The following is a 57,671-nucleotide window of genomic DNA, read 5'->3' on the forward strand; positions in this document are numbered from 1 at the left end:
CCACCCGCCTCGACGTGACAGCTCGCGCAGTTGGCGTGCAGGTACGATCGGGCCCGAGCCTCGATCGGTGCCGTGTCGTCGCTCGGATCGACCAGCTTCGGCAACGCCTCCGGCCGGTTTGGCAAGGGCTCCTTGAACAGGCCGATCCGTTCCAGCGTCGCAAGCTGGTTGGCAAGGCCGGCGGTGCCGTAATCAACGGTCCGGTTCATCTGCTCGGTGGAGAGGCCGAGAACGTAATTCGCCGCCCGAGAGTGGCAGACCATGCATTCGGCGCGGCTCGGATAATGCCACGCGAGCGTTCGGACGCCGCCGGGCGCCTCGGGATCGCTCAGCGTGTACGAGCGGTCGAGCCCCTCTTTGCCGACGAGCACGGCGTCGGTCCGATCGTCGTTCCAGAGGTACGAGTAGCCGACCCACTCCCCTTGCTGTCGGGTCATCAACCGGGTTTCGATGGGCTGGCGAGAGGCAGGGTTGCCGGCCTCGAATTCCAGGGCGAACTCCTTCACCAGCACCGTCCCCTCGGGAAAGTCCCACCCTTGGCCCGAGCCTCGTAGCGAAACGGTTGCCTCGTTCGGGTCACCGGGAATGGCGATGAAGCGTTGCTTGATCGAGCCGTCGGACCAGAGGGGCGAGTTGACCTCGTAGGGAATCAAGGCCTCATGCGTTTGTCGATCCGCGACCGACCGATAGAGGCCCGTCTCGCTCAGCAAGGTCGGGAACGGGGCGTCCGGGCGGTCGTCGGCTTGCGGCACCAGACGATAAAACCCGGTCAGGTGGTCGATGACGATCAGTTCGCCGTCCTTGTCGAGGCCGAAACCGCTGATCGCAAACGACGTATCGGCAATCTCCTGATGCCATGTCACCTGGCGGCCGTCGTGCTTAACGCCCCAGATTTTGCCGGTCGAGTAATCCCCATACACATACGCTCCCCGGAGTTCGGGAAGCGCCTGCCCGTGGTAGACGACGCCGCCGGTCAGCGATCGGGCCTCGGAGTGATGATGCTCGACAGTTGGCGGAGTCAGGGGGTCCGGCCCCATCCGGTCGAGGTAGAACGGATGGCTTCCTTCGTACGCGCTCCAGCCGTAGTTCGCCCCTCGGGTCACCAGGTAGGCTTGCTCCCAGAGGTCCTGGCCGTTGTTGCCGACCCAGAGCTGATCGAGCGTTGCGTCGTAGGTCATCCGCCAGGGATTGCGCATTCCGTAGGCCCAGGTTTCCGGACGGGCGCCGGGGCGATCGACGAACGGGTTGTCGGGCGGAACCGCGTAATTCCGACCGGGAGCCGGGTGATCGACGTCGATCCGCAAGACCTTGGCCGTCAGCTCCGAAAGATCCTGCCCTCGGAAGTTCGTGTCCGAGTCTCCTGTGCCGTCGCCCGAGGTGATGTAGAGCATCCCATCACCGCCGAAGTCCACTGCGCCACCGTTATGGCCGTTCGAAGGCCAGTCGATGATGACCACCTCCGACGCCGGGTCGATCGCGTGCGGCGGCTCCCGATCGACCGTGAACCGCGAGACACGCGTCACCGGCTCCTCGCCGTTCGAAACGTTCTGGCCGACGAACAGGTAACCGTTCCGCGCGTAGTCGGGATGAAACGCCAGTTCGTAGGCAATGCCTGAGAGTTCCAGAACCACCTGTGGATCGGCGGCGTTCGGGTCGTCCGGAATGCGCAGGATCGTACTCGGCGCAGACCAGGAACCGTGGTGTTGGATGATGAGGAAGGCGTCTCGGCCGGGCTCGGCGTCGAACGTCAAGGGCTGGAAGATTTCCAGCTTCGGGAAGGCCGGTTCAGGGCGGTACGGAAGCGGCGGCTCCGGAGAACCAACCACCCGAGAATCATGCCAAGGGACCCGGTGCGAGAGGCCAGACCGACGGTCGTCGTCGTCAGCCGCGAAGCTCGACGAGGCCATGCAACACAGCACCGGACAGAGCAACACGCGAAGGAACCTTGTCGAGCGGACGCTCATGGTCACACTCATCCTCCGATGATCGTTTGTTTCGGATCGATCGATGAAACATGGGCGGAAACTGCCGAGAAGAGGGCTTCGCCATGATACGGGGCGCGTGCTGGCCGGGCAATCCCGCGCAACGCCAGACGGCCGCCTTGCCCGTCGGAGCGTCCGAAAGGGCAAGGCGGCCGTCGTTCGATCTTCGGATTCAATATCGGCCCGCTGAGGGCTCGGGTCATTCGCTGGCGATCACGTAGACCGCATGGATGACTCCCGGAATGTAGCCGAGCAAGGTCAGCAGAATGTTCAGCCAGAAGTGCAAACCGATGCCCACCTGTGTGAACACTCCCAGGGGTGGCAGCACAATGGCCAACAAGAGTCGAATCAGATCCATGAGATGTCCTCCTCGTCAGATCGATCAATGGGGGGTGGTCTGGTTCCGTTCTCGGTCAGGAGGGTCGAACCGCCAGCCCCGCATCGCGCCGACGCCTCAGGTCTTCGAGGGAAAGCTGAGGTCCGGCACCAATCAACGATCCGGCGATCGAGGCAATAATTGATGCGATCAGGGTCGCGAAGGTCCACCAGGCGGCCGTGGTCGCCCGGACATTGCTGCTCTGAGCCTGGGCCGCCTGAACGTCGGCGATTTGCTGATTCGTCAATCCGGCATCGACCAGTTGCGCCTCGGTCAGGGTCGGAGCCACGTTCGGCCCGGTCACCTGCTGAAGCATCCCGCCGACTCCAAGATTCAGCCCGAGGCCGGTCAGCACCACCACGGCGACGAAGATCGTGCCCCAGAGCAAGAGGCCGTAGATCATCGCCTCGTCCTTCCGCTCGCCAACGGTGCTTCGGCTGGTGACAAAGCCACCCATGAACAACGCGACAAGCAGCGAAATGGCAGCCCAGATCGCCGCGCCGATGGCCAACGTGCTGCCGCCGACAGCGTCGGTCCCTGCCGTCGAGAGGCCAACGGCCACGCCCAGCGTTCCGAGCGACACATAAACCGTCAGCGCCACGACCGCTCCGGCCATCAAGGCGCTCCAGCTCACACGGCTGCCGACCGAGGTGACATCGTGCAGGCGAATCGTTTCGTCGTTGATGGTGCGGGTCATCCGGCGCTCATCCAGCCGCTCTCGGCCATTCCCAGCTTGACCGTTGGTTTCCGTGAAGTTCAACACGTGATCAAAAACACCATCCTGTCGATGGATGATGAGATTGACTTCGCGGTCCCGAGCAAGGCTCTCGCCTTCCTCCACCGCGATCTCCTTGGTCGAGTATTCCGAGACGATTCCATCGTCTCCTTCCTGTTTGATTGCCCAACGCTCCTCGTGGGGCACCACATGCAGATTCTTTGCCATCGGTGATTCCTCGAAATCTGGTGTTTGCCCCACCCGGCGCGGGGTCCGCCCGCGCCGGACGGATCATCGGGGCGAAAGGGAACAGGCCCCGACCTCAGGCGGCTGGTCCTCGCGTCCGTCCAAAGATCAAGGATGCGATGAACAGGACCAGGAACACGACAAACAGCACCTGAGCAATCCAGGAAGCCGTGCCGGCGATTCCGCCGAATCCCAGAACCGCGGCAATCAACGCGATGATCAGAAAGGTAATCGCCCAGCCCAACATAAGAGTCTCCTTTTCCCCGGTTAAGGTCGGGGAAGTCGTGAGTCATGGTTACGGGTTGTGATTGTCGGTGTTATCAACACCTCCAAATTCATCCGTCGCTGGATTCAGAGAGCAAGACGTGTGCCAAAGTTTCACGATTTGCGAGGCCCGTCACCCGTCGACGTCATTTGCCCGCGATCCTGCGAGTTGGCTCGCGTGCGGAGGAGTCTCGTCAGAATCATGTGTTGCATTGACGATGGGGGACAGTCGAATGGTGCTGGCCCACTCGTAAAGACAGCCGCGCTTGACGATCCCTCGATCAGACCGGTTCGGCTCGCGTCGCGGGAATGCTGAGGGTGTCCCTCACGAGAGGGTTGAATATGAGAAGAAACGCGCGATCCCGTCCGGGAACAGCGTGACGGTTGGCACGTCGACGCGATTGCCATCGATGCCGGTTTGCCCTCCGCGCAGAGGTAGCCTGGTCACTCACGGCTCAGAGCGGTCAGGAGGCGTTCAGCTGCGCGGCATCGCTGAGCAGGAACGCTTGGCACGGCGATTGCTCTAGCTGGCTTCACGAAGACAAAGAGTGAGACCCGAGGGCGGCTCACGGCGAAGCTCGCCGCACAGCTCCTTCATGGGCAGGTCTGACCGCACCAATCGGAACTCCGTCGGGCCGGCCCGATCTCCGTAGCATCCCCGGTGAGGGAGAGGGATCGATGAATCAGCAGTCAAGTCTTGTCTACAAGTGTCCGCATTGCCAGGCGAAGGCGGAAATTGGAGACGAGATGCTCGGCCAGGTTGTCAACTGCCCCCAATGCGAGCGGCCGTTTCGCGTCGAGGCTCCTCCCTCGTTTCCGATCAGCGACGACGAGGCCGGCTCGGTCATCCGCAAAGGGGGAGCACCGGAGGTCACTAACCCGGTCGATCAGGAACGCGTGCTGATCGTCTTGCATCCGGCGGTGCTCAGGCGTCGAGTTTTTCAGACGTCGGCTTCGATCCTGATCATCATCGCCGGCATCGTCGCCATGTTCTGGGGGATGGCAAGTACCAACCCCTGGCTGGGCTGGGGCGGTCTGGCCGCCGCGGTGATTGGAGCCCTCGACCTGGTTTACTGGTGGTTCAAGTCGCTCTTCGTTACCCTCTCTGTGACCAACCGCCGGACGATCCTGCGGACCGGACTGTTCGCCAAGGCCACCAGCGAGGTGAACCACGACGATGTCCGCAACCTTCAGATTGATCAATCGGTGGTCTATCGAATGCTCAACATCGGTGACCTTCGGGTGTCGAGCGCCGGTCAGGATACCATCGAGATCCGGGCCCGGGCGATCCCCGATCCTGAAGGTGTGGCGGCCATCATCCGAGAACATCAGGATTAACCTGTGCGAGACGATCCAGGATCTTCGTCAGTTCCGAACCCCAGTTCTCCAGGGGCTCGCATCGCTCGATCCTCCCGCCTGACCTACCCGGGAGGAACGATGCGGCTCCGCTATCATTGGGACTGGTTGAGGTCGGGCTACCTGTTCGTTCCCTCGATCATGGTCTTGATGGCGGTGGTCCTGGCGCTGCTAGCCATCGAGCTGGACAGCTTCCTCTACAGCGATGGTCGCGTGATCGAACACTGGTATTCCCAGGGAGGCCCCGAGGAATCCCGGACCATCCTGGGCATGATCGCCGGCTCGATGATCACGATTGTCGGCATCGTCTATTCGATCGCCATGGTCAACCTGACGCTCGCCTCCGATCAGTTTGGCCCACGCCTGATCCGCACGTTCATGACCGACATGGGCACGCAGCTCGTGCTCGGCGCGTTTCTCGCCACGTTCGTTTACAGCGTGATGGTCCTGCTGGCCATCGAGAGCGGCGCGAACGATCCAGGGCCGAGCGCCGCGTCGGCAGCCCGGACGGGCGATGCCGATGCCGAGGTCTGGGCCGCCTTGCCCGAGCCGACCTCGTTCGCCCCGGTCATCTCGATCTGGCTTGGCGTTGCCCTGTCGATGGTCTGCCTGGGGATGCTGATCTACTTCATCCACCACGTCGCCCAGGCCATCCAGGCACCAAACGTGATCGACTCGGTCGCTCGAGAGCTGGAGCGGTCGATCCGCCGCCACTTCCCCGAGGCTCGAGAGTCGGTCGAAACAATCGGGCATCCCACCAATCGTGAAGCGATCGACGATGATCTGCCCCCGGATTTTGAGGACGAGGCTCGGCCCTTGACGGTGGCTGTCTCCGGGTATCTTCAGTTCATCGACCATGAAGTTCTTGTTCAGATCTGCTCGGAAGCTCAGCTCGTGATGCGGCTTGATCAACGCCCCGGAGACTTCGTGGTGGCGGGCGGTTCGGTGGGCCTGGTCTGGCCGCCCGATCGCGTGGATGAAGAGGTCGAGCGTCGGCTCCGAAGCGTCTTCTTGATCGGGGTGCAGCGAACCCCTCCCGAGGATGTCGAGTTCTCGATCAGCCAGCTCGTCGAGATTGCCGTGCGGGCCCTTGGCAACAACGACCCGTTTACCGCCATCAACTGCGTCGATCGGCTGGGAGCCGCGATGTGCTTGCTGGTGGGACGGAAAATCCCTTCCCGCAAACGCTTCGACAGCGACGGACAAATCCGGGTCATCGCCCGAGCGACCCGCTTCGGCGGCATCATCAACACTGCGTTTGACCAGATTCGCCAGTACGGCGCCGACGACACGGCCCTGACCATCCGCTTGCTTGAGGTCATCGCCCTGATTGCCTCGCGTGTGGATAATTTGACCGATGGCGCCGCCTTGCTTCGTCAGGCGGTCATGATCGAACGAGGCAGCCGCCAGACGATCGTCGAGGAATACGACCGCCGCGACATCGCCGAACGGTTCCAGGACATTCTCAACCAACTTGATCTGCAGGAAGTCACGGGAGAGGTCGATCGCTGGAAACCGCGACGAGCCAACGCCTAAATGGACCGTCGCGTTCATCTGATTGACTTTTATTGAGATGGCCGAAGCACGTTTTGGATCATCATGCGTCACGCCAATATGGTTCCCCGCTATGCGATCGCCTTGCTGAGCGTCACCCTGGCGTTTGTCCTGAGATGGGTCATCGATCCGTTGGCCGATCAGGAGTTCGGCCCGTTTCTGTTCTTTGCCGGTGCCGTGACGGTCAGTGCCTGGTACGGCGGGTTGTTGCCCGGCCTGATGGCGCTCGGACTTTCGGTGGTCGCGTCGATCGTGGCCTTTTTGCCGCCGGTCGGCACGTTCTGGCTCTCCGGTCCCGGTTCGATCACGCTGGTCCTGGCATTCGTCCTTGAAGGCTTGATCATCTGCATGGTTTGTCAGATGTTGCACCAGGCGAGAGCCCGCGCGGAGCTGTCGACCGCCGAAGCTCGCGAGGCGCTCCGGGCACGCCGGACCAGCGAAACCCGGTTCCGCCGCCTGGCCGAGTCTGGCGTGATCGGCGTGATCGAGGGCCGCGACGAGATGATCGTCGAGGCAAATGATGCCTTTCTCCGGATGCTCGACTACCCGCGTGATCGACTGGCCAATCGGGGGTTGAGCGTGGCCGAAATCACCCCCGAGGACGAACGTGAGCACGATGTGCCTCGCTTTGCTCAGCTCTTCCGGACCGGAACACTGCCGCCCTTCGAGAAGCGTTACATGACGTCCGACGGCCAAGCGGTCCCGGTCTTGGTCGGGGGGGCTCTCATTGATCCGGGAGGGCTCGACTGGGCCGCGTTCGTGCTCGACCTCAGCCGACAGAAAATCGTCGAGCGCGAGCTGGCTCAGGCGATCGCTCGGGCCGAGGCGGCCAACCGGGCCAAGAGCGAGTTCCTGGCCGTTCTGAGCCACGAGTTGATTACCCCGATGAACGCCATTCTCGGCATGAATCAACTGGCCATGACCGGCCAGCGCGATCCGATCCTCCGCGACTACCTGGCCACGGCCCAGGACTCGGCCGAGGCGCTGCTCGCCTTGCTCAGCGACCTGCTCGATTACTCCTCGATCGAGGTCGGCGGCCTCGACCTTGACCCGGCTCCCTTCCAACTCAGGGCCATGCTCGATCGGGTCATCCGGCCGCTGGCCGACCGGGCCTCTCGCAAAGGTCTGGAACTGACAGCCGAGGTGGCCGACGCCGTGCCGGAGGTTCTGGTCGGAGATGCCCGTCGCCTTCGTCAGATCCTGGTGAACCTGCTCGACAACGCGATCAAGTTTACCGAGCAGGGAGACGTTACCCTGACCGTCGGGCTCGACCAGCGCGACGACCCGGGGGCCGCTCCGGACGAGGTGAGCGTCTGGTTCGAGGTGGCCGATACGGGCATCGGGATCAGTGCCGAGGACCAGGGCCGAATCTTCGCCCCCTTCACCCAGATCGACGCCTCGACCACCCGGCCGTACTCGGGGACCGGGCTGGGGTTGTCGATTTGCCGACAGATCGTGACCTTGATGGGGGGGGAGCTCCATCTGGAAAGCCAGTCGGGGCAGGGCAGCCGGTTCCGCGCCCTCATCCCGTTCCGAAACGCGGTTGAGGACGAGCCGAGGCCCTCGACCTCCCTGCCCGACCTGAGTGGTCTGCCGGTCCTGGTCGTTGATGATCGCCCGGCCAGTCGGTCTGCGGCCGAGTCGATTCTGGCCGGCTGGTCGATGCGGCCGGTGCCCGCCTCCGATGGCTCGACCGCGCTGGCCTTGCTGGCCGAGGCCGTGAATCGAGGGGAGCCGTTTCCTCTGGTCCTTGTCGATGCCCGGATGCCGGGCCTCGACGGCGTCACCGTGGCGTCCCGCATCCATCGAGAAGGACTGGCCGGTGCAACCATCTTGATGCAATCGCCGGCCGATCGCTCGTCGGATTCGATCGCAGAAGCGAGGATTCCCGAGGTCGAGGCTGTCCTGGAGAAGCCGATCACCCCCGCTCGGCTGCTGGATGCGATCGTCAAGGCCCTGGAACCCGGTCCCCGAACCCACGAGGCGGAGAAGGGGGAACGCGGGCCGTCGCCGGCTCCACCCAGGTCGACTCCGGAGCGTTCCTTGCACATCTTGCTGGCCGAGGATACGCCCGCCAACCAGAAGCTCGCCCTGGCCGTGCTCAGGCGCCGAGGGCATCGGGTTGACCTGGCCGCCAACGGTCGAGAGGCGGTTGAACTGGCTCGCCGATCGCGGTACGACCTGATCTTGATGGATCTCCAGATGCCAGTCATGGACGGACTTCAGGCCACCTGCGCTATCCGGGCCCTGAACGGATCGAACACCGCGAATGTACCGATCGTCGCCCTGACTGCCCACACCTTGCCGGCCGACCGACAGCGGTGTCTTCAGGCTGGAATGGATCACTATCTCGCCAAGCCAATCGACATTCGAGAGCTTCTGAATGTGATCGAGTCTTATGGGTTTCGATCCAACGGTCGCTCGGGTCAGAACACGCTGCCGGAGCGAACGCTTGCTTCCTCCGGGAACGGCCCTCGACCAGACACCGTTGCCAACCTCAACGCCCACACCGACACTCAGATTGCGGGTTCGACCGATGCGAAGCCCTCGGTGGCGGAACCCGCGCAGGAGGAACAGGTGCATCACGATCAGACCCCGGTTTATGACCGTCAGGCCGCGGTGAAGCGGCTGGGAGGCGACGAGGAATTATTCCGCGATATGATCGGGTTCTTCCTCGAAGACTTCCCGGGGCTGCTCGACCAGCTTTGCCAAGGCTTACTGTCCGACGATGCCAGGGCGGTCGAACGGGCCGCTCACAGCCTCAAAGGGTTGACCGCCAGTTGCGGCTCGGGACCGGCCAGACAAGCCGCCGGGCGTGTCGAGCAGATCGGCCGAGACAACCGACTGGTCGATGCCCCCGAAGCGGTCGAGCACCTCGTTGCCGAGCTCCAACGCTTGCGAGACGTGCTGAAGGCCGATCGAGACTCGACGGCGGGAGAAGCATGACGTCGGGCAAATGGAGCAGAGAGCTTTATCAATTGTCAAAGAGTTTTGATGTTTGATTTCTTCTGGGCGTTTTGTTCAGACGTTTTGGTTTATTCTGATGTGTTTGTGGTCAAAACAAAGACCTGGTCGGGCGCAGGCTCAGGCTTTCGTGTCGTCGTTCTCGTCGTCGGCATCACCGACGACACGGTCAATCGAGATGCCGAGCGATCGGATCTTGTTGCGGAGGCTGCCGCGAGCGATGCCGAGCAGCTCGGCGGCGCGTGACTGGTTCCCGCCGGTGCGGGTAAGGACGCGACGGATGAGCAAGGCTTCGAGGAATTCGATGGCCTCGGCGTGGAGGTTCTTCGAGCCGGCGTCGAGCCGTTCCTGGATGAAGCGGTCGAGGTCGGAGCCGGCATCGGCGGCCGAGGCGGTCGGCTCTCCTCGACGGCCGGTGCGGACGTCGGTCGGCAGAAAGTCGGCAATCAGGACCGGACCGGTCGACTGAAGCAGAGCCTGACGCAAGACGCTTTGCAGCTCCCGGACATTGCCCGGCCAGTCATAGCGCATCATCAGGTTCAGGGCCTCGGGAGAAAGGCCCTGGACCTGCTTGCTCAGCTCTCGGTTGAAGCGCTTGAGGAAGTGGTCGATCAGGATCAAAAGGTCGTCGCCACGATCGCGGACCGGCGGCAGGTTGATGACGAAGCCGTTGAGCCGGTAGTACAGGTCGGAGCGGAACTTCTCCTCGGGCATCTTCTCCAGGTCGCGGTGAGTGGCGGCAATGATCCGCACATCGACCTTGATCGTCTTGTTCCCGCCGACGCGCTCGAACTGCCGCTCCTGCAAGAGTCGCAAGACCTTGCTCTGAAGGACCGGAGACATGTCGCCGATCTCGTCGAGGAAGATGGTGCCGCCGTCGCACTGCTCGAACTTGCCGATGCGGGTGGTGACCGCGCCGCTGAAGGCCCCCTTCTCGTGGCCGAACAGCTCGCTTTCGAGCAACCCTTCGGGAATGGCCGCGCAGTTGATCGCCAGGAAGGGGCCGCTGGTGCGTCGGCTGTGCTGGTAAATGGCACGGGCGACCAGTTCCTTGCCGGTGCCGCTTTCCCCCCGGATCAGGACGGTCACGTCCTGAGGGGCGACCCGGCCGATGGCCTTGTAGACCTCCATCATCTTCTGGCTGTTGCCGACGAGCAGTTCTCCCTCGCTCCGCTCGGTGCCGGCGTCGGGCAAGACGACCGGCTCGTGCATGAGGCGGCGGATCTCGATGGCCTGGCTGACCTTCTCGCGGAGCTGCTCGACATCGAGCGGCTTGTGGATGTAGTCGTACGCGCCGAGCTTGATGGCCTCGATCGCCGTCTCTCCCGAGGAGAGGCTTGTGATGAAGATGATCGGCAACTTCGGGTCGAGGTCGAAGACGCGGCGGTAGAGTTCCAGCCCTGAGGTTTCCGGCAACATGATGTCGAGCAAGACGACATCCGGCGCATGCTTGCGGATCAGCTCCAGCCCTTCGTCAGCGGTCGAGGCAGTTTGCACATCGACCTTCAGCGGCTTGAGCGCCTGGCCGACCAGATGCTGGACAGAACGGTCGTCATCGATGACCACAGTGAGCGGCATGGTGAGTGTCTCAATCGGCTCGGGCGTCTTGAACCAGCGTGCGGGATCGGAAACGAGGTCGAGACGCACCGGCTCCGAAACCAGGAATCCCGGGGGAGCGTGACGGCCATTATACCGGCCCTCGGCCTGAATGCGAGAAATGCCGCTCAGCTCGTCGATCGCTCGCCGGTGCGCGGCGATTGCGCCGTTGGGTGCGCGGAGAATGGTGCAGCGGTTTGGACTGATCGTCCTCCTGATTCTAAGGTTACGGCAAGACCTGGTCGTTCGTTTCGGGAATGAAGGGGAAAGGCAATGGGTTCGTTTCGCGCCGGGACAGCCGCGCCAGTCCCAGGAGGCCGCGGCACGGTCGCGGATGAGATCCAGACCCCTGCCAGTGCGGTTGAACATCCCTCGGTTCGTCAGGGGGCCGCCCCCCGGTGCGCTGGAACGGGAGGCGAGGCGGATGGCGAAACCTGTGAAATGGCAAAGAGTTCGGGTGAGAATCTCAGGTTCGTTTCGGGGATCGACGCGGGGTCGACTGGGTTCGTTTGGCGCGGGGAAATCGGGGAAGGAGCGATTGCGGGAACGACACTTGCCGTTCGGAGTCGCAGGGAGAGCATGGGAATTGAGGAGGCGATCGGCTCGGACCCTGACGGCGAGATCGAACGTGAGGATTCGGCCAAGATGCATGATCTTGTGGGCGATTCGTTGCGCCAGGAGGAGATTGCGAGGATGGGTGGAATCGTGCGCCCAATCCGAATTGCGATGGAGAGGCCTCAAGACGTGGAGGTGTTTGGAGTGGGAGAGCATGGGTGAGTGTCTGGGTGGTTTTGGTAAGAAGCGGAACTGGGGGCGATTTGGAGAGATGGGGTTTTCCGATGCGGTGCCGTCGGCCGAGGCGGGGAGGATGATTCCTGCAACAAGAGCATCGGGAAATCGGGGAGGCTCAGTCACTCAAAGTGAAAAGCCACGGCTGGTTTTCGGGATCGGGAGGCGAGGCAAAGAAGGGAGTGGAGGCGGGGAAGGGAAGGGGATGAGCGGACGGTTCCCGAGCGCCAGCGCGCACGGCGACGACCCCCGAGCCCCGAGTCCGAGAAGGACAGGGGGTGGGGGTCGTCAGTGCAAGAGGACCGAGCCGAGGGGAGATCGCCCGAGATTGAATCGAGCGGTGTTCCTGGTCAGGAGCGTGGGTCAATCAGGGATGAGCCAGGCCGTTCGGATGCGGCGTCGCATCGCGTTCCGCGTCGGTGCAGAGCGGCTCGAACGGAGATTCTGATGACCGTGGGACGCCGGGGGAGCGCCGAGCGATCAACCGCGGCGACGCAGGCGACGTAGGCGACGCACGCCCAGGCCGAGACCGGCGAGGGCTGCGGTGCCGCACAGGGCCAGTGACGAGGGCTCGGGCACCACGCCGTTGGGGCGGGCGATGAAGTCAAGCACATCAGTCGAGTTCAGATCGAGCAGTCCCGCGTTGTACGCGAAGCCGTTGTTGCCGCCCTTGACGTAGACGTTTCCCCAGACCGGAGCCCGGTTCGACGTGAAGGAGATGACCAGGGGGTCGAGGCTGTCCATGCCCTCGAACTTCACTCCCACGATCGTGGGACCGACCGGGAAGCCGGGATTGCTGCCGCCAGGCCCACCGGAATTTTGGGGGTTGGACTCGAACTCGCCGAAGATCAGATCCACGCCGTCAGATGAGCCATTAAACGTGGTTTCGGTCACGGCCTTTGGATCGACCTGAGGGATGACGGCATCGTCGGTCAGGTCGAGAATGATGTGGCTGATGGTGGGCTGGGTGAAGCCGGTGAAGGTGTAGGTATACGAAAACGCAGACTTGTTGAGTTGGGTGATTTCCCAGGAGATGTTGAGGGATTTCCCGGCGTAGTCACTCAGGTTGGGTCCGCTGGACGTGTTTGTCAGGAGGACCAGGTTGGCTTCGGTTCGAGAGCCCGTCAGGTCGGCGGCAGTCCCATAGACTGGGTCGGCGCTGGCCGCCGAAGCGCCGAGCAGGGTCATCAAGGCGACAAGAGAAAGCGAACGAGAGGTCAGCATCAGGGGTGAAACTCATTGGTCCAGTGAAATCATGAAGTGAGCAACCATGCAACATCAGAGCGCCGTTACGTCCTCGATCCATCGGGTTTCCATCCGCACAGCGCCGTGCATCGACCGACGTTTCCAGTGTTCGGAGAAGCCTGATCGAATCAAGACGCGTTGACGCGAAGCCGCGGACGATACGGCGAAATGTTGCATGCAGTCAACTCGGCATAACAAACGCCGCGCCAGGGTGATGTTTTGGAGAGACAGTGGTTCGTTTTGGCAACGCGTGGGCCTAATGCGGAGGAGGATGACAGTTGGTACGGGGCGGGAGCCGAAGCCCTGGAAAACGGATCGCGTCGGAGGGATGGTTGCGAAGGAGGGCGGAGGATGAGCAAGCGTGCCAGGGGCGCGGAACGATCACGGAGCCGAGCATCCGGAGAGGACGGCCGGGGATCGAGGACGAGGCGAATTGGTCGGTGTGTTCTGCCCCAACGAGATGCGGGTGAGGTGGAGTCGGGGGCGTTGGCTGTGCCCTGGAACCGAAGTGCTGGGGTCAGCGCGAGTGGGCAGAGGGGCAAGCGGGGAGGGTTTCAGTGGGGATCACATCGATGGACGGTTGACCCCAAAGGAACGACGGGGATTGGTTTGTCGAGTTGACGGAGTTCCGTGTGGAATGGCGTGCCGAGGGAGGCCCACGGCGACGAGAGGAGCGGGATCAGGAGGATTCCAGCGCGGGCCGGAGGTGAGGTAATGAACGCGAGCGTTGCGATGTGGACGAAGACCCCTCACCCCAACCCTCTCCCCGCTCGCGGGGAGAGGGAGTTGGAGAATCAGCCCTCGCCCACGGCAGCGGGGAGCGGGTGGGCGAAGGCCGGGTGAGGGGATGGATCGAGAGGCCGATTAAGTTGGCCACGCGGAAGTGCGATCGAGCGAGGGCTCAGGGACGAACGGGGCGCAGGGCGAGGCCGGGCCGATCGCCGGTCGAGCGGCCGGAATCGAGGACGAGGCGGCCGTTGACGAAGACGTGGGTGATGCCCTCGCAGTACTGGAAGGGTTCCAGATAGGTGGATCGGTCGATGACCTGATCGGGGTCGAAGACGGTCACGTCGGCGGCAAGGCCGGGCAGGAGGAGGCCGCGGTCGGTGAGGCCGACCTTCCAGGCGTTCTGGGAGGTCATCTTGCGGATGGCCTCTTCGAGGGTGAGCAACCCCTGTTCGCGGACGTAAACGCCCAGGACGCGGGGGAAGGTACCGAAGTTGCGCGGGTGGGGATGGCCGCGGCGGAGCGGGCCGGAGATGGCCAGGGCCGAGCCGTCGGAGCCGATCGAGCACCAGGGTTGCCGGAGGGCGAGGGTCATGTCCTCGTCGGTGTGGTGGGCGTAGATGCAGCCGATCGAGCCGCCCTCGGCAATGAGGAAGTCGAACAGCAGATCGAGGGCGTCGGGGGCGGGCTGGCGATCGGCCGCGAGGCCGGCCAGGATGACGTCCATTGTCTGCCCCTCGAACCGGGCATTTTCCGGACTGAGGCGCTCAGAGATGAGCATGCGAGACCAGTCGCCGCCGACAGCAAGATAGTGGTTGTACCAGCCGGGAATGCCCTGGAGGATGTCTTGCTTGAGGCGAGGGCGGGTGTCGGGATCGGCCAGGCGGGCAAGCAGAGCGTCGCGGCCCCCTTCGTGGGCCCAGGGGGGGATGATGCTGACGAGGTTGTTATTGCCTCGGGTGTAGGGATAAACATTCGCCTGAACGTCGACACCCCGGGCGCGGGCGGCGTCGATCATGGCGACGATCTCGGGCATCCGGCCCCAGAGGGTTTGCTCGGCAATCTTCAGGTGAATGATGTCGACGGGTAGCCCGGCCTGTTCGCCGATGGCGATGGCCTCGGCAATGGAGTCGAGCACGCCGAGCCCCTCGGTGCGGATGTGCGAGGAGTAGATGCCACCGTGTTTTGCCACCACGCGAGCGAGGCGGACGATGTCGTCGGTCTGGGTGCCGAGCGATTGCGGGTGCATGAGCATGGTCGAGAGGCCGAGGGCGCCGTCCTGCATGGCCTGATCGAGCAGGGCTTCCATGGCCTGGAATTGCTCCTCGGTCGGGCGGTCGAACGAGTCGCCCATGACGGCCTGCCAGATGTTTCCGAGGCCAACGTAGGAGGCGACGTTGATCGCGATGCCGGAGCGCTCGATGGCGTCGAAGTAATCGGCCAGGGAGGAGATGGACACGGTCTGGCCGTCAATGGTCAGCTCACGAGGCTCGGCGAAGGGGCCGCCGGAGGTGTGTTCGCCGAGGATGTCGGTGGTGACTCCCTGGCGGATTTTTGATTCGGCGCCTCCGTCTTCAAAAAGAACGAAGTCGGAATGCGAGTGGATGTCGATAAAACCGGGAGCGACAACGAGACCGGTGGCGTCGATCGTGCGGGCGGTTTCGGCGTCGTCGGGGATGAGGCCGACGGCGGCGATGCGGTTCCCTTTGATGCCGAGATCGCCGGCGTACCAGGGGTTGCCGGTGCCGTCGATGATCCGACCGCCCCGGATGATGAGGTCGAACGGTTCATCGTCGGGCGGGCTGGCCGCGAGCAGGGTTGGAAGCAGGGCGAGGGCGAGGAGGGAGCGGAGTGCAATCATGATAGGGCCTCGATGAAGTCAATCAGTAAGCGGCGGCGTGGCGTCGGGAGTCGGGGCAGCCGGCGGCTTCGAGCAGGCCGGTCTCGGGGTGGATGCGGAGGACGGTCGGGTTCGAGCCGACGGGAGCCTGTGTGGGCTGGATGATGTGGCCGCGGGCTTCGAGATCGGCCAGGACCTCGTCGCCGACGCGGGGGTCGATCCGAAGAACGCCCAGCTCGGGGGCAGGCTGGCCGAACGAGCCGACAAGGTGCTCGGAATTGAAGCGGGGGGCCGTGACAGCCTCGGACGGAGAGAGCTCGAAATCAATCAGGTTGGTGAGCATCTGTAAGGTCGATTGATCCTGCGCGTCGCCCCCCGCGACGCTGACGGCGATGACAGGCTGGGCATTCTTGAGGACGATCGTCGGCGTAAGGGTGATACGGGGGCGCTTGCCGGGCTCGATGACGTTGGGGTGGTTGGGCCAGGTGTTGAAGCTTTGGAGGCGAGAGCCGAGCCAGACGCCGGTGTCGCCGGCCAGAACGCCTGACCAACCGCTCGGGGTGGCCGCGACGACGTTTCCGGCCGCATCGGCGACGATGCAGGTGGTGGTGTCGAGCGATGGGCCGTCGTCGCCGACCTGAACGGTCGATCGCTCGGGATCGAGCCGGGGCTGGCCGGAGGCGGGGTCGCCGGGAATGCGGTCGAGCGAGGCGCGAGCGGGGTCGATCAGGGCGCGGCGGGCGTTCGCATAATCGGGGTCCAGAAGCAGATTCAAAGGAACGGGAGCAAAGAGAGGGTCGGCGTAGAACTCGTCGCGGTCGGCAAAGGCGAGCTTGAGGGCCTCGGTCTGGAGGTGGATGGCGTCGGAGGCGCCGGGGGAGTGGGAGGGAAGATCAAAACCTTCGAGCAGTTGGAGTGCTTGAAGCAAGGCCGGACCCTGGGTCCACGGGCCGCACTTGAGGATGCGATGGCCGCGATAGTCGAGGGAGACGGGTTCCTCGACTCGGGTGACGTGGGTGGCGAGATCGGAGTAGCGAATCAGGCCGCCGTGAGCGCGGGACCAGGCGTCAAGCTCGACGGCGATCGGGCCGCGATAGAAGCAGTCGGCCACGAGGCGGAGCCCCTGGCGGCGGTCGGAGGCGGCGGCCTCGGCCTCGACGAGGCGTCGGAGCGTGCGGGCGAGGTCGGCGTGCCAGGGGTGTTCGCCGCGGTCGAGGATCTGGAGGGTGGGGGCGACGACCTGAGTGAAGGACATGGTGCCGGAGCGGTCGAGCGCGGTCAGGCAGGCGTCGAGGAAGGCGGGGACGGCGGCCGATTCGATGCCGGATCGGGGAATGCCCCCTTTGGCCGCAAAGTGTTCGAGGGTGGCCAGGCGAGGCGCGGCCCCCTGGCCGGCGATCGATTCGACCACGCCGCGCTCGGCATCATAAATGAGAATGGGAACCTCGCCGCCGAAACAGAACAGGTGAGCATCGGTGACACTCAGGGCCAGCAAGGTGCCGACCGCGGCGTCGATGGCATTGCCGCCCTGTTGCAGGATCGTCATGCCGGCCTCGACCGACTCGGCGCCGCCGGCGACGACGGCTCCGGAGTGACCGGAAGCGTGCCAGCCGATGGGAGAGTCGGCCGGAGGGCGGGTGGGCCGGGCTCGGTCGTCTTGCGATCGGGCCGAGAGGGGAATGAGGACAATTGCGCACATCAAGACGCGAGGAAACATGGCGAGTGTCCCTTGAGAATCGAGACGAGAGGCGCCGAGGTGCGTCTTAATGGAACCGATCCGAGGCCGTGAGGCAAGGGGCGGGATTGGAGGCCCTGAGGGGGCGTCGGGTGGAGCCTTGCGGCGCTGGAGGGCGGGGTTCGAGCGGAATGGAAGGGGTCAGGCGAGGTTGGGGCCGGTCGAGCCGGCTGGGTATTCGAGCAGGGGGACGCGGCCTTCGGACCAGGCGTTGAGAATCGGCTCGACGATGCTCCAGGACTCCTCGGCCTCGTCGTCTCGGATCGAGAGCATGGTGTCGCCCTCGATCACGTCGAGCAGGAGGCGGGCATAGGCGGGAAGGTCCTGTCGGCAGCAGTCGGTTTTCAGTTCGACACGTTCGAGGTCGAACGGATTGCCCGGCCCGTTGATGTTCACGCCGAGCGACATGCGGTCGGGGTTGAGTTGGAGGCGGAGGACGTTCGGCGGGGGAGGGCTCTGCTCGAAGGCGAGGTGCGGGACAGGCCGGAAGTGGACGACGATTTCGTGACGATCGGCGGCCATCGCCTTGCCCGAGCGGAGGACGAACGGCACGCCGGACCATCGCCAGTTGTCGAGATGAAGCGTGACCTGCGCGAAGGTTTCGGTGCGGAGTTCGGGATCAACGCCGTCCTCGTCGGTGTAGTTGGGCAATGGCACGGCGCCGACCTGACCGGCCGTGTAGCGAGCGCGATGGGTGAAGCGTTCAACCTCGTCGGGAGTGTAGCGACGGACAGCGCGGAGGACTGCGACCTTGCGATCGCGCAGTTCTCGGGCGTCGAGCGAGACGGGGGGTTCCATCCCCACCAGGGTGAGCAATTGAAGCAAATGATTCTGGATCATGTCGCGGAGCGCGCCGGAGCGGTCGTAGTAGGAGGCGCGGCGTTCGAGGGCGACGGTTTCGTCCCAGGTGATTTCGACCCGTTCGATGTGATCGCGGTTCCAGAGCATCTCGAAGATGCGGTTGGCGAAGCGGAGGCCGAGGATGTTCTGGATCGTCTGCTTCATGAGGAAGTGATCGACGCGGAAGACGGCCCCCTCGTCGAATGAGTCGTGGATCAGGCGGTTGAGCCGCTTGGCCGATTCGAGGTCGGTGCCGAACGGTTTTTCGACGACGATCCGGCTCCCTCGGGGAAGATCGAGGTCGGAGAGGGTTTCGACCGTCGGAATGAACAGGCTGGGGGGGAGCGCCAGATAGGAGATTGCCGGTCCTTTGACCTGATGAAAGACCGAGGAAAGGGCAGCGCGGTCGGTGACGTCGGCCTGGCGATAGTCGAGGCGGTCGAGCAGGTTGGCGATGATCTCGGGATCAGCATCGGCGGCGTGTTGCTGCAGGCGATCGGCAATGTGCCGGCGGAACTGCTGGGGAGTCCAGTCCTGGCGAGACACGCCGAGGATGGAGACCGTTGGGTCAAGATAACCTGCCTTGATGACATGAACAAGCGCAGGCATCAAATAGCGGGAGGTCAGATCGCCCGCGGCGCCGAAGATGACAAAGTCCGGAGCCATCGGAACTCCCTCGTCTTTGAGAAGAACGGTGCGGATTTCGGAACCATCGAGACGTGTTTTATCTCGATGGGCTTAACGGCAGGGTCGCGGGGGCCTGGTGAGATGGGTTCCGTCTATGCAATTCCGGCGCCGTTGCGGAGAAGGTGGCGAGGAAGTGTGATCGACAAATGCGGCCTGGAAGGCCGGTCCCCAGGGTGCCCCGGGGACCGGCGGATCGGATGACGGTCAGCCGTGGAGCTTGACGGTCACGGTCTTCAGTTCGGTGTAGTGTTCCAGGGCGGCCTCGCCGTTTTCGCGGCCCTGGCCAGACATCTTGAAGCCGCCGAAGGGGGTGGTGGGCTCGACGACGTGGTAGCAGTTGACCCAAACGGTGCCGGCCTTGACCTTCTTGGCGTAGAGGTGGGCCTTGTCGATGTCCTTGGTCCAGACGCCGGCGGCGAGGCCGTAATGGGTGCGGTTGGCGCGCTCGACGACCTCGTCGACATCGTTGAAGGGCAGGACGGTGACGACGGGGCCGAAGATTTCGTCTCGGACGATGTCCATGTCTTCACGAGCGTCGTCGAAGATGGTCGGCTCGACGTAGAAGCCGGAACCGCCGATGCGCTTGCCGCCCGAGACGACGCGGGCCCCTTGCTTCTGGCCCGACTCGACGTAGCCGAGGATCTTGTCCATCTGCTCCTGAGAGACCTGCGGGCCTTGCTCGGTGTCGGGGTCGAGCGGGTCGCCGATCTTGCGGACCTTGGCCCGTTCGGCCAGGCGTTCGACGAACTCGTCGCGGATGCTCCGCTCGACGAACAGGCGGCTGCCGGCCGTGCAGCACTGGCCGCCGTGGAAGTAGATGGCGTGGAAGGCGCCGGCCACGGCCTCGTCGAGGTCGGCATCGGCAAAGATGACGTTCGGGCTCTTGCCGCCGAGTTCGGTGGTCACGCGCTTCAGGGTGTCGGCCGCGTTCTTCTGGATGATCTTGGCCGTATCGACGTGGCCCGTGAAGGCAATCTTATCGACATCCGGGTGGCGGACGATGGCGTCTCCGGTCGTCTCGCCCATGCCGTTGAGGATGTTGATGACACCGGCGGGGAAGCCGGCCTCGATCGCCAACTCGCCGAGCTTCAGGGCGGTCAGCGGGGTTTGCTCAGCCGGTTTCAGGACGATCGTGTTGCCGCAGGCCAGGGCCGGGCCCCACTTCCAGGCGAGCATCAGGAGCGGGAAGTTCCAGGGGATGATCTGACCGACGACGCCGATCGGCTGCCGCAGGGTATACGACAGGAAGTTGCCGCGCACCGGGACCGTGCGGCCTTCGATCTTGTCGGCCCACCCGGCATAGTAGCGCAGAGTGTAGATGACGCCGTTGAGGTCGCCGCGGGCATCGCGGATCGTCTTGCCGCAGTTGAGCGATTCGAGCTGGGCGAGGGCCTCGGCGTCGCGCTCGATCAGGTCGGCCAGATCGTACATCAGCTTGCCGCGCTCGGCGGCGTCCATCGATCCCCAGGGGCCGGTTTCCAGGGCTCGCCGGGCGGCCCGGACGGCGCGATCGACGTCGTCGGCCGAGGCGGCGGCCACGCTGGCGATCACCTCGCCGGTGGCGGGGTTGTAGGTGTCGAACGAGTCGCCTCCCTTGGGGCTGACCCATTCGTTGTCGATGAGGAGGCGGCTGGCCAGATCGGTCGGTACGCGAGGCGCGGTTTCAAGTCCCTGGGCCATCGGTTCGGTGCTCCCTTGGCAAAGGCTCGAGGCGAGATCGTCGGGGGAAATTCATCAAGATGCGTCGAACGAGGCCATCCTAGCGGTCGGCCGGGCGGTTGGGAACGATCTCGCTCGTCAACTCGGGAGGGTTTTTCAAGGTCTGCGCGACGACGCAATAGCGTTCGGTCAGGCTCAGGAGTTTGGCAAGCTGCTCGTCGGTGGCGTCGCTCTCGACCTCGAACCGAAGCCGGACGCGGGGGAAGCCGACCGGAGCGGCCTTGTCGACGCCCAGGGTGCCGCGGGCGTCCCAGTCTCCCTCGGCGATGACCGAGCCGCCTCGGATCGGAATGCCCATTGCGGTGGCGACGGCGCGGAGGGTCACTCCGGCACAGGCGACGAGCGCTTCGAGGAGCATCGCGCCGGAACAGGCCGCCGATCCGTCTCCGCCGGTCGCCGGATGCAAACCGGCATCGACCTGGCCACCGGTGGCCTCGACCCGGCAGGTCAGGGCATCGCCCACCAGTGTCCCTCGGGCCGAGAGGGTGAGCTGGGCCGCTTCGGGATGATCGCGATAGGTCGCCTTGATCGGCGCCTGCAGGGCACGCAAGGCTTCGCCGTCCATCCGATTGTCCTCGATCGTCCAATCGCTGCGCGCGGTTTGGCGAAAAGACTCACCAGGTTTGCCCCCACGGCCGCGAATCCGTTGCCACGATCTTCCCATCATCGAAGAGTGTCGGCTCGCGTCAATGACCTGGATGCTCGCGGGCGGTGTTGAACTTTTCCCTTGGAAGTCTCGGCGTCGTGCGGTACAAGTTAAACAAGAGATGATCAAGGGAGATGCTGCGCCCTCTGGGAAGCGGGATCGTGCCCTGGTCACGACGAAGCCACCCTCACAATTTGGGAGGTCGCTGTTGATGATCTGGCCCGTACCTCTGGTCGGTCGGTGTGCTGGGATCGGAATGTCGCGAACGGTCGCGGTGTTTCTCGGTCTCCTGCTCGCCATGGTTGCTCCTGTGGTTCGGGCAGATGACGCGGGCCTCGCGGCCTACGAGGGGCAGATCCGGCCGTTGCTCAAGGAGCGTTGCTACGCCTGTCACGGGGCGCTCAAGGAGCAGGCCGGGTTGAGGCTCGACACGGTGGCCGCCATGCTCGAAGGGGGAGATAGCGGCCCGGCGATCGAACCGGGAGAGTCCGAGTTCAGCCCCCTTGTTGAGCGGATCATCGAGCACGACGAAGCGCTCCGAATGCCTCCCGAGGGGGAACCACTGACCAACGAACAGGTGACGCTCATTCGATCGTGGATCGATGCCGGCGCCGCCGCGCCGAGCGACGAGACCCCCGAGCCCGACCCCCGCGAGCACTGGGCCTTTCAAGCCCCGACCCGACCCGAGGTGCCCAACTCCGGCGCTGGCTGGGTTCGCGATCCGATCGACGCCTTTCTCGCCGCCGAACACGAACGGCTGGGACTGGAACCGCTGGATGAAGCTCCTCCTCATGTCTTGCTCCGTCGGGTCTATCTCGACCTGATCGGCCTGCCGCCGACTCGGGAGGAACTGCTTGAGTTTCTGGCGGATCCCTCCGATGCTGCGTATGAGCGCGTGGTCGATCGTCTGCTGGCCGATCCCCGGCACGCCGAGCGGTGGGCGAGGCACTGGATGGACGTCTGGCGGTACTCCGACTGGTACGGCCGGCGCGCCGTGCCCGACGTCCTGAACAGCTACGCCATGATCTGGCGATGGCGCGACTGGATCGTCAACAAGCTCGACGAGGACGCCGGATACGATCACCTGCTGCGCATGATGCTGGCCGCCGACGAGCTGGCCCCCGACGACCCGGAAGAACTGCCCGCCACCGGATACGTCGTCCGGAATTTCTACCGGTGGAATTACAACACGTGGATGGCCGACTCGGTCGAGCATACGGGGAAGGCGTTTCTTGGACTGACGATCAACTGCGCTCATTGCCACGATCACAAATATGATCCGATTCGGCACGAAGACTACTTCGCCTTTCGGGCCTTCTTCGAGCCGATTGAGCTAAGGCACGACCGTGTTCCGGGCGAGCCCGATCCGGGACCGTACCCCAAATATGAGTACGGCAAGGCGTACAAGCCGATCACCTCGGGCATGGTCCGGGTCTTCGACGAGAAACTCGACGCCGAAACCTTCCTGTACACCCGAGGCGAGGCTCGGAACGTCGTTCCCGGCCGCCCGCCCATTCCTCCCGGTCCGCCACGGTTTTTGACGCGAGGAGACTTTGAGTTCGAGCCGATCGACCTGCCGGACGAGGCCGCCTATCCCGGTTTGAAATCGTTCCTGCGTCAGGAAGAAACCGACACGAGGCAAGCCGCCCTCGACCAGGCTCAAGTTGCCCTGACGGCGGCTCGACAGGCCCTGGAGGCGATCGACGCGCAGTCCGATCCCGAGGGGCTGACCACGGCGCAGCTTGCCCTTCAGGTGGCCGAGGAAACCGAACAGGTTGCCCAGGCAGACCTGGAATCGCTCCGCCTTCGCATTGCCGCAGATGACGCCCGCTTTGGTCGGAGTGAGGCGGATGCCGACGAGGCCGCCCGCGCGGCGGCTCGAAGTGAGCGAGCCCTGGCCCTGGCGCGTGCCCGGCTCGAACTGGCCGGGGCCGAGCAGGCTGAGCATCAGGTGCGTCATCAGGCCGACGCCGCCGAAGACGCTCTGGCGAAGGCCGAGCAACGGCTCGCCACCACCCGGCAAGCGGTTGAGACGGCCGAAGGGGCCCTGGACTCGGACGCGACCTCGTACACGCCGCTGTCTCCGTCGTACCCCGAGCAAAGCACCGGGCGTCGGGCGGCGCTGGCCAGGTGGCTGACGCAACGCGACAATCCGCTGACGGCTCGGGTGGCGGTCAATTATCTCTGGGGCTGGCATTTCGGTGAGCCGATCGTGCCCACGCCGCATGACTTCGGCCGCAACGGTGCGCCTCCCTCAAATCAAAGCCTGCTCGACTGGCTCGCCGTGGAATTGATGGAGCCGTCGAGCCCCGGGGTCGAGCCCTGGTCAATGAAGCATCTGCATCGGCGGATTGTGATGAGTGCCGCCTATCGGATGGCCTCGCACACGAGCGACCCCAACCACCCGAACGCCGCAATCGACCGCGAGAATCGCTCGCTCTGGCGCTTCCGGCCGGGCCGAATGGAGGCCGAAGTGATTCGGGATAGCCTGCTCCAGGTGGCCGGCGTTCTCGACCTGGCCCGAGGAGGGCCGGAGATCGATCAGGCGCAGGGGCTCACCTCGCGGCGGCGGAGCCTGTACTTCGCCCACCACGGTGAAGGGTCAATGCAGTTTCTTGAGCTGTTCGACGCGCCCGACCCGGGCGAGTGCTACCGCCGCACCACGTCGGTCGTGCCGCAGCAATCGCTCGCCCTGGCCAATAGCGAGCTGGCGCTGAACATGGCCCGAACAATCGCCGCGCAATTAGGAACAGACCCGTCATGTGATCCAGAGGCAGAAGGGTCTGAAAGTGCGTTCATTCGAGCGGCCTTTGAACGCGTGCTGTCTCGTCCGCCGTCGGACGAGGAACTCACCCTCAGTCGCGGGTTTCTCGATCGGCAGATTGCCCTGTTCGAAGGAGCGGAGTTGCCCGAAGTTGCCGGGTCTGCCACGCCACCCTCGACCGATCCTCGAACGAGGGCGAACGAGAATCTGATTCATGCGTTGTTGAACCATCATGATTTTGTGACCATTCGTTGACTTCCGAGTACCTGGTCCTCGACTGCTGGATGTTCGGCGCAGTTTCTTCCTTCCGATTCACCGCGGTTTTGACGTGGACTGATGCTGGAGGCCCCGCCCATGAGTGCTCGCCCTCGCCCCTCGATCGCCGGTCCCCCGTGTGGACGAATCGGCCGCAGGAGCTTCCTGGCCGACGTCGGCTTCGGTTTTACCGGCCTGGCGCTGGGCTCGATGCTGAACCAGGAGGGGATTGCCCGCGGCGAGGCCCCGAGCCCGGCGGGCCAGTCGGCTCCGGGGCCGCACTTTGCGCCGAGGGCGAAGAACATCATCTGGGTCTTTCTTTCCGGTGGTGTCAGCCACATGGAAACCTGGGACCCGAAGCCAGCCTTGAACCGCTACGCAGGCAAGAGCTACGACGAGACGCCGTATCCGAACCCGTTTGAGGACCCGCTGTTTCGCGAGCGATCGCGCGCCGTGGTGGGGGCAGATCGGACGCATTCGGAGATTTTTCCGCTTCAGGTCGGGTTCCGCCGCCACGGCGAGTCGGGCATTGCGGTGTCGGACTGGTGGCCCGAGCTGGGCTCGTGCGTGGACGACATCGCCTTCGTCCGCTCGATGTACTCGACCGATAACGACCACGCCGCCGAGTTTCAGTTTCACCACGGCCGCCACAAGCTCGACCCGAGAGAACCCTGTATCGGCTCCTGGATCCACTATGGTCTGGGCACGCTGAATGAGAACCTGCCTCAGTTCGTGTTCCTCGGGAAGTACTCGGATATGAGGGTTCGAGAGAACTTCAATCCGCACTACCTTGGACCCCAGCATGGCGGGGTCGAACTCTCGCTCGATCCGGGGGCTCCCTTGCCGTTCGGCTCGCCGGCCGAGGGAATTTTGGCCGACGAACAGCGCGAACAGTTCGCATTCATCCGAGATCTGAACGCCCTCTCCGGGGTCGAGTATCCGGACGACGAGCAATTACTGGCGCGAATCAAGGCGTATGAGCTTGCCTATCGGATGCAAGCCTCGGTGCCCGAGGCGCTCGACCTTGGGGCCGAGGATCCGGAGACGGAGCGGCTTTACGGCATCGACCGAGAGCAGAACGCCATTTACGGCCGTCGCTTGCTGGCCGCTCGCCGGCTGGTCGAGCGTGGAACGCGCTTCGTGCTGGTCTATCTGAGTGACTATGGCGAGTGGGATTCGCACACGCAGCTCCGCGACCTGCACGCCCGGTCGTGCGCTCGGGTCGATCGGCCGCTGGCCGGCTTGCTCAGGGATTTGAAGCGGCGCGGGCTCGACGAGGAAACGGTGGTCGTGTGCTGTACCGAGTTCGGCCGCACCCCTGGTCTTGAGGTGCGTGACGCCTACGCCAAGCCGAATGGTCGCGACCATCACCCGCACGCCTTCACCATTTGGTTTGCCGGGGCCGGGATCAAGAAGGGGATCGTTCACGGCGCGACCGACGAACTTGGTTTTCACGTCATCGAGAACCCCCACTATGTGACCGACGTGCACGCGACCTTGCTGCACCTGATGGGCCTTGACTCACGCCGGCTCGAAATTCCGGGGCGCAAGCGCCTCGACATCGACCACGGCAACCCGATCCACGACATTCTCGCCTAGGAATGGGTTGGTCCGGGGTCGAGGCGGCCCCGGACATCCCAACGAAGATCGAGGCTCACACCCGCCGATCCGACTCAGGAGGAGAGGGAGCGCAGGTAGGCGTCGAGATCGGCGATCTCCTGATCCGAGAGGTCGTCGATCAGGCCGGCGGGCATGAGGGAAAGGTCGGAGGGACGACGCTCCTCGATCGTGTCGCCGTCGAGGGAGATGGTTTCGGTCGGGCCGGTTTGAAGGATCAAGGAGTCAACGGCATCGTAAATAACGATTCCCTGAAAGATCGATCCATTCTCAGTGGCCACAACGAGCGACCGGTAGCGGTCGGCGATGTCGCGCGAGGGTTGGACGATCGCGGTGAGCAGATCGTCTCGTGAGAATCGGCCGGTGATCCCACTCAGGTCGGGGCCGACGGCCCGGTTCCCAGAGTGGCATGCGGAGCATTGAGCCCGATCGAAGACGGATCGGCCGTGCTCGGCGTTTCCTGCGTTCCAGTCGATCGACGCGAACCGCCGGGACCAGGCGGCGGCATCAACTCCGTCGGCCCCGCTCAAGGCGTTGGAGCGATCGGGGTAAGCCTTGGCAAACCAGGACGTCCAGGCGGTGGGGTCGTTGTGAAACGGATGATGAGTTGCGCGTGTGAGGAGCTCCGCAATCTTCGACCGGATCGGGCCTTCCGGGATACGACGAAGGGTACGGATCAGGGTGACCAGTTCGTCGGGATCGTCGCGCGGGCCGAGCTGATCGAGCCCATCGAGGGCGGCGGTCAGGGTCGAGGTTTGCGAGGATCGCAGGGCTGAGAGGAACCTGGCACGATCCTCGGGGATCGGATCGCTTGCCAGGACGGGCACGATCGAGTCATCCAGACCGTGCGTTCCCCAGAGGGATCGAAGCGTGGAGCGTGCCCGATCGTCGGGATGAGCGGCCAGGACGGCGACCACCTCGGCGTTCCAGGCAAAATCGGGGTCAGCATCGGCTCGATCGAGGAATCGAGCGGCAGCGGCAGGGAGGTCGAACCCCTCGACGCGGGCAAACAGGGCATGGTCGGGGCGGCCGAACGACGGGTGATGGAGCATCGTGTCGGCGAGCTTCGGATCACGGTCGAAAAGCCCCTCGACCAGTTCGGACACGCGAAGCGGCCAGTTCCGATCGCGTCGAGCGTGCCTCGCGTCGAGTTTTCGGTCGAGGTCGAGCAGAGCGCTCGCCACGTGCTCGGTCACCGAATCCGACCGAGGGGCACGGAGTCGGCCGAGAACAATCAAATGGTGGAGATCATTGACAGGATCTGATGTCCTGGTCAAGCGGTCAGCCACGAGTGAGAGTGCCTCGGGGTCGTCGCAAGCGAGCATCGCAAGGGTTCGCGTCCGCTCCCGATCAAGGGGGGAGACGGGAGGGGTCTCCAGGGTGATGAGGGCGGAGATGAGCCGACGAGTCGTGGCCGGTGGGCCGGCGGTAGTCATGTCTCGGGGAGCGGAATAGCCTTCCCAGACACTTGCTTTCAGGTCGGGGTTGGGTTGGCCCCCGAGTGCGACCTGAATGAGTCGGGTGGCTGAAAGGGCAGTGGAGGCCGAGCAATTCGGAGATCCGAGTACCTCGGCGGCGAGGGCGAGGGCGGTTTCCGGGGCATCGAGGGTGAGACCAAACCCGATGGTAAGTCGCGCTTGCGGGGTGGTGGACTGCTGCAGAAGCATCGACCGGGAGTCGGGATCGAGTTTGGCGATGATCGCGGCCGAGGCGTTGCGAAGGAGGCGGTCGGGATGGTCGAGGTTGGGGCGAAGTGCCGAGCAGACCAAATCAGCGGGAACGGTGGGGTGTCGGCGCTTCAGTTCGACGAGGGCACGAAGCCGTTGCTGCGCATCGTTCGATCCGGCCGCGTTGAGCAATCGTTCATGAGGGATGCCCTCAGGAAGGACGCCTGAGGGAAGCGTTTCGGAACGGGGGGCGGAATCCGCAACCACGGTTCCGGTCCGGTTCGGAAGATCACCGACGAATCGGACGCGATAGACCGCGCCGCGAGTGCCTCGACCGCCGACGGAGAGGTAAAGCTCGCCGGAGTGCGGGTGAACCTCGGCGTCGGTCCAGGCAAAGCCTTCGGTGCCGCTTGGTGCGAGGAAAATCTCGGGCTTGGCGGTGAAGGAGGCGCCTGCCGGTTGCGGGCGAGCGAAGAAGACACGGCCGAAGGTCCAATCAAGAAAGAAAATGCCGTTGTGATAGTGTGCGGGAAAGTTTGTGTGGTCGTAGCAGACAACCCCGGTGGGTGAGCCGCGGTCGATGGGGGCGACGGGAGGCACCACGTCCTCCATCTCGGGAGGGAGGCGCCAGAGGTCGGTCTGCTGGGGGCCGAGCCAGCCGTGATGACCACCGGGAACGACATGATAGAAGCGAGTCGGTTCGTACCAGGGGAGGGAAACGCAGCGTTCGTTGTCGGAGTCGAAGGTGAAGATCTCGCCCTCGGGCCCGAAGTCGAAGTCGTAGGCATTCCGGAAGCCGTCGGCAACGATCTCGGTGCCCTTGCCATCGGGGGCAATCCGAATGAGACAGCCGGCCACGGGTTTGGCAATGGGAGAGGTGGGAAGGGAGGCATACGACTCATCGACGTTTGCAAAGTTGCCGACCATGACATAAAGCCATCCGTCGGGTCCTCGGCGGACGGCGTGGGCATCGTGTTCGCCACCGGTCTTGATCGGGAGGATCAGTTGGGAAGGGCCATCGGCGATACCGTCGTCGTCTGCATCGACGTAGCGACGGAGGCCGCCATCGCCGACGACGTAAAGGGAGTCGTCTTCCCAGAACAGGCCCATCGCTCCATCCTTCGGACCATCGGCGAAGGGGAGGGCACGGTCGGCGCGGCCGTCGGCGTCATCATCGATGAGGATGCGGGTGTAGCCGCGCCCGGAGACGATGACCCGGCCTCGGGGGTCGATGGTCATGCACTGGATGTCGTTGGCCAGGTCGCTGCCCGAGAACTCGGTGACGACGAAGCCGGGGGGAATGCGAAGGCCGGCGACCTCGTCGGCCTCGTCGGCCTTTGCAAGTGGAACAAGGCCCAGGCAAATCAAGAGGATTGCAAGCATTTTGCATGGGGGCATTCGTTCGGTCCTTCGTTCAGGGGCGAGGCAAGGGCGGGAGTTCGCCGGCGCCGGCGGCCTGGCGAAGGGCGGACTCGGTACGGAGGGCGACGCCGAACAGGTCGGCTTCACCCTCGGGACCGGCCCGGCCGATCAGTTGCAGCCCGAGCGGCAGGCCGTCGGGCGAGAGGCCGATCGGGTGGGTAATTGTCGGCAGGCCGAGGAAGCTCCAGGGGGAGTTGAAGGCGGGATCGCCGGTCGTCTCGGGGCCGGGGGCGGGGCCGAGGGCGGCGGGGGTGAGCAGGGCATCGACCTCGTCGAAATGGCTCTCGAAAAGGCCGCGAACGAGCCTCTGGAAATCCCTCGCAGCCAGATAATCGTCGTGGGAGACGTGCTTGCCGTCCTCGACGAGTTTCCGAATGCGGGGGGGATAACAGGCGGGAGAACGCGTCAGTGACCGGCGGTGATTGACGGCGGCTTCCGCGGAGAGGATGGTGAAATGATGCGCGGCGATTTCGGGGAACTCCCTCGGCAGGGTCGAGGAAACGACACGGTGGCCGGCGGCTGTCAAGATGGCGGTGAGGTGCTCCATCGCGTCGAGCATGGCGGGCTCGGTCCGCTCGTCGAACCACTGGCGCAGACGGCCGATGGTGAGGGGGACTTCCGAAGGCGTGGCGCGAATGTTGGCCAGCAGCGCAAGGTCGGCGACCGTCCGGGCAATCGGCCCCGGGTGGTCGAGACTCTGTGCGAGGGGGAAGACGCCTTCGGTGCTCCAACTTCCATACGTCGGCTTGAAGCCGGCGATGCCGCAGAAGGACGCAGGACGGGTGATCGACCCTCCCGTCTGGGACCCCAGGGCACCCAGGCACATCCCGCAGGCGACCGCCGCCGCCGGGCCGCTCGACGAGCCGCCGGGGGTGCGGTCGAGGTTCCAGGGGTTACGGGTCGGGGGAGGATCGATCCAGGCATACGGGGTTGTGACGGCCTTGCCGAGGATGATGGCCCCTCGGCGTTTCAGGTCGGCGACGATCGGGGCGTCGTGCTCGGGAATGTTGTAACTGCGAAGTTTGTTTGCCTCGGTTTCCGAGAGATTTGCGCAGAGCAAGTCCACATAGCCGGGGACGCCGTACTCGATTGGCAAGCCGGCGACGTAGATGATGTCCTTCACGCCGATCGGGATGCCGCCGAGCGGGCCAAGCGGCCGTCCGGCCTTGTGATCGGCGTCGAGTTGATCGGCCTGCGCCCGGGCTCCCTCACGGTCGAGGAAGGCCCAGGCACGGACCTCGCGCTCACGATCGTCGATCCGATCAAGACAGCGTTCCAGCACCTCGCGGCAAGAGGTGCGACCGGAGCGGAGGGCGTCGAGCGTGCCGGCGAGGGTGGCGTCGGCGGGAGGGAACAACTCCATCGGCGGATTACTCCGGGTCGTCGGCGATGGCGAGAATGAAGCCCTTTGCCTCCATCGGCACGGCATAAACGGAGGTGCGGGCCGTGATGTAGAGGGTATTGAAGTCAGGGCCGGCGAAGGCGCAGTTGGAGGGGTTCTCGGGGACCTTGATGAAGCCGAGGGTGTTTCCGTTGGGGGCGACGACCTGGATGGCGCCGAGCGAGGGCTGGGTGAGGTAAAGGACGCCTCGATCGTCGACGGTCAGACCGTCCCCACCTCGGGCATCGGTGCCGGGAGCCTGTTCGAGCTGGCAAAGCACAACCGCCTCGCCGGGTTTACCGGGTGCGGCGAGCACATAGGAGAGGACGTCGGGTGTACCCGAGGGAAGGACATAAAGCGTACGACCGTCCGGAGACAGGAGGATGCCGTTGGGCCTGGGGAGGTCGGTGAGGATGCGATGGACGGATCGTTCGGCGTCAATGTAATAGACGGCCCCGATGCCGGGATCGGTGAAGTAGATCCCTCCCTGGCGGTCGAGCACGAGGTCGTTCGGGCGGTCGAAGGGTTGGCCCTCGAAGGAGTCGGCGATGACGTCGATTTCCTTCGAGTCGGGATGGATGGCGATGATCCGCTTGCCGCCACCCTGGCAGGCGATGAGACGGCCGTCGCGCGTGATCATCAGGCCGTTGCACCCTTCGGAATTTTCCAGGAAGGGGGAGACATTTCCGTCTCGGTCGATCCGATAAATGGTGTTGCCGCGAACATCCGTGAAATAGACGTTCCCTTGGGTGTCGGCGGCAGGGCCTTCGGTAAAGAGAAAGTCGGTGGCGACCTGACGCATGGGGCCGGTCGGGCCAACGGAGGGGATCGTCTCAACGTCCTGAGGCGGGAACACACCAGAGAGGGCGAGCACGAAACCAGTAAGGAATGCGGCGATGCTCATGATCGGATCTCCCGACGGGTGAGGGTTGTCCGAAACCTGACGATCCCTTGATGGTATCGTGCGGCGCATGGGATTCCTACCGGGTGGGTGACGTTGTCGAAATGATCATGAGCCGGGTGCAAGCCCTCTTCCCTCGGCATTGGGGAACCTCGTAGGATCGAAGCCTCTGATGCGGCGTCATCTCGGATCAACCACGGAGGCGATGGTGCAAGCGGTCTGCGTGTTTTGTGGGTCAAGTCCGGGGGCCGACCCTGCGTATCGGGAGGAGGCGGCCGCGCTCGGGCGGTTGCTGGCCGAGTCGGGAAAAACCCTCGTGTATGGCGGGGGCAGCGTGGGCCTGATGGGCGTGCTGGCCGACGCGGCGCTGGCGCATGGGGGGAAGGTGATCGGCGTGATTCCGCAATCGCTTGTCGATCGTGAGGTCGGGCACTCCACCCTGACCGATCTCCGCGTGGTTGGCTCGATGCACGAGCGTAAGGCGATGATGGCCGATCTTGCCGACGGATTTCTCGCCCTGCCGGGTGGCATCGGCACGCTGGAGGAGTTCTTCGAGATCTGGACCTGGGGACAGCTTGGCCTGCACCGCAAGCCGTTCGGCCTGCTCGATGTCGAGGGGTTCTATCAACCGATGCTCGCGTTTCTTGATTGTCTGGTCGAGCAGCGGTTCGTCAAGCCCGAACATCGGGCCATGCTGATCGTTGCCCGTCAGCCCGTTACGCTCCTCGCAGCGATGGAAGTCTACACGCCTCCTCCCGTTCCGAAGTGGATCAACCAGGAGTCCACCTGAGTCGGCAGGATGTCGGTAGATGAGAGGCTCGGCTGATGTCGCTCGATGGACCTGAGGACCGTGACGGGCCAGGACGGAAGACGCTGGAGATCGAGTGGCAAGCATGGGCGAACGCGAATGCGGTGTTGGACGCCACGCTCTGGTGGTGGCTCGACACGGCGTCGCTCACCAGCTAGGCTCCAAGAGACGGATGGATGCGAGACGGCCAGGGATTCCTCGTCTCCGATTCGGACCGTAACACGTCCGGCGTCGCCGAAATTCCCCGAAACCATTGGTGAGCAAGCACGATGAAGCCAATCCTGCGCCGGAGCTTTCTGAGAGGTTCGGTGACGGCCGGTCTGACGCTGGGAATGCCGCGGCTGATGCTCGGGGCCGGACTTCCGGCGAGCCGTCCGAACGACGCGGTGAATGTTGCGGTCATCGGGCTCGGCTCGACCACGGCGGTCGGGGGGGTGGGGGGCCGAGGACACCAACTGATCAATCGTCTCCGCCAGATCGACGGCGTCAACATCGTCGCCCTCTGCGACGTGGACCAGGACCACATCGACCGGGAGCTGGAGGCGGCCCGCAACCACGGCGAGACACCCGCAACGCACCGCGACCTCCGCGAGGTTCTCGATCGTCAGGATGTCGATGCGGTTATTGTTGCCTTGCCGAACCACTGGCACGCCCTGGCGACAATTTGGGCCTGCCAGGCGGGCAAGGATGTGTATGTCGAGAAGCCGTTTTCGTACGACCTCTGGGAAGGTCGGCAGATGGTGGCGGCGGCTCGCAAGTATGGGCGTATGATTCAGGTCGGCACCCAACGACGGTCGAGCCAGTTTCTCCGTGGGGTCTTCGACCGTCTGCAAGGCGGTGAGTTCGGTCCCATTCGATTCGCCCACGCCCTGGTGTATCGGCCGCGCAACGACATCGGGACGGTCGATGCACCCACCTCGCCGCCGCCCACCGTCGATTACGACCTCTGGTGCGGCCCGGTTCCGAACGAACCCTTGATGCGCAAGCAATTGCACTACGAGTGGCACTGGTTCTGGGAGACCGGCAACGGCGAGATGGGCAACAACGGCATTCATGTGATCGACGCGTGCCGATGGGCTCTGGGGCAGGATCAAGCCCCCCCAAGAGCCATGAGCATCGGCGGCCGATTTGCGTTCAACGACTGCGGCGAGACGGCAAACACCCACCTTGCGCTGTTCGATTTCGAGCCGGCGCCCCTCATCTGTGAGATCCGAAACGTGGTTGCCGGCGACGATCGGAGCGCGATCGGTCAGTATCGGGGCCGGAGCGGTGGAATCCTGATCGACTGCGAGGGGGGATACTTCGCGGGCGACACCGCCGGCGGGGCAATCTACGACCCTCAGGGCAAGAGGATTCTGGACCTCGGGCAGGGTGAGAACCCCGGCGAGATCGAACATGCACATCTCTCCAATTTCCTCGATGCCGTCCGTAGCCGGAAGGCAGACGACCTGACGGCCGAGGCGACCGTGGGGCACCACTCGACGGCCTGCTGCCACATGGCCAATGTCTCGCACCGAATTGGGACACAGGCATCGCCCGAAGCCATTCAGGCCGCGGTCTCGGGCAACGCAGAGCTGGCCGACGCCTTCGAACGCTGCCGAGCCTATCTCCGCAGCAATGGTGTGGACCTGGCCGATACGCCCGCGACCCTCGGACCCTGGGTGACCCTCGACGCGGAGCGGGGCCGCTTCGTCGGCGAGTTTGCCGCCGAGGCCAATGCGCTCTCGAAACGCGAATACCGCGAACCGTTCGTGGTGCCCGAACTGGCCTGACCAGGGGATGCCTCCGGCCGACCCGTTGCGTGATCCGTCTGCTTGATCGCGCCCACCTGCCTCGCCGCTCGGTCGTGGAGTCGCGGGGCAGAGCTGGGCGGCGTGGATCGGTCGTGATCGGTGACCACGTGCGTGAGAGGGGTTGGATTCCCCAATACCCGACTGTTGATCCACCAACGGTATTCAGAGCGACAAGGTCGGGATGCAACGAACGAGAAGCGATTGCCGGTGGGTGATCCCGTTCCGATCGGGGGGCGGAGTCTCCTCCGAGACTTCCAATCGGGGAACGAAGCCCAACCTTCGTACGGATTGGGGCTCCGTCCCCCGACGCGTTCTGGACGCTGGAGCTGCGTCTCTCTGTGTCAATGGGTCGCGGCCTTGAGGGCCTCGCGGGCGGCGGAGATGGTGTGGTCGATGTCGGCCTCGGTGTGGGCGGCGGAGAGGAAGGCGGCCTCGAACTGGCTGCAGGGGAAGTAGACGCCTCGGGCGAGCAGCTCCCAGAAAAAGCGGCCGAAGAGGGCGGTATCGGAACGCTTGGCGTCGTCGAAGTTGTGGACGGGGCCTTCGGTGAAGAAGAGGGTGATCATGCTGCCGACACGCTGGATGCAGTGTGGGACCTTGGCATCGGTGGCGGCGCGGCGGAGACCCTCTTCGAGGCGGGCGGTGAGCGATTCGAGATACGGGTAAGGGTTCTCTTGCTTGAGCAAGCGCAGGGTGGTCAATCCGGCGGCCATGGCGAGCGGGTTGCCGGAGAGGGTCCCGGCCTGGAAGACGGGGCCGACGGGGGAGACGTGAGTCATGACCTCTCGGGACGAACCGTAGGCCGCCGCGGGGAGGCCGCCGCCGATGATCTTGCCGAGGCAGGTGACATCGGGGGTGATGCCGAAGTGCTCCTGGGCACCACCGTAGGCCAGGCGGAAGCCGGTCATCACCTCATCGAAGAAAAGCAGAGCGCCGTTCTTCTCGGTCAACTCGCGGAGCAGTTCGAGGTAGCCGGGGCGAGGGGGGACGCATCCCATGTTGCCGGCGACCGGTTCGAGGAGGACGGCGGCAATCTGGTCGGGGAAGCGCTGGAAGGCATCGGCCACGGCGGCGGCATCGTTGAACGGGCAGAGGATGGTGTCGCTCGCGGCGCCGGGAGTGACACCGGGGCTGTTCGGGTGGCCGAGGGTGGCGACCGCCGATCCGGCCGAGACGAGCAGGGCATCGACGTGCCCATGATAATGCCCGATCATCTTGATGACTTTATTGCGCCCGGTCACCCCTCGGGCGAGGCGGACAGCGGACATGGCGGCCTCGGTCCCGGAGGAGACGAAGCGGACCATCTCGATCGAGGGGACGGCCTCAACCACGGCCTCGGCAATCTCGGCCTCGCGGACGGTCGGGGCGCCGAAGCTGGAGGACTTCGCCAGGGCATCGGTGACGGCAGCGTTGACCTCGGGTCGGCAGTGGCCGAGGATCATCGGCCCCCACGATCCGATGTAGTCAATGTATTGGTGGCCGTCGATGTCGTACAGGTAGGCTCCATCGGCCCGATCCATGAAGGGAGGCTCGCCGCCGACGGCCCCGAAGGCTCGGGCAGGGCTGTTCACCCCTCCGGGGATCACCCGGCCGGCGCGGACGAACTCGGCATGGCTGTGGTCGAGGTGGTAGTCGGGCTTCGATCGGGCAGGGGTGGTGGCGTCCATCGGCATGCGTCAACAAAAGGGTTGGCGGGAGAGGGCGGGCATGATGAGGGGAGCATGCGATTGCGGGGCAAACCTCCCTTGAGTGACAGCATAGCCACCGCGCGGAGGGGCCGTCGAGCGGGGATCGAGGATGCCGGTCAGCCGGGCAAGCCCTCAACCGCCAGCCGCACGGTGGCGAAGTGAATGGTGACGATGTCCTCGACATCTTCGGAATAGCCGCCGGCCATGCTCACGGCGACGGGAATGCCTCGGGATCGCAGCGCGTCGAAGACGAGGCGATCACGAGCTTCGAGGCCGGGCATGGTCAATTTCATCCGGCCGAAGCGGTCGGCCTGGTAAGGGTCGGCCCCGGCAAGATAGATGGCCAGATCGGCTCGGGCACGGTCGATCGCCTCGGCCAGGCCGGCATCGAGGGCGGCGAGGTAGGCGTCGTCGCCGGTGCCGTCGGGCAACGGGACGTCGAGGTCGCTGGGAGGCTTGCGCAAGGGGTAATTGCGTTCGCCGTGGATCGAGAAGGTGAAGACGGTCGGATCGTCGGCGAAGATCAGGGCCGTGCCGTCTCCCTGGTGCACGTCGCAATCGACGATCAGGACGCGGCGGGCGAGCCCTTCGGCCTGCATCGCTCGGGCGGCGATGGCCGAGTCGTTGAACACGCAGTAGCCGGCGCAGCGGTTGGGAGCGGCGTGGTGGGTGCCGCCGGCCAGATTGATTCCGAACGAGTCGCCGGTCAGCACGTCTCGGGCGGCGGCGATGGTCGCGCAGGCCGATCGCCGTGATCGCTCGATCAACTGAGGCGACCAGGGGAAGCCGAGCGCCCGGGCTTCCTCGGCATGGAATTGGCCGGAGACGGCGCGGGCGAGGTAGTCTGGCTCGTGGGCGCGGAGGATTTCCAGGTCGGTCGCGGCCGAAGGCTCTCGGAGCAGCTCGGGAGGCACGAGGCCGAGGCGTTCGACGCGATCGCGTAGCCGGGCGTACTTGGCCATCGGAAAGCGGTGCCACTCGGGCAGGGGCAAGACAAACCGGTCACTGAAGTAGATCGCCACGGGGAAGGACCTCGACCTCGGTCTCGGGCTGCGATGGAGAACATCGGGACGGCCGGTCATCGACCGTAACGGGTCTGGGTCGTATTGTAGGCGTCGGGATGACCAGGAGGACTGGTCGATTCCCGGGAGACTATTGCATCATGCTGGTTCCGTCGTTGCTTGCCTTGCTCGTGATGTCCCCCGCGCTGCTCGATGAAGAGCCGGGGCCCCATGAGTTCACCGCCGCAGAGGCCCGCGGCTACGTCGCGTACCGGACCCCAGGGCCGATCACGATGGATGGTCGGCTCGATGATCCGGGCTGGAAGGGAATTCCCTGGACCGAGTTTTTCCTCGACATCGAGGGAGATGTTCGCCCTCGCCCTCGGTTCAAGACCCGGGCGAAAATGGCCTGGGACGATCAGTTCTTCTACATTGCGGCGGATCTGGAAGAACCGCACGTCTGGGGAACCCTGACCGAGCATGATTCGGTCATCTTTTATGACAACGACTTCGAGGTCTTCATCGACCCCGATGGCGACAACCACCAGTACTACGAGTTCGAGATCAATGCGCTGAACACCGGCTGGGATCTTCGGCTCGTCAAGCCGTACCGAGACGGCGGCCCCGCGCTGAACGAGTGGGAAATTCCCGGTCTGAAGACGGCCGTGCACGTGCGAGGGACCCTGAACGATCCGACCGACGAGGACGAAGGCTGGTCGGTCGAGATCGCGATGCCCTGGAACGTGCTGGGCGAGTTCACCGATCAGCCGAGCCCTCCCCGAAACGGCGACCGCTGGCGGGTGAACTTCTCCCGGGTCGAGTGGCAGCATTTGGTCGTGGACGGGCGCTATCAGAAGGTGCCGGACACGAGAGAGGATAACTGGGTCTGGTCGCCGCAATGGGTGATCGACATGCACCGCCCCGAGCGCTGGGGCGATGTGGTGTTCTCGACCGATACGGTCGGTTCGGTGACCTTTCGGCCCGATCGCGCCCGTCCAGCTCGCGACTTCCTGCACCTCGTATATGAGGCGCAGAAGGTCTTCCGCAAGGAGCACGACCGCTGGGCCACGTCGGTCGAGGAAATCGGCTTCGACGCCGGCCCCGAACCCTCGCTGACCATCGAGGCGACGGATGACGGCTACTCCGCCTCGGTGATCGTGCCCGCCGCCGAGGGGGAACCGGCCCGACGCTGGACGATCTCCCATGATTCTCGGATCATCAGCGCTCCGGTCAACCGTCCGTCGTGAGCCGATTCTCGGTTCGCTTGCCCTTCCGGATCGCCGCCGGAAGGGCATCGACTCGGCGAGGTTCGCCTGGGAGAACGGTCAAAAAATCGTAAGCCATCCGATCAACGACCCAACGCTCCGGCCGGACGGTGAGTCGCTCATTTCAGCGAGAATCGGGTGTGTTTTTGAGGAGAATTGCCGAGATTTGACTGCTTTCTTGTGTGTTTGAGGTGCTTGTGTGCCAAATATGGCGCGAATCGAGCCGGGGCCGATGGGCTCCTTGATACGGCATGTCTTGTTGGTTGGGGCCGAAGGTCTTATTGTCGAATGAACGATGCTCTGGGTTTGCACTGCCGAGGGCATCCGGGAAGAGGTGTGGCAAGCACCTTGGGCCCGGCGGGATCGCGTTGCGTTGGTGAAACATCCGGAGTGAAAGCTGCGGCGGTGGAGTCACACCAGGCGGCTTGATTGAGTCTGATCTTCATGGATGCGTGGCTTCTGGCGGGGTTTTCGCTCGGGCGGTGATCTGAGAGCCCGATCCCTGGAAGACCCGCTGGAGACTGTTCGGGGAGTTCCTGTCAGCGTGGACGACGACCTTGCAACAGGAGCTTCGTCATCGAAGAACGACTGTTGAGTTGAAGATGTCGAATCATGATCGCTTCAGGGGATGAATGAGTGCGTTCTTGAGCGATGGTTTGCTCGTAAGGGAAAACAAGATTTTCGATCCGACTGTTGTTCGAATCGGGACCAACTCAACGATCTCCTGTTGCGATCGAACGCTCTGGTGCTGAACACCGTTGCTCTGTTCTGGTGACCCCGAGATGACCCTGACCGTGAATCGAAATACGCTGCCGGCTCGGCAGACCGAAGCCTGTGATGGTGTGGTCTGGTGTGGGAACGTCGACTACTGGTACCACAACCGGGGGCATTCGTCGGTCCGCATGGCGGTTCGCCTGGCCAGGCGGGGCGTGCCGACGCTCTGGATCAACAGCATCGGCATGCGGATGCCGGTTCCCGGCCGTACCGAGATTGCCTGGAGCCGATATACTCGCAAACTCGGCAGCATGCTCCGTGGTCTGCGTCGTGATCCGGAAACCGGGATGTGGGTCTATTCTCCCCTGTTTGTGCCGAAGTATTCGCCGAAGGGGATCGAGCTGAACGGGCGGTTGCTGGCCTGGCAAATTGCCGCTCTGCGCCGGTGGCTGGGCATGAAGCATGCCTCGGCGGTGGTGTCGATGCCCACAATGGGGCCGGCGGTCGAACGCCTGAACTGGACGCGCACGGTCTTCGAACGGTGCGACGACTTCGGATCGATGCCGGGGGCCGATCATGCCACCATCGCCCCGCTCGAACGCCGACTCGTCACTGGGTCCGATGTGGTCATCTACGTCAATGAAGGGCTGATGGAGGCCGAGCGCGGCCTGTCGGCCCACGCCGAGCTGATTGGCCACGGCGTCGATTTCGAACGCTTCGCCCAGGAACGCCCCGAGGGAAGGCCCCCCGAAGGCCCGCCTCCGGAACCGTTGCGGGGGCTTCCGAGGCCGATCATCGGCTTCTACGGCGGCATGGACGACTACCGGATGGATCGTGAACTTCTGGTGCGCATCGCCCGGCACGCGGCGGCTCGGGGGGGATCACTCGTCCTGATCGGCCCGGCGCAGATGGACCTCGGTTCGATTCTGGCCGAGCCGAACGTCCGCCACATCGGCCAGATGCCTCCCAACGACCTACCCGCCTTCGCCGCGCACTTCGATGTCGGCATCATTCCGTTTCTTCGGAACGAGTTCAACGAAAGCTGTAATCCGATCAAGATCAAGGAATATCTTGCGATCGGCTTCCCCGTTGTGGCGTCCGAGCTGCCCGCGTTCGATCCGTACGACGGCCTGATTGAGCAGGTCACCACGCACGACGAATTCCTGCAAGCCATCGACCACGCCCTGCTCGACGACACTCCGGAACGGACCCGAGCCCGCCGGGCGACCGTCGCCGAGGATAGCTGGGACCGTGTGACCGATCGCATTGCCTCGCTGCTCGGCTGCCCTCCCTCGCCCGAGGGGGCCGACGCAACGGCGACACCTTGATTCGTAAGCGGTTCGTCCTCGTTCAGGGGGCCCAGGGAGACGAGGTCAGCCACCAGGTCATCGTCCGGGTGACGCGGTCGGCGGCGTCTTGCTGAACGAAGTGGCCAGCGCCGGGGATGGTGATAAGGGTCAGGTCGTCGGCGATCCAGTCCCAGGTGCCAGCCAGGGCACCGGGCAAGAGGGCGGTGTCATCCAGTCCGTGAATCATCAGGACGGGGCACTCGACGGGAGGGAACTCGCGTCCTTCGAGGGCCTGATCGTAAGGCGGGCGCGGGTAGTTGGCCCGGTAATAGTTGAGCATGGCGGTGCGGGAGGATCGGCCGAACGCCTCGACGTAGACGGCTCGGGCCTCGGGGTCCTGAACCCATCCGGCGAGCAGGGCGGGGGGGATGAGCGCCTCGGCCCCGTCGGCCTGGAAGTTCCGAGCGTACTGGCTGGCCCGTTGCTGGTCGGGGTTCTCGGCCAGCTCGCGGAGCAGGCCCTTCGGGTGAGGCAGGTTGAGGATGACCAGCCGATCGGTTTGATCGGGATGTGCCATGGCGAACGACCAGGCGATCATCCCTCCCCAGTCGTGCCCGACGATCACGGCTGATTCGGCCTCGAAGTGCCGCACGACGGCCGCCACGTCCTCGACCAGGCGATCCAATGCGTACGCCTCGACCCCCTCGGGCTGGTCGCTCTCGTTGTAGCCGCGAAGGTCGATGGCGACGACACGGAAGTGCTCGGCGAGCGGGGGCATCTGGGCGCGCCAGGTGTACCAGAAGTCGGGGAAGCCATGCAGCATGACCACGAGCGGCCCGTTCCCCATCGTCGCGTAATGAATCTTCACGCCGTTCGAGTCGGCCATGCCATGCGTGACGAGGTCGCGGATGTCGGGGGCCTTCGCCTCGGGAGGGTCGTCGATCGGCGCGACCAGGCCCAGCGAGACGACGATCGGCAGGAGCAAGCCAGCCATCGGATCACCTTTTCATCGAAGGGGAGGGGGGAGGAATCATCCGGGTCAAGCGATGTGCAACACGATCTTCCCGCGCGTGCGGCCGGTCTGGCTCTGCTCGTGGGCCTGGCGAGCGTCTTCCAGCGGGTAAACGTGCTCGATGACGGGCCGGAGTTCCCCTTGCTCGGCCAACTGGGCAAGCGTGGCGAGGTCGTCTCCGCGAGGCTTGACCAGAATGATCGCCGCCCGTCGTCGCACGCCGAACGGCCGGAGGATGGGCAAGAGGCCCATCCAGCCGATCAACCGCGGCGAGGGTAGCGTCGAGACGTACGTTCCGTCGGGCTTGAGGAGGTGGCGGGCCCGGCGGAAGTTGCTGCGGGCGACGGCGTCGAAGAACACGTCGAAGGTTTCGTCCCGCTGGGTTACGTCGTGCACGGTGTAGTCGATCACGGTGTCGGCGCCGAGCGATCGGACCAGTTCGGCATTCGAGGCCGAGCAGGTCGCCACGACCCGGGCTCCCAGCGCCTTGCCGATCTGCACCGCGAAGGTGCCAACCCCTCCCGAGGCGCCATTGATCAGGACCGACCCGCCCGAGGGGACCCGGCCAAGGTCGCGGAGCGATTGCAAGGCGGTCAGGCCGGCAATCGGGACCGAGGCGGCCTGCTCGAAGCTCCAGACGTCCGGTTTTCGAGCGGCGGCCGATTCGGCAATGACGGCATATTCGGCATAGGCGCCGGTCTGGCCTTTTCTCAGGTCGGCCATTCCAAAGACCGGATCACCCACTTGAAATCGGGTGACACCCTCGCCCACCGCATCGACCTCGCCGGCCAGGTCGCCGCCGAGAATCAAGGGGAAGGTCGGTCGCAAGATTCCCTTGAGCATCCCGCTACGGATCTTCCAGTCGACCGGGTTGACCCCCGCCGCTCGAACCCTGACCCGGATCATTCCCGGTTCCAGCTCAGGACACTTGACCTCTCGGATCTGAAGCCGATCGGGGCCTCCGTATCCGTCGATCACGACGGCTTTCATGCGTTGGAACTCCACAGACCCGAGGGCATGACCGCCGAGGGCCAAAGGGGCGGGGGTACAGGTGTCGTCGGCACGTCGGCCGGCGGCGCATGGACGGCAAGAATGCCCCTATTACGACCAGGTAAACCGCGGGATGTCCAGGGGCCTGGGCCGCTGAACATCCCGCGACAGTGGGTCGCAGCGGATTCGCGGAAGATTACTCTGCGGCTTCGGTAGCCTCGGCACCGCGAGCGGCGTCCACGTCGAGTCGAATCACGACATCTTTGTTGATGATGTTGTCGCGGACGTCTGCCTCGGAACCGTAGACGATCCCCCAGATGGTTCGGTCGATCTTGAACTCGGAGTCGAGCGAAACGGCCTCGTCGGTGATGGCGACGGTCGCGGGGAAGCTGACCGACTTGGTCACGCCATGCAGGGTCAGGTTGCCGGTGATCTCGTGGGTACCTCCGTTCGAGGTGTCGGCCACGATCGCGGTCGAAACAAATTCGGATTCGGGGTAGGTTTCGACTTCAAAGAAATCTTCATTTTTCAGGTGGCCCGTCAGCTTGTCGTTGTCGGACCAGATCGAGTTCATGTCGATCGTCACCGAGACGGAGCTGATCGACTCGCCGTCGGGCGGGAGCAGGAACCGGCCGGTGAACGACTTGAAGCCGCCGTCGTGGCTGCTGCCGACGAGCTTCGATCCGACGAAGTCGATCTTGGAGGACGAACCGTCGAACGCGACCTCCTCGGCGGCGGCCGGAGCGGCCTCACCCTCAACCTCAACCTCGGTTTCGGTTTCCGTGGTCGTGACTTCAGCCTCGGCCGGGATGGGCTCGGCGTCGCCGACCTTGGCGGCGGTCACGTCGGCGGCCGGGTTCGAGCAGCCGGTCAGGGCCACGAACGCGAGCAGGGAGATCAGAGCAGACCATCGTGCGATGATGTTCATGGGAGTCGATCCTCAATCAAAAACTGGGTTCGCGAGACGAAACGTGGCGGACGAAGAGCTTGCTGTGCCCCGGTGGGGGCGAAAGGCCCGTGTCGAGCGTGGGAGGGGGCTCAGGGGCCTGGCACGTCGGGTGAGCAACGGGCCTTGGTCAGCAAGGTGTTGAGGGTTTGCAGTTCCTCGGGGTCGAGGTGGCCCAGCAGGCGGCGGTGCAGTTCCAGGACGGGTTCGTCAAGCTGGCCGAGCCGGGCGAGCCCTTCAGGAGTGACGCGGACCCGAACGACGCGGCGGTCGCGTTCGGATCGGTCGCGAACGACCAGGCCGGCCGCCTCCAGACGATCGACGAGCCGGGTGATGTCGGGGACCGAGGTGATCATTCGACCGGCAATTTCGAGGCTGGGCAGTCCCTCGCCCCCTTCTCCGCGAAGAATCCGGAGGATGTTGTACTGGGCCGGGCTGAGCCCGTGCTGACGGAACAGGCGGATGAACTTCAGTTGCAGACGATCGGCCGTGCGCAGCAGGTTCAGCATTGCCTCCTGCTCGGGCACGGCGAACGGTTCGCGTTTCTTCAACTCCTGCTGGAGTCGGGAACCAACCATGCAACAACCCTGGGAGTGATCTGAGGCCGTTCATCCACGTCAGCGGGATTTTACGGCCGGGAGGATAGTTGTGTCAACAACCAACGGGGGTTTCGTCCAAGGTCTCTTGGCGATGGAATCATGATTTTGGTTTAATCAACGGCGATTGGGCCGGGGCGGAGTTGTCCCGGAACCGTCCCCCGGCACGCGGTGTGGGGGGACCTCCGAAGCGCCATCGGATTCCGCTGCGAGCGTGTCTCGACCGCCCACCGTTCGGGGTGCGTCGAGCGAGACAAACGCCCTTTCCTCGCGCGTCAGATCAAGGGATTTGAGACAGTCGCATGCATCTACCTCCTCGTAGCATGGGCAAGATCGAGGTTCACTCGCGGCAATCTGCGCTGGCCCGCCGCGTAGGTCTTCGAGCCTTGACGTTCATCCACACGGCCGAGGCCGGCGGGGCTGCCCTGTTCCTGGCCGCCACGATCGCTATCATCTGGGCCAATTCTCCGTGGCAAGAATCTTATGAAAAGATCTTTCATACGCCGGTTGAATTAACTGTTGGCGCCTTTTCGTTCGCTCCTCCCTCCGATCAGGCCGAGGGGCACGCAGAGGAGCACGGCCACGAGGAGGAAGGCGGCCACGAGGACGAGCCGGTCAATGAGCTTGTGTCCGCAAGTATCGGTGGGGCCGCGGCCTTGCCCCCCTCCGCCGCGACCGAGTCGGCGGCCACCGTTGCAGACGATCATGCCGATGATCATCGTATGAACCTGCATCACTGGATCAACGACGGCTTGATGGTCCTTTTCTTCTTCGTGGTGGGCCTGGAGATCAAGCGAGAACTGGTGCTGGGCGAGCTGGCCAGCTTCCGGAAAGCGGCCCTCCCGGCCGCGCTGGCCCTGGGAGGAATGATCGTTCCGGCGGCCATCTATGCCGTGATCAACACGGCCCCCGGCGGCGTCTCGCGCGGCTGGGGGGTGCCGATGGCAACGGATATCGCCTTTGCCATCGGCGTGCTCGCCTTGCTGGGCAATCGGGTGCCGAACTCGATACGGGTCTTGCTGCTCGCCTTTGCGATCGTCGACGACATCGGCGCGATCATGGTCATCGCCTTGTTCTACACCGAACAGATCTCGATGACGGCGCTGCTGCTGGCGGTGGCGATGGTCGGGGTGGTGGTCATCATGCAGCGCATTGGCGTGCTGGACATCTTCCCGTACATCCTGGTGGGCGGGGTTTTCTGGGCCCTGTTGCTCAGCTCGGGCGTGCACGCCACGATTGCGGGCGTGGTTCTGGGTCTGATGACCCCCTCGGTTCCCTGGCTGAATATGCAGCGGTATTCCGAGGAACTGGACCGGCTTCAGGCCGAGTACAACGAGGCGATGCGGGTGAAGAACGAGGACGAGGCCAGCTTCATCCTCGGGAAGATCGAGCATCTGACCCAGATGACCGAGTCGATCCTCGATCGTCTGATCCGGTTCATCCACCCCTGGACGGCGTTTGTCGTCTTGCCGGTCTTCGCGCTGGCCAATGCCGGGGTGGTGATTAACGCCGAGAGCCTGAACGTGGCCCTCTCCAGCCCGGTTCTCTGGGGAGTGGCCCTTGGCCTGTTCCTCGGCAAGCCGATCGGCACGACGCTGATGGCCTGGCTCTGTGTCAAGTCGGGGTTGGTCTCCCTTCCCGAGGGAACGAACTTCCGGCAACTCTTTGGCATCGGGATGCTCGGTGCGATTGGCTTCACGGTGGCCCTGTTCATTACGGACCTGGCCTTCATCACGCCTGAGGATACCGACGCGGCGAAGCTCGGCATTCTCATGGCCACGATCGCCGCGAGCGTCGTGGGATTGCTCTATCTCCGGTCCGTGCTTCCGAGTCGGATTGCAGATCAGATGACCCCGGCCGAGGCGGCCCATCATTGATTGGCCGGTCCTCATGTGTTGCAAGAATGCAACCAGAACCGAGGGTCGTCGCTTGTCGAACAGGATCGCCCCGGCTTAGCATGTCGGGGCGATCCTGCGTTCGCGTGTTGATCCCGTTCGTTTTGATTTTGACTGGCTCAACCTGTTGGGGAGACCGTTCATGACCAGGCAGCATCTTCACCGGGCAACCGTCGCGCTGCTTGGCGTGATTCTCTCGGGAGTCGCGTCTCAATCGGCCGAGGCCGGTTTCATTCTTCGAGACGTGAAAGCCGAGGAGGTCCTCGACCCAATCGGGTTCTACCAGGCCGAGCTGGTCCTCACCGGCCTGCCGGGGACGTTCATCAACGGCTCAAACAACCCGGCTGAGCGCGACTACTTCACCATCTTCGACATTCCCGATCTCGAAGGTGATGTCGGCAAGCCGGCCGGCTGGTCCAGCCGGAACGAACTGATCCCGGCGGGTTTGCCGGTCGGCTTCGATGATCCGACGCTGCCGAACCTGACCTTCTCTTACCTCGCCGGCGAGCCCATTCGCTTGCCCGCTGGGGCAACGGAGCTGGTGATCGGGATCTTCTCCTGGCAAACCTTCGACGTGAACCCGTTGATCCTGCTCTCCGAGATCCGCTACGCCTGGCAGACCTCAAGGCGCCTGGATGACGGGACGGTGATCAAGGAAACCGGCTTTAACGTCGCGCCGGTGTTCGTCATCCCCGAGCCCGCCTCGCTGGCGATGACGGCTGCCGGGCTCGGACTGGTCGGGCTGCTTGCTCGGGTCCGGCGCCGATCCCGAACCCCTGGCCATTCGACGGCCTCGACCGGATGATCGGCCTCGTTGGTCGGCAAGTCGGTCATCAGGGGGTTTGCGGCTCGGTTGCCTCGGAATTGGTCTCCGATTCGGGTTGAAGCTCGATCGGAGGGGAGAGCAACCGGTCGAACTCGTCCCGATCGCGGAGGGGGCCGAACCGTTCCGCGCGGTCTCGAAGAAGGTCCCGGCTGACTCCGGCGTCGATCGCAACGCGAAGCTGGGCCATCGCCCGCTGACCCAGTTCGGCCATCAGACCTTCGGATCGTGTCGGGTCGAGGGCCGGGTCCGAGGCGATCGCCTCCAGGCACTCGCCGAGCAGTTCCGCGGCCCTCACGCGCAGCTCGGGACGGTTGGGCAGCGCCTCGGCCAGCTCCGAGGCGGTTCGGGCGGCCTCGGCGTAGCGCCCTTGAGACAGCAGGGCGGCGACGAGCCGGCCGCTGGCCTGGTCGAGCGTTTCGCGGAGCATCGGGGCGTTCATCGCCCTGGCCCCTTGTCGGGCATGGGAAATGGCGGCTTCCAGGGGCTCCCGTGCCTCCTCGGTGGCTCCCCGATCCAGCCGTAATCCGGCCAGGTCGAGCGAAACGATGCCGGCCATCGAATGTTCGGAAGGGCCGGCCTCGGGACGATCGGCCAGGGCCAGCAAGAGCTCGGCCGATTGGCTGATTTCCTGTTCGGCTTCCTCTGGTCGGCCCAGCTCGGCCAGGCGCTCGCCCAGGTTGTAGTGGACCATGCCCAGATGACGGGTCAGGGTGGGGGTCGTGGTGTCTTGCTCGTCGGCCAGCTCTTGAAGCAGGCTCAGCGAGCGGCGGATGGTTTGTTCCGCGTCGTCCCTCTTCAGGTTGCCCAGGTTCGCCAGGGCCATTGCCAGGTCGGATCGGAGCGAAGCGTTCTCGGGCCGATCGGCAAGCAAGGTCTCGAAGATGGCGATGGCCTCGCGGTAGACCTGCTCGGCCTGGTCTTCCTGGCCCGAGGCGGCCAGGATCGGCCCGAGCGTGCTGAGGCTGGCGGCCTCGTCCTGACGGTACGAGGGGCGATCGGGGTAGCGTTTGGCCAGGGAGCCGAACAGATCGGCGGCTCGGGTCAGGTCGGTCTCGGCGGCGTCAAACTCGCCGACGATGTCAAAGAGCCGGCCGCGATTGAGCAGGGCCACGCCCAGCGTGTCGGCCGCGTCGGGAATCTCGGGAAAGCGCTGGTTGAGGTCTTCGGCGGCGGCGACAGCGCGGTCGTAGGTGTGCCCGGCCTCCCCCTCGTTGCCTCGCTGTTCCAGAACGGTGCCGAGGTTGACGAGGGCCACCACCCGATCTCGGGAGATTTTCAGGGGTTCGGGGGCCATTTCGGCAAGCTCGTTATACAGATCGACGGCCCGGCGTTGGGCCTGCTCGGCGTCTCGCAATCGTCCGGCCGAGGAGAGCAGGACGCCCAGATTCAGGTGCCCTCGGGCCAGGGCCCGGCGATATTCGAGCCGGCCCGGGAAGTCCTCGGCAAGCCGTTCGAAGTGGGCGATCGACGGCCGCAGGACCGCCTCGGCCTCGGTCAGATCACCGCGACGACGCAGCAAGATGCCCAGGCTGTTGCTCGTCTTCGCCAGGCCTTCGCGGAGCCGGGGGACGGTGGGAAGTTCGGCGAGTAACGGCCCCTGAATCGCCAGGGCACGCCGGAGCAGCGGCTCGGCCTCGTCGGGACGATCGAGCATCAAGAGCAAGACGGCCAGACCGTCGGTGACCGTGGCCAGCTCGCGGCGCAAGGGCACGGAGGGCTCGGCCTGGTCAACCACCAGGGGGTCGAGCCGGTCGATGGCGGATCGGTACACCGATTCAGCCTCGTCGAACCGGCCGGAGAGCTTCAGCAACTCGGCCAGCTCGGCCTCGGCACCGGCAATGGCCAGGGCGTTGTCGTGACTCGGCGACTCGTGCGACGCAATGGCCTCGCAGGTGGCGATCGACTGGCGGAGCAAGGGCTCGGCCTCGTCGGCTCGTCCGAGTGCCCCAAGCAGGTCGCCGAGGTTGCTGCGAGCCTCGGCCAGCACGCGGTGAGCGTCTCCGGGCTGAGGGCCGGTGTGAGGCATTGTGACCAGGGCGTCGATTGCCTGGCGATAGGCACGCTCGGCCTCGTCGAACCGGCCAAGCCGCGCGGTGATGTCGCCGATCCGAACGCGGGCGCGTTCCCGATCGAGCGCGGCCGACGGCCCGAGGCCACCTTCCTGGACAAATCCGGTGTAGAAGGCCAGGGCCTCGTTGATCGACCGTTGCAGGGCGTCGTCGATCGGGGGGACGATCAGGCCGTCGTCCGCCTCGGGGCCGGGGGAGTCCGACCGGGATCGGCCCTCCAATCCGGCCAGGGCTCGACGGAGGAAATCCTCCTGACGGGGGTCGGACAGGTCACCGAGAATCGTGTCGGCGACCTCCAGATACATATCATCGACCGCCGATCGGGCCAGGCCTTCCATCTGGGCGGCTCGATTGCGTTCACGACCGATCAAGGCGGTGCTGAGGGTCAGGGCTGGCACGGCGGCAACGACCAGGGCGGCGGCCACGGCCACTGCGGTGCGGTGGCGTCGGGCCCATCGACCGGCCCGGACCGTGATCGGTTCCCGGTAGACGCTGACCGGCTCGTCGGCAAGCCATCGGCGCAGGTCTTCGGCCAGTTCGGGTACGGTCTGGTAGCGGTCGCCCGGCTCACGTTTCAGGGCGTGGAGACAGATGGCCTCCAGCGGTTTCGGGACCGAGGCATTGAGGGATCGAGGGGTAGGCGGGGGCTCGTCGCGGGCCATCCGGAGCAACTCAGTCGAGTCCTTACCGACGTGAGGGGGCCGTCCGGTGAGCAGCTCGAACAGGATCGCGCCGAGGCTGTAGATATCGCTCGTCGGGCCGAGTTGCTCGATGGCTCCTCGGGCCTGTTCCGGCGGCATGTAGGCCGGGGTGCCGAGGACCTGACCAGCGATCGTCTCGGATCGTTCGGGGTCGAAGGCGACGACCGGGGCGGTTTGCTCGGCGTCGCCGGAGGTGGACGCCATCGGGTCGGGTCCGCCGGCGGGCCGCGCGAGGCCCCAGTCGAGGACGAGGGCCTCGCCGAAGTCGCCCAGCACGACGTTCTGCCCTTTCAGGTCGCGATGAATCACTCCCTGAGCGTGGGCGAAGGCCACGGCGTTGCAGACGTCGAGGAAGGTGTCGAGCAGCCGACGCAGCTCCATCGTCGAGTCGGCCTGGCCCGCTTTCCGGTTGCGGTGATAATCGGCAATGGCTCGGGCCAGGGTCCGGCCTCGAACGAACCGCATCGTGTAGTAAGGGCGGCCATTGTCGGGGTGGTGGCCCAGTTCGTGAACGGGAACGATGTTCGGGTGTTCGAGCTGGCCGGTGATGCGGGCCTCGGTGATGAACCGATCCCAGAGCGTCGGGTGGTCCAGGCTCTCCGGTTTCAACTCCTTCAGGGCGACCTCCCGGCCGAGGACCAGGTCGCGGGCTCTCCAAATTTCGCCAAGCCCTCCCTGAGCGTGAAGCTGGGTGCGGGTGTAGCGGCTCGCGCTGTATTCTCCGGAAGACCTCCCCAGCGGTTCGAGCCCCACGAAGCGTCGGGGCTCTGGGTTTACGGCGTCGATGGTGCTTCCAAGGACCTCGGCGCCGTCTCGGGTGTCGATGGTCGCCTGGAATCGAAAGTCGGCCGAGGCTGAGGCCGAGAGCGGGTGGTTCGCGGACGCCTGAGGTCCGGAGGTGTCGATCGTCTCCTCGAAGGCGGGCAGACTGAGGGCGGTCATCGCGGTGAGGACCTGATCGTCGGCCACGGCCGCCCAGAGTTTCTGCGGATTGCCGTCGAACTGCTCGATCAGGGCGTCGAGCTGGTCCTGGAGCTGATCGCGAGCCTCTGCATTGAGGTCGCCACGCTGGACGAGCAGGTCGGCCAGCGGTTGGGGCGATTGCGACCGGGCCTCAAACGCCGAGGCCAGGCGATCGGAGTCGATCTGCCGAGCACGCAAGGCCAGGGCGGCGAACAGCGCGTCGTGGTCGATGCTCATACAAACGTGCCCCGCTTCAGAACGAGGAGGAAACCGACACGACGAGTCGAACGCCGCGAGGTCGTCAGCCTCCTGATGGCTCTGCTCAATCGTAGCGAAGAATGGACCGCCGTCGAATGGGGCTGATTGATATTGAGCGGATTGCCCTCGTTGTCGAGGTCAGGACACAACGGGAACCATCGGGGCGGACTTGTTCCCCGAGGGCCGTTGCGGATACCCTGGGAACAGGTGCGCGATTCTCGCAGGGTTCCCTTGCTATTGTGCGGCCGGTTCCGAGGCGAGACCATTCGTTTTGCCTGGCAACCGCGGGAGCGATCCCCTCATGGCCGATTCCAGCTCGTCCGAATACGATCTCGCCCCTCCGCCGAGCGGTACGCCTTCGCCGAAACGGCCGCCGTCCTCGAAGCCCGTCGATGGGGGGGCGAATCCGCCTCCTCAATCGTCCGGGCCTCGACAGCCGCCGAAGCCGTTGCCCAGGCTTTCTCGCGTGGCTCCACCCGCTTCGGGGGAGGATGAGACCGACGCCGAGTCGCCGAAGCCCACCGGGGCCGGCGCGCCTCGAACTTCGCGACGCGATCGCAACGCCGAGCGACTCGCCCGACGCAAGGCGTCGGCCGCCGAAGAGGAGGACGAGCCTGGGAATCGGACCCTCGCCACCCCGACGCCGACGCTCGACACCGTCGAGACCCGGGGGCGCGTTCGAGTGATCCTCGGCATCATGGCGTTTGTCGCCGTGGGCCTGGCCATCGCCATGATCGTCCGGGCGGTCGGAGGCGGCAACTCGGACATGTCCGACGTCTACGTGATCGACTCGACCCAGATGTTCGGCCCGCCGACCGTCAACGCTCGGAACACCGTCCCGACGACCGATCCCAACGCTGCAGAGGAGGCGGCCCAAAGCCTGCTGGGTCGCGCCCGAACGGCCCTGACGATTCAGCTCGCGCACTCGTATCTCCAGCGGATCGTTGACACCTACCCCGACACCCAGACCGCCGCAACCGCCCGAGAAGCCCTCGACCGCATCGCCAATCGGCAGCCGCCGTTCCCGGATATCCCCTCGCTGGCGCCGGAGGTCATCGTTCTCGCTCCCGCGCCCGAACCAGCGCCGGACACCGCGGCCGATCGCGTGGTCGCACCCCCGCCGGTTCCGCAACCGGAGCCCGAACCGGAGCCTGAGCTGGTCGTCCGAGTCTTGCCGAACGGGTTCTCGCCGGCTCCCGGTGCCCTGGAAGATTCGTCGGGCTGGCCGTCTCGGATCGTCTGCGATCGGGACGGTATGACGATGGTCCTGGTTCCCGCGGGGGTTTACATCATGGGGAGAGACGGCGGGCCTCCCTCGGAAGGACCGGCCCACCGGGTCGAATTGCCGCCGTTCTACCTCGACGAGCACGAGGTGACCGTCGAGCAGTTCGCGCGCTACCGCGACGCCCTGACCCAGCGGGGCGAGACGGTCGTGCCGAAGCCCGAGGAACTGACCCGACTCGGCCTGACCCCTCGGCATCCGGTCGTCTTGACCTCGGCCCAGGAAGCGCTTCGGTATGCCGAATGGGCCGGAAAGTCGTTGCCCACCGAGGCCCAGTGGGAAGCCGCCGCCCGGGGCCCTGACGCCCTGATCCGCCCGTGGGGAGCTGCTCCTCCCCCGTGGCCCCGGCAACGGACCAACCGCTCGATCGACCCCGTGACAGCCTACCCGGCCGACCGCTCGGCCTTCGGGGTGTTCGACATGGCCGCCAACGCCTGGGAATGGACGGCCGACTGGTTCGACGGCGGGGTGTATGGGGATCGGGCCCGGTTCATCGCGTACAATCCGGGGGGACCGGATCGCCCGTCGTCTCAGCCTCCTCGGCAGACCGTTCGAGGGTCCTCCCCCTCGCACGACCTGACCTACCGCGAAGGGATGCCGATCACCACCCGCTTGCCTTACCTCGGCTTCCGCTGCGCCCTGAACGTGGAAGGTTTGCCGGTGGCCGGGGCGGGGCCTCGGCCCAGTGCGGTTGCTCCCGCGACCAGTCCCGGCGTGTCCCCGGCGGTTGCTCCTCCGACTCCTGCCCAGCCGCAGCCTCCTCGGCAGCAGCCCCCGACGAACACGGGAACCCTGGTCCCGTTCTGATCGGCAGGGGACGCGGAAATCGCGCCGAGGCGGTGGTATTGGGAAGGGCGCCCCGGTGGGGAGATCCGGAACATCGGGCCGGGTGGTCGAACCGCGTTGACAGCCGAGGCGATCCCGGCTAAAGTCCCCCTGCACGTCGCGGCCATGATCGGCTGGATGGGCGCAACACACGATTCGGCAACAGGTTCGGCCCCTTTTGCGTCCTCTGATCGGTCGATGGTCCCGGTTCGAGTGCGGGCGGCCCCACGGACGAGGCTGCACACCGGCTCGCACCGAGGTGACGGGCGAGGGCAAGTCATGGAAGATCACCCCGCCGGTCCGGCATGTCCGGAGCCTCGGGGGCAGTGGCCGCTTTCGGTGGTCGTTCCCGTTCGAGACGGGGGTGACGCTCTGACCCACTGCCTCCGGGCGCTCCGTGTTTCTGTCGGCGTCGCGTTCGAGCTGATCGTCGTCGATGACGGCTCCCGGGACGACTCGGGCCGCAAGGCCGAGGCAGCCGGGGCCGTGGTCGTGCGGCACGATCGGCCGCTCGGACCGGCCGCGGCCCGCAACAATGGGGCCCGGGCGGCCTCGGCCCCGATCGTCTTCTTCCTCGACGCTGATGTAGCGGTGCATCCCGATGCCCCTCGGAAGGTGCTCGACCGCTTCCGGGCTGACCCGGAACTCGGGGCCCTGTTCGGCTCGTACGACGACCGGCCGACGGCTCCGGGCCTGGTCAGCCGGTTCCGGAATCTGCTGCACCACGACACGCATCAGCGGGGGACCTTTCAGAACGAGGCTCGACCAGCCCATACGTTCTGGACCGGGTGCGGGGCCATTCGCCGCGACCTGTTCCTGGCGATGGGAGGGTTCGACCCCCAGCTCTACCGACGCCCGGCGATCGAGGACATCGAGCTGGGCTATCGGCTGACCCGGGCCGGTCATCGGATCGACCTGGTCCGAGACATCCAGGTCACCCACCTGAAGCGCTGGACGCTTCGGGAGGTGATCCGAACCGACATTGCGCGCCGAGGGGTGCCCTGGACCCTGCTCATGCTGCGCTCCGGGGTGGCCGAGACCGATCTGAACGTCAGCGTGACCCAGCGGGCGAGCGTGGCGGCGACAGGACTGACCGGACTGGCCTTGCTCGTCAGCCCGATGGAACCCTCGGCCCTGGTTCTGGCCGCGATCGGACCCCTGGCGGTGGTCGGTCTGAACGCCCGCTTCTACCGGTTCCTGGCTCGTCGGATCGGTGTGCTTGGATCGGTGATGAGTGTGCCGTTGCATCTGCTCTACTTCGTCTGCTGTGGCCTGTCGGTGCTGATTGCTTTGGCGATCTGGCTTGGTCAGCGACGGGTGAGGCAGCCGATTGCCGATCGGCAGCCGTTGCGACCAAGGACCGACGCTCCCGCCGAGGTGACTGCCGCCGGTCCTCACACCCTGGCCCCTCAGCCCGCTCCCCGGAGGCGATCCCCATGGTCCCGGACCAAGACGCTCCCCTGAGACCCATCGCCCCGTCGGTGGGCTCGACCATCGAGGGCTCAACCTCGACCGTCGCGGTCGTCCGATCTGACAACCGCCGAGGGGCCGTGGCCGAGGCGCTCGCCTTGCTCGATGCCGAGATTCGGCCGATTCTCGCTGGCCCGGCCGTGATCCTCACCCATCTGGAGCCGCGCCGGGCCGACCCGGCACCGCTTTCGAGCCTGCTCGACATACTCGGCTCGGCTGACCTGGGAGAGGTGGTTGTGGCCTCCGGATGTGTCAACGCCGGGGCAATCTTCGATCGATCCGGCTTCCGGCGCGAATGCTGGGGCCGGGCGGTTCGGTTTCTTGATCTGGCCCGCGACGAGGAGCGCTGGCGGACGATCGAGCGGCCGGGGATCGGCACGATCCGATTGGCGGAGACGGTCGCCTCGGCCGGGTGCCGGATCGCATTGACGCCGATCGAGGCGCTCAAGGGATGGCGGGGGATGCCCGCCGGGCGTCGGGCGATGCTCGCGGCGCTGCATCCGGACGACCGATTCCGGTTCGACGGCGTGCCGATCCGCCGCGCCTGGCCGGATCTGAGTGTGGTCGAAGGCCCAGTCGGCCGGTTCGGCCGGGAGGTGATCGCCATTGCCGGGATCGACCCGACGGCCGTGGACGCGGTGGCGGCGGCGGTCCTTGGCAAGGATCGGCGAAGGAGGTCGGGGACCATCGAGGCCGAGCTGGAACCGCCGCGGTTCACGGTCATCGGCGACCCGATCGAGCCGGAGCCCGCCCGAAGCTGGCGACCCTCGCTGCCGCTGGGCCACGGGTTGCGTCGGGATGCCGGACACGGGAATCCCGAAGGGGGTTCTTGATGCGAGTGGGCATTGATGGGGGCTGCCTGAGCAATCGTCGGGGGTTTGGTCGCTTCTCCCGGTCGTTGCTGGGGGCGCTGGGTCGGGTGGCTCATGACCGGGAGTTCGTGGTCTTCGTCGATCAGCCGTCGCTGGACCGGGTCGAGGTGCCCGCGGGGTTTGAGACGGTGGCCGTGCCGGTTCGAGAGGCGCCGAGCCAGGCGGCCTCGGCCGAGGGACGGCGACGGGTGGCCGACTTGCTCGCCTTCAGTCGGGCCACGAGCGGGGCGAACCTCGATGCGATGGTCTTTCCCTCGTCGTACAGCTTCTTCCCGGTCTGGAACGTCGGCCGGGTTATCGTGACCATCTTTGATGCGTTGCCGCTGATCTATCCCGACCTTGTGTTTCCGAACCGGCGGGGCCGCCTGTTCTGGACGGTCAAGGAGCGGGTGGCGGTGCGGTCGGCCGACCGGATTCTGACGACATCCGAGGTGTCTCGCCGCGACCTGATGGCTCATTACCGCTTGCCGGGGGATCGGGTGGGCCTGATCGGGGCGGCTCCCGACCCGGTCTTTCGGCCGTCGGCACCGGGGCCGGCCTCGGACGAGGCCATGAGGCGGTACGGCTTGCGGCCGGAAGAACGGTTCCTCATTTATGTGGGTGGCTTGAGTCCTCATAAGAATCTGACTCGGCTGATGCAGGCGTTCGCCCGATCGGCCCCGAGCGGGGTTCGCCTGGCGATCGTCGGCGACTTTGGCGACGTCTTCCATACGCATGCCCCGGAATTGCGGGCCGAGACGGAACGACTTGGCCTTTCGCATCAGATTGTGTTCACAGGATTCGTTCCTGACGAGGATCTGGTACATCTCTACGGTCGAGCCGAGGCTCTGGTCCAGCCGTCGCTGCTGGAAGGGTTCGGCCTGCCGCCGGTTGAGGCGATGGCGTGTGGCACTCCGGTGCTGGCCAGCACGGCCGGATCGCTGCCCGAGGTCGTCGGGGAGGCGGGCCTGTTCTTCGATCCGACCGACCTCGACGCGATGGCCGGGGCGATGGCCGAGGTCCTTGGCGACCGTGGTACCCGAGCCCGCCTGGCCGAGGCCGCCCTGCGGCGCTCGGCCCGATTCACCTGGGACGCGGCCGCCCGGCAACTGCTGGAACACCTCGATGGGCTTGGCCCGAAGACTCACCTGAAGGTTGCTTGACATGACCATTTGCGTTGTCACTCGATCACTGGCTCCCTCGATTCCTGCCGTCGCGATGGCCCAGACGCTGACAGCCCTGGGGCACCGAGTCGTGGTGCTGCTAGCCCCGATGCACCCTTGCGTGGCGCCCCTTGAACAGGGGTTCGAGCCGGCCGGGCCGGTGGTGCATCGCCTGGCGGTTCCGAACTGGCTGGGGAAGATTGGCGGGCATCGGGTGCGACGCCTGGCGATCGCCCGGGTGCTGCGTCGGCTTGATCCGCAGGTCGTCCATCTGGCCGACGAGGCGGACCGAGGGGTGACAGTGCCTCCGGGGGCGGTGGTCCTTCAGAGCGCTCCTGGTGGTGAGCTGCTCCGGGAGGCGGACGCGGTGGTGACTCCTGACGGGCGATTCTTCGACCGATCGGGCCTGCTGATGGAGTGTCCCGGCGTGCCGCCGATGCCGAAGCCCCAGACGATTGCCGACGGGCTCGACCCGGCGGTTTCGGGCTCGCAATGGCGGGTCTTGACCTACCTGGCCGGTGTCGATCACCTGCGCCGATCGCGACGGGTTCGGCTCGATCAGCCTCGAAGCAACGGGGTGTCTCGGCCGATCCGATCGCCGCGGCGCTCGTTGCGGGATGCCGGGGCGCTGGGAACGATCGGCACGGCGTAATCCGAGTTCGTTTTTAGAAACGACGGCGCGGCAGGTCGGATTCGTTTCGGGAGCCGATGGCGCGGTCGATCGGGTTCGTTTCGAGCGAAGGGAGAGGTGGGCTCGAACTGCGCCGAGGCGGTCGCGCTTGCTCTCGGTGCGCGATGCGGTGCGCGATGCGGTGCGCCTCGGGTGCGCGGGGCGGTGCGCTGGTTGGAGGGAAGCTCGTTCGGTTGATTGGCCTGAACTGGAAACGAGTTGCGCCGATTCCTCGGGGTTCGTTTCGTCAGTCCGCGCGGAGAGAACTGGGTTCGTTTCGTGCGGTAGAGAAGTGCCGCAAGGTGAGCGAACGTTGGGGCATGGTGCGCGGCTCGGTGCGCCTTGGGTGCGCGGTTTGGTGCGCCTTGGGTGCGCGGTTTGGTGCGCCTCAGGTGCGCGGCTCGGTGCGCCTGGGAGAGGTGGAAGGAGGTTCTCGCGATGCGGTTGCCAAAGAGGGGCCTCGGTCCTTCGGGGCCGTCGCGGAACGAGGAGCGGACGGCGACGGAGCAAAGGAAGACGAGGGACGACGGGATCGAAACCCGCCTCTCTTAATCTCGTGAAAATGGGGCAGGTCAGTCACACAAAAAGGGTTTGAGCCGGAATCGAGGTGCGCGACACCGCGCACTCACAAAACGAACAGCCGGGAGGGAACCGGAAGCCAAGGAGGCGAGGGATGGTTCAGGAACGAGCCAAGCGAGGCTCGTGACCTTGCCGAGCCTGCCTTGAGGACGAGACGCAGGTCGTGTCGGCAGGTGTGGCATCGAAGACGGTCGGCGGAAGGGGTGGCAGGGCTTCCGAAAGAAGATCAGCCTGAGGGGGGCCGTGGGGGTATCGTCTGGAAATTGGAGAGCAGGGGGGGGATGATCGGGGGGCATGGTCACCGGAAGGGTCGGCGGGGGTCGACCGACGTGAGCCGTTTCCAGAGCGAGGAGCCATCGACGATGAACCCACCGCGCAACAACGCCTCCCGACGAACGTTTTTGATGAGTGCAGCGGCGGCCTCGGCCGGAGCGATCGCGTTCCCGACGGTCGTGCCCGCCAGGGCGCTGGGGCGTGACGGAGCCGCCGCGCCGAGTGACCGAATCGTGCTGGGGACGATTGGCGTGGGAGGCCGGGGCCGAGGGCTGAACCGGATGTTCCTGCAGCAGCCCGACGTGCAACTGGTGGCCGTTTGCGATGTGGACGCCTCGCACCGGCAACAGGCCGTTGCGGAAGTGAATGAACAGGTCGGTAATGATGATTGCGCCTCGTATCATGATTTTCGAGAGCTGATCGCCCGGAACGACATTGAGGCGGTGATCGTCGCCAC

The 57,671-nt window shown here is 65.1% G+C and carries 40 protein-coding genes (2 of these 40 running past the window's edge); 19 read left to right on the forward strand and 21 right to left on the reverse strand.

Features of this window, described 5'->3' with window-relative positions:
* The 4 genes from GA615_RS02000 to GA615_RS02015 form a co-directional block, all read right to left on the reverse strand.
* On the reverse strand, positions 1-1,964 hold the 5' portion of the coding sequence (locus GA615_RS02000) for a PQQ-dependent sugar dehydrogenase (protein ID WP_161602112.1). Its footprint begins 280 nt before the window's first position; the window shows 1,964 of its 2,244 coding nt (coding positions 1-1,964); its start codon is at positions 1,962-1,964; its stop codon lies off the left edge, out of view.
* Positions 1,965-2,181: 217 nt separating this feature from the next.
* On the reverse strand, positions 2,182-2,340 hold the full coding sequence (locus GA615_RS02005; RefSeq protein WP_152049570.1) for a YqaE/Pmp3 family membrane protein: 159 nt from the start codon (positions 2,338-2,340) through the stop codon (positions 2,182-2,184).
* 55 nt (positions 2,341-2,395) lie between these two features.
* Positions 2,396-3,301: a DUF2188 domain-containing protein gene (locus GA615_RS02010; protein ID WP_152049571.1), complete on the reverse strand. Its 906-nt coding sequence runs from the start codon at positions 3,299-3,301 to the stop codon at positions 2,396-2,398.
* 94 nt (positions 3,302-3,395) lie between these two features.
* Positions 3,396-3,566, reverse strand: a complete 171-nt coding sequence (locus GA615_RS02015; RefSeq protein ID WP_152049572.1) for a DUF1328 domain-containing protein — start codon at positions 3,564-3,566, stop codon at positions 3,396-3,398.
* Positions 3,567-4,261: 695 nt separating this feature from the next.
* Here GA615_RS02015 and GA615_RS02020 point away from each other — a divergent pair.
* The 3 genes from GA615_RS02020 to GA615_RS02030 all read left to right on the forward strand — a co-directional run bounded on the left by GA615_RS02020 (position 4,262) and on the right by GA615_RS02030 (position 9,439).
* Positions 4,262-4,921, forward strand: coding sequence for a PH domain-containing protein (locus tag GA615_RS02020; RefSeq protein WP_152049573.1), 660 nt, complete (start codon positions 4,262-4,264; stop codon positions 4,919-4,921).
* Positions 4,922-5,020: 99 nt separating this feature from the next.
* A complete protein-coding gene (locus GA615_RS02025) occupies positions 5,021-6,475 on the forward strand; it encodes a DUF2254 domain-containing protein (RefSeq protein ID WP_152049574.1) in 1,455 nt (484 codons plus the stop codon).
* A gap of 63 nt (positions 6,476-6,538) precedes the next feature.
* Complete coding sequence (locus tag GA615_RS02030) at positions 6,539-9,439, forward strand: hybrid sensor histidine kinase/response regulator (protein WP_152049575.1); 2,901 nt, start codon at positions 6,539-6,541, stop codon at positions 9,437-9,439.
* A 138-nt stretch (positions 9,440-9,577) separates the two neighbouring features.
* Here GA615_RS02030 and GA615_RS02035 read toward each other — a convergent pair whose 3' ends face one another.
* Positions 9,578-11,035 carry a sigma-54-dependent transcriptional regulator gene (locus tag GA615_RS02035; protein ID WP_152049704.1) on the reverse strand — a complete coding sequence of 486 codons (1,458 nt, stop codon included), beginning with the start codon at positions 11,033-11,035 and terminating at the stop codon, positions 9,578-9,580.
* Between the two features lie 597 nt (positions 11,036-11,632).
* On the opposite strand from GA615_RS02035, the gene GA615_RS02040 reads away from it, so the two are divergent.
* Positions 11,633-11,830 (forward strand): hypothetical protein, encoded by a 198-nt coding sequence (locus GA615_RS02040; protein ID WP_152049576.1) that lies wholly within the window; start codon positions 11,633-11,635, stop codon positions 11,828-11,830.
* 492 nt (positions 11,831-12,322) lie between these two features.
* Here the strand turns inward: GA615_RS02040 and GA615_RS02045 are convergent, their stop codons facing one another.
* The 6 genes from GA615_RS02045 to GA615_RS02070 form a co-directional block, all read right to left on the reverse strand.
* Complete coding sequence (locus GA615_RS02045; RefSeq protein ID WP_152049577.1) at positions 12,323-13,066, reverse strand: PEP-CTERM sorting domain-containing protein; 744 nt, start codon at positions 13,064-13,066, stop codon at positions 12,323-12,325.
* A gap of 922 nt (positions 13,067-13,988) precedes the next feature.
* Positions 13,989-15,674 (reverse strand): N-acyl-D-amino-acid deacylase family protein, encoded by a 1,686-nt coding sequence (locus tag GA615_RS02050; protein ID WP_152049578.1) that lies wholly within the window; start codon positions 15,672-15,674, stop codon positions 13,989-13,991.
* Between the two features lie 22 nt (positions 15,675-15,696).
* Positions 15,697-17,370 (reverse strand): gamma-glutamyltransferase family protein, encoded by a 1,674-nt coding sequence (locus tag GA615_RS02055; RefSeq protein ID WP_152049579.1) that lies wholly within the window; start codon positions 17,368-17,370, stop codon positions 15,697-15,699.
* A gap of 159 nt (positions 17,371-17,529) precedes the next feature.
* Entirely contained in the window at positions 17,530-18,894 is a 1,365-nt protein-coding gene (locus tag GA615_RS02060; protein WP_152049580.1) for a glucose-6-phosphate dehydrogenase, read from the reverse strand.
* A gap of 225 nt (positions 18,895-19,119) precedes the next feature.
* Complete coding sequence (locus GA615_RS02065) at positions 19,120-20,595, reverse strand: aldehyde dehydrogenase family protein (protein WP_152049581.1); 1,476 nt, start codon at positions 20,593-20,595, stop codon at positions 19,120-19,122.
* Between the two features lie 79 nt (positions 20,596-20,674).
* On the reverse strand, positions 20,675-21,199 hold the full coding sequence (locus GA615_RS02070) for an OsmC family protein (RefSeq protein WP_152049582.1): 525 nt from the start codon (positions 21,197-21,199) through the stop codon (positions 20,675-20,677).
* Between the two features lie 292 nt (positions 21,200-21,491).
* On the opposite strand from GA615_RS02070, the gene GA615_RS02075 reads away from it, so the two are divergent.
* On the forward strand, positions 21,492-24,299 hold the full coding sequence (locus GA615_RS02075; protein WP_235904999.1) for a DUF1553 domain-containing protein: 2,808 nt from the start codon (positions 21,492-21,494) through the stop codon (positions 24,297-24,299).
* Positions 24,300-24,398: 99 nt separating this feature from the next.
* On the forward strand, positions 24,399-25,898 hold the full coding sequence (locus tag GA615_RS02080; protein ID WP_152049584.1) for a DUF1501 domain-containing protein: 1,500 nt from the start codon (positions 24,399-24,401) through the stop codon (positions 25,896-25,898).
* A 74-nt stretch (positions 25,899-25,972) separates the two neighbouring features.
* On the opposite strand, the gene GA615_RS02085 is transcribed toward GA615_RS02080, so the two are convergent.
* From GA615_RS02085 to GA615_RS02095, 3 genes are read right to left on the reverse strand one after another with little or no spacing between them, the layout of a single operon-like run.
* A complete protein-coding gene (locus GA615_RS02085; RefSeq protein WP_152049585.1) occupies positions 25,973-28,981 on the reverse strand; it encodes a DUF7133 domain-containing protein in 3,009 nt (1,002 codons plus the stop codon).
* A gap of 16 nt (positions 28,982-28,997) precedes the next feature.
* Positions 28,998-30,368, reverse strand: coding sequence for an amidase (locus GA615_RS02090; RefSeq protein WP_161602113.1), 1,371 nt, complete (start codon positions 30,366-30,368; stop codon positions 28,998-29,000).
* 7 nt (positions 30,369-30,375) lie between these two features.
* On the reverse strand, positions 30,376-31,290 hold the full coding sequence (locus GA615_RS02095) for an SMP-30/gluconolactonase/LRE family protein (protein WP_161602114.1): 915 nt from the start codon (positions 31,288-31,290) through the stop codon (positions 30,376-30,378).
* A 169-nt stretch (positions 31,291-31,459) separates the two neighbouring features.
* Between GA615_RS02095 and GA615_RS02100 the strand changes: the two genes are divergently transcribed.
* From GA615_RS02100 to GA615_RS02105, 3 genes are all read left to right on the forward strand, one after another.
* A complete protein-coding gene (locus tag GA615_RS02100; RefSeq protein ID WP_235905001.1) occupies positions 31,460-32,077 on the forward strand; it encodes an LOG family protein in 618 nt (205 codons plus the stop codon).
* A 35-nt stretch (positions 32,078-32,112) separates the two neighbouring features.
* Positions 32,113-32,253, forward strand: a complete 141-nt coding sequence (locus GA615_RS27320) for a hypothetical protein (RefSeq protein WP_161602115.1) — start codon at positions 32,113-32,115, stop codon at positions 32,251-32,253.
* Between the two features lie 111 nt (positions 32,254-32,364).
* On the forward strand, positions 32,365-33,867 hold the full coding sequence (locus GA615_RS02105) for a Gfo/Idh/MocA family protein (RefSeq protein ID WP_152049588.1): 1,503 nt from the start codon (positions 32,365-32,367) through the stop codon (positions 33,865-33,867).
* A gap of 362 nt (positions 33,868-34,229) precedes the next feature.
* Here the strand turns inward: GA615_RS02105 and hemL are convergent, their stop codons facing one another.
* Entirely contained in the window at positions 34,230-35,555 is a 1,326-nt protein-coding gene (hemL, locus tag GA615_RS02110) for a glutamate-1-semialdehyde 2,1-aminomutase (RefSeq protein WP_152049589.1), read from the reverse strand.
* Between the two features lie 137 nt (positions 35,556-35,692).
* Entirely contained in the window at positions 35,693-36,598 is a 906-nt protein-coding gene (locus GA615_RS02115; protein ID WP_152049590.1) for a histone deacetylase family protein, read from the reverse strand.
* Between the two features lie 140 nt (positions 36,599-36,738).
* Here GA615_RS02115 and GA615_RS02120 point away from each other — a divergent pair, with 140 nt between their 5' ends.
* Together GA615_RS02120 and GA615_RS02125 are read left to right on the forward strand one after the other, a co-directional pair.
* The gene (locus GA615_RS02120) at positions 36,739-37,824 is read left to right on the forward strand and encodes a carbohydrate-binding family 9-like protein (RefSeq protein ID WP_235905003.1); all 1,086 of its coding nucleotides are present in this window, start codon (positions 36,739-36,741) and stop codon (positions 37,822-37,824) included.
* 800 nt (positions 37,825-38,624) lie between these two features.
* On the forward strand, positions 38,625-39,884 hold the full coding sequence (locus tag GA615_RS02125) for a glycosyltransferase (RefSeq protein ID WP_152049591.1): 1,260 nt from the start codon (positions 38,625-38,627) through the stop codon (positions 39,882-39,884).
* A gap of 22 nt (positions 39,885-39,906) precedes the next feature.
* On the opposite strand, the gene GA615_RS02130 is transcribed toward GA615_RS02125, so the two are convergent.
* The 4 genes from GA615_RS02130 to GA615_RS02145 all read right to left on the reverse strand — a co-directional run bounded on the left by GA615_RS02130 (position 39,907) and on the right by GA615_RS02145 (position 43,371).
* Positions 39,907-40,839, reverse strand: coding sequence for an alpha/beta fold hydrolase (locus GA615_RS02130; RefSeq protein ID WP_152049592.1), 933 nt, complete (start codon positions 40,837-40,839; stop codon positions 39,907-39,909).
* Between the two features lie 45 nt (positions 40,840-40,884).
* Positions 40,885-41,847, reverse strand: coding sequence for an NAD(P)-dependent alcohol dehydrogenase (locus tag GA615_RS02135; protein WP_152049593.1), 963 nt, complete (start codon positions 41,845-41,847; stop codon positions 40,885-40,887).
* A gap of 196 nt (positions 41,848-42,043) precedes the next feature.
* Positions 42,044-42,775 (reverse strand): YceI family protein, encoded by a 732-nt coding sequence (locus GA615_RS02140; RefSeq protein ID WP_152049594.1) that lies wholly within the window; start codon positions 42,773-42,775, stop codon positions 42,044-42,046.
* A gap of 110 nt (positions 42,776-42,885) precedes the next feature.
* Positions 42,886-43,371 (reverse strand): MarR family winged helix-turn-helix transcriptional regulator, encoded by a 486-nt coding sequence (locus tag GA615_RS02145; protein ID WP_152049595.1) that lies wholly within the window; start codon positions 43,369-43,371, stop codon positions 42,886-42,888.
* 320 nt (positions 43,372-43,691) lie between these two features.
* Between GA615_RS02145 and nhaA the strand changes: the two genes are divergently transcribed.
* Positions 43,692-45,266, forward strand: coding sequence for a Na+/H+ antiporter NhaA (gene nhaA / locus GA615_RS02150; RefSeq protein ID WP_152049596.1), 1,575 nt, complete (start codon positions 43,692-43,694; stop codon positions 45,264-45,266).
* Positions 45,267-45,426: 160 nt separating this feature from the next.
* The gene (locus tag GA615_RS02155; protein WP_152049597.1) at positions 45,427-46,089 is read left to right on the forward strand and encodes a PEP-CTERM sorting domain-containing protein; all 663 of its coding nucleotides are present in this window, start codon (positions 45,427-45,429) and stop codon (positions 46,087-46,089) included.
* Between the two features lie 28 nt (positions 46,090-46,117).
* Here the strand turns inward: GA615_RS02155 and GA615_RS02160 are convergent, their stop codons facing one another.
* Positions 46,118-50,080, reverse strand: a complete 3,963-nt coding sequence (locus GA615_RS02160; protein ID WP_152049598.1) for a tetratricopeptide repeat protein — start codon at positions 50,078-50,080, stop codon at positions 46,118-46,120.
* A gap of 322 nt (positions 50,081-50,402) precedes the next feature.
* Here GA615_RS02160 and GA615_RS02165 point away from each other — a divergent pair, with 322 nt between their 5' ends.
* The 6 genes from GA615_RS02165 to GA615_RS02190 form a co-directional block, all read left to right on the forward strand.
* The gene (locus GA615_RS02165) at positions 50,403-52,190 is read left to right on the forward strand and encodes an SUMF1/EgtB/PvdO family nonheme iron enzyme (protein ID WP_152049599.1); all 1,788 of its coding nucleotides are present in this window, start codon (positions 50,403-50,405) and stop codon (positions 52,188-52,190) included.
* A gap of 297 nt (positions 52,191-52,487) precedes the next feature.
* Positions 52,488-53,672, forward strand: a complete 1,185-nt coding sequence (locus tag GA615_RS02170; protein WP_152049600.1) for a glycosyltransferase family 2 protein — start codon at positions 52,488-52,490, stop codon at positions 53,670-53,672.
* Complete coding sequence (locus GA615_RS02175; RefSeq protein WP_152049601.1) at positions 53,645-54,511, forward strand: hypothetical protein; 867 nt, start codon at positions 53,645-53,647, stop codon at positions 54,509-54,511. Before GA615_RS02170 ends, GA615_RS02175 begins: the two co-directional genes overlap by 28 nt.
* Positions 54,511-55,692: a glycosyltransferase family 4 protein gene (locus GA615_RS02180; RefSeq protein ID WP_152049602.1), complete on the forward strand. Its 1,182-nt coding sequence runs from the start codon at positions 54,511-54,513 to the stop codon at positions 55,690-55,692. The genes GA615_RS02175 and GA615_RS02180 overlap by 1 nt, the downstream gene beginning before the upstream one ends.
* Before the next feature lies 1 nt (position 55,693).
* Entirely contained in the window at positions 55,694-56,344 is a 651-nt protein-coding gene (locus tag GA615_RS02185; protein WP_152049603.1) for a hypothetical protein, read from the forward strand.
* 959 nt (positions 56,345-57,303) lie between these two features.
* Positions 57,304-57,671, forward strand: the 5' end (the start) of a protein-coding gene (locus tag GA615_RS02190; RefSeq protein ID WP_152049604.1) for a Gfo/Idh/MocA family protein. The gene runs 955 nt beyond the window's last position; 368 of the gene's 1,323 nt are visible here — the first part of the coding sequence; its start codon is at positions 57,304-57,306; its stop codon lies beyond the right edge, outside the window.

The sequence above is a fragment of the Tautonia marina genome, from assembly GCF_009177065.1.
Lineage (GTDB): Bacteria > Planctomycetota > Planctomycetia > Isosphaerales > Isosphaeraceae > Tautonia > Tautonia marina.

Coding starts and splice junctions, on each gene's coding strand:
- GA615_RS02175 (WP_152049601.1), top strand. CDS start 53,645: ATGGTCCCGGACCAAGACGCTCCCCTGAGACCCATCGCCCCGTCGGTG.
- GA615_RS02185 (WP_152049603.1), top strand. CDS start 55,694: ATGACCATTTGCGTTGTCACTCGATCACTGGCTCCCTCGATTCCTGCC.
- GA615_RS02170 (WP_152049600.1), top strand. CDS start 52,488: ATGGAAGATCACCCCGCCGGTCCGGCATGTCCGGAGCCTCGGGGGCAG.
- GA615_RS02160 (WP_152049598.1), bottom strand. CDS start 50,080: ATGAGCATCGACCACGACGCGCTGTTCGCCGCCCTGGCCTTGCGTGCT.
- GA615_RS02130 (WP_152049592.1), bottom strand. CDS start 40,839: ATGGCTGGCTTGCTCCTGCCGATCGTCGTCTCGCTGGGCCTGGTCGCG.
- GA615_RS02030 (WP_152049575.1), top strand. CDS start 6,539: ATGCGTCACGCCAATATGGTTCCCCGCTATGCGATCGCCTTGCTGAGC.
- GA615_RS02140 (WP_152049594.1), bottom strand. CDS start 42,775: ATGAACATCATCGCACGATGGTCTGCTCTGATCTCCCTGCTCGCGTTC.
- GA615_RS02040 (WP_152049576.1), top strand. CDS start 11,633: ATGGGAATTGAGGAGGCGATCGGCTCGGACCCTGACGGCGAGATCGAA.
- GA615_RS02180 (WP_152049602.1), top strand. CDS start 54,511: ATGCGAGTGGGCATTGATGGGGGCTGCCTGAGCAATCGTCGGGGGTTT.
- GA615_RS02070 (WP_152049582.1), bottom strand. CDS start 21,199: ATGGACGGCGAAGCCTTGCGTGCCCTGCAGGCGCCGATCAAGGCGACC.
- GA615_RS02055 (WP_152049579.1), bottom strand. CDS start 17,370: ATGTTTCCTCGCGTCTTGATGTGCGCAATTGTCCTCATTCCCCTCTCG.
- hemL (WP_152049589.1), bottom strand. CDS start 35,555: ATGGACGCCACCACCCCTGCCCGATCGAAGCCCGACTACCACCTCGAC.
- GA615_RS02035 (WP_152049704.1), bottom strand. CDS start 11,035: ATGCCGCTCACTGTGGTCATCGATGACGACCGTTCTGTCCAGCATCTG.
- GA615_RS02120 (WP_235905003.1), top strand. CDS start 36,739: ATGCTGGTTCCGTCGTTGCTTGCCTTGCTCGTGATGTCCCCCGCGCTG.
- GA615_RS02010 (WP_152049571.1), bottom strand. CDS start 3,301: ATGGCAAAGAATCTGCATGTGGTGCCCCACGAGGAGCGTTGGGCAATC.
- GA615_RS02080 (WP_152049584.1), top strand. CDS start 24,399: ATGAGTGCTCGCCCTCGCCCCTCGATCGCCGGTCCCCCGTGTGGACGA.
- GA615_RS02135 (WP_152049593.1), bottom strand. CDS start 41,847: ATGAAAGCCGTCGTGATCGACGGATACGGAGGCCCCGATCGGCTTCAG.
- GA615_RS27320 (WP_161602115.1), top strand. CDS start 32,113: ATGTCGCTCGATGGACCTGAGGACCGTGACGGGCCAGGACGGAAGACG.
- GA615_RS02045 (WP_152049577.1), bottom strand. CDS start 13,066: ATGCTGACCTCTCGTTCGCTTTCTCTTGTCGCCTTGATGACCCTGCTC.
- GA615_RS02025 (WP_152049574.1), top strand. CDS start 5,021: ATGCGGCTCCGCTATCATTGGGACTGGTTGAGGTCGGGCTACCTGTTC.
- GA615_RS02145 (WP_152049595.1), bottom strand. CDS start 43,371: ATGGTTGGTTCCCGACTCCAGCAGGAGTTGAAGAAACGCGAACCGTTC.
- GA615_RS02155 (WP_152049597.1), top strand. CDS start 45,427: ATGACCAGGCAGCATCTTCACCGGGCAACCGTCGCGCTGCTTGGCGTG.
- GA615_RS02105 (WP_152049588.1), top strand. CDS start 32,365: ATGAAGCCAATCCTGCGCCGGAGCTTTCTGAGAGGTTCGGTGACGGCC.
- GA615_RS02165 (WP_152049599.1), top strand. CDS start 50,403: ATGGCCGATTCCAGCTCGTCCGAATACGATCTCGCCCCTCCGCCGAGC.
- GA615_RS02085 (WP_152049585.1), bottom strand. CDS start 28,981: ATGCCCCCATGCAAAATGCTTGCAATCCTCTTGATTTGCCTGGGCCTT.
- GA615_RS02050 (WP_152049578.1), bottom strand. CDS start 15,674: ATGATTGCACTCCGCTCCCTCCTCGCCCTCGCCCTGCTTCCAACCCTG.
- GA615_RS02005 (WP_152049570.1), bottom strand. CDS start 2,340: ATGGATCTGATTCGACTCTTGTTGGCCATTGTGCTGCCACCCCTGGGA.
- GA615_RS02075 (WP_235904999.1), top strand. CDS start 21,492: ATGATCTGGCCCGTACCTCTGGTCGGTCGGTGTGCTGGGATCGGAATG.
- GA615_RS02015 (WP_152049572.1), bottom strand. CDS start 3,566: ATGTTGGGCTGGGCGATTACCTTTCTGATCATCGCGTTGATTGCCGCG.
- GA615_RS02125 (WP_152049591.1), top strand. CDS start 38,625: ATGACCCTGACCGTGAATCGAAATACGCTGCCGGCTCGGCAGACCGAA.
- GA615_RS02060 (WP_152049580.1), bottom strand. CDS start 18,894: ATGGCTCCGGACTTTGTCATCTTCGGCGCCGCGGGCGATCTGACCTCC.
- GA615_RS02095 (WP_161602114.1), bottom strand. CDS start 31,290: ATGAGCATCGCCGCATTCCTTACTGGTTTCGTGCTCGCCCTCTCTGGT.
- GA615_RS02020 (WP_152049573.1), top strand. CDS start 4,262: ATGAATCAGCAGTCAAGTCTTGTCTACAAGTGTCCGCATTGCCAGGCG.
- nhaA (WP_152049596.1), top strand. CDS start 43,692: ATGCATCTACCTCCTCGTAGCATGGGCAAGATCGAGGTTCACTCGCGG.
- GA615_RS02065 (WP_152049581.1), bottom strand. CDS start 20,595: ATGGCCCAGGGACTTGAAACCGCGCCTCGCGTACCGACCGATCTGGCC.
- GA615_RS02090 (WP_161602113.1), bottom strand. CDS start 30,368: ATGGAGTTGTTCCCTCCCGCCGACGCCACCCTCGCCGGCACGCTCGAC.
- GA615_RS02100 (WP_235905001.1), top strand. CDS start 31,460: ATGCGGCGTCATCTCGGATCAACCACGGAGGCGATGGTGCAAGCGGTC.